A 57,147-nucleotide genomic window follows, 5' to 3' on the forward strand; every position below is an offset into this window, starting at 1 on the left:
CTCTGAGATGCCTGTGGCCACCTGCATGACCTTGGAGGTGAGGCCGATCTTGTGGCCGACGAGGCGCGCGCCCTGGGCGATGCGACGATCTGACCATTCCTTCTGAATGGCGTAGGAGTCTTCGATCTGCATGCCGGGGTAGCGGCTGGTGAGTTTGGGCAGGATCGTGCGATCCTTGTCTGCCTGCACTAGTTCGTCGGCGATCGCTGCGATCTGGGATTGGTTGAGCACGTGTTCTCCACTTCAATGGGGGCGTGATGCGATCGTATGCGATCCGCAAGAGACTTGCCAGCCGGTCTGTTTCTAATTTGTTACACAAAATGGAGTTGTGCTTATTGTCAACGTGCGTAGAATGAAAACCGACGACACGTTGAAGTGACGTACAACCCGCGGGTGAACAACGGACAGTTCACGTTGCATGGTGGCACTGACAACAACGAGGTCTTCACCCAAAACCCATGTCCCGGAATCGAGAGAAGTAGACATGAAGAAAACACTTACGAGCGTCGCGGCCCTCGCCGCAGCAGCGCTCGCTCTGACCGCCTGCTCTGGCGGTGGCGGGGATGCAGCCAGCGGCAGCGATGAGGCCGCCGGCGGAGTCAAGCCCCTCAGCATCGGCAACTTCCTCGACGTCACGTCGTGGGATCCGTCGCTCGCTGACGTCGGGTTCGATGGCCCGTACCTCTCGGCGATCTACGATCCGCTGCTCGCGATCGACGAGAACGGCCAGCCACTGCCCGCCCTCGCCACCGAGTGGGAGGTCTCAGACGACTTCAAGACCATCACCATGGATCTTCGCAGCGACGCGAAGTTCTCTGACGGTGCTGCGTTCGATGCCGACGCCGCGGTGAAGAGCCTCGAGTACCTGCAGGCGGGTGCACGCTCGCAGGAGGCGTACCGCAACGTCGATAGCTTCGAGGCCGTCGACGAAGACACCATCGCGATCAACCTCACGCAGCGCGACGACACGATCCTGTACTACATGGGCCTCGGCCGTAGCTACATGATGTCGCCCGACGCAATCGATGCGGGCACGCTGGCAGAGACGCCGGTCGGCTCGGGCCCCTACACCCTCGGCGACGACTCGATCCCCGGCGCCGAGTACCACTTCGCTAAGGTTGCTGACCACTGGGCAAGCGACGACTTCCCATTCGACCCGCTCACGGTGAGCCCGCTGTCTGACGCGACGGCAATGCTCAACGGCATGGAGAGCAACCAGTTCAACCTCATCTACGCTGACAAGACGGCCATGGACATGGCTCCGGATCAAGGTTGGAATGTTGCAACCGGGCTCTCGATGTGGGTTGGTCTCGAGTTCAGTGACCGCATCGGTGCCACCGAAATGGGCAAGCCGCTCGGCGACCTGAAGGTGCGCCAGGCGCTCAACTACGCGTTTAACGGCCCCGAGATGGTCGAGACGATCGCTCAGGGCGTCGGCGAGGCCACCAACCAGGTGTTCCCCGTGGGCACCGCGGGCTACGTCGAGTCGCTCACCGACCTCTACCCCGCGAACATCGAGAAGGCGAAGGAGCTGCTGGCAGAAGCAGGCTACGCTGATGGCTTCGATGTCACGATGCCGATGGCACCCCCGTTCCAGCCCTACCAGGCGATCGTCGACCAGACGTTCAAGGAGCTCGGCATCGGTCTCACCTGGAAGGAGACCGACTTCATGCAGTACATGTCGGTTGCTCCCGACTACCCGATGTTCATCGGCGTGATTGCGATGGACTCGAACCCGATGGCCACCATTGAGCGTCAGATTTCTCAGCCCCAGTGGTACAACCCGAACCCGAGCCTCGACTCGTTCCCCGAGGTTGCAGCTCAGCTCGACGTCGTGAAGACCGCAGAGCCGGGTGACGCGCAGACCAAGGAGATTGAGAAGCTCAACACCCTCGTCACCGAGAACGCGTTCTTCTCGGTCTGGGCACAGTCGGTGAACACATACGTTTCGTCGAGTGACTTCACCGTCACCCCGATCACCGGCATGATGTTCCCGACGCTGCGTCAGATCGACCTCGCGGGCTAACCGCGAGCGGTCACCACTTCGAAAGGGGCCCCGCGCACGCGGGGTCCCTTTCACACCACCCCCAATGATCTGACACCGGAGTCTTCATGCTCACCTTTACCCTGAAGCGGTTGCTTTCGGGAGTGATCTTGCTGTTCGTCGTAGCGACCGGCACGTTCTTCCTCGCGCACACCGCCATCCCTGACCCAACACTCGGCTTGCTGGGAAGCGCAGCGACCCCCGAATCGCAAGCCATTCTCGCCGAGAAAATCGGCACTGACCGGCCGCTGCTCGTGCAGTTCGGTGACTGGTTTGCAAACCTGCTTCGGGGCGACTTCGGTGTCTCTTGGAAGAACTTCCAGCCGGTGGGCAAGCAGCTTGCGCTGAAGCTCCCCGTCACCCTGTCGGTTGTGACCGTTTCGATTCTGCTCTCGGCGGTTCTCGGAGCGATCTTCGGTATCGCGGCGGGCCTGCGCCCCGGCACCTGGATCGACAAGCTCGTCAAAGCGGGCTCGGTGATCCTTTTCGCGCTGCCCGGCTTCTGGGTTGCCCTTGTGCTCGTCATGACGTTCGCGGTTCAGCTGCGCATGTTCCCCGCAGTGGGCTACGTGCAGCCGAGTCAGTCGGTCGCCGGCTGGCTGCAGTCCATCACCCTCCCCGCCATCGCTCTCGCGTTGGGCGCGGTCGTGATGATCGCCGAACAGCTGCGCAACGCCATCATTCAGGCCGACACCCAGGACTACGTTCGCACCCTGCGCAGCCGTGGACTGCCCGGTCACCGTATCGTGATGCACCTGCTGCGCAACGCGGCTCCCGCGTCACTCACGATCCTCGCGCTGATGTTTGTTGGCCTGCTTTCAGGCGCCATCATTGTTGAGCAGATCTTCGCACTGCCCGGCATCGGCCCGATGACACAGTCCTCCTCGCAAAACGGCGACATTCCGATGCTGCTCGGAATCACCGTGATCACGGTCGTGTTCGTCGTCATCATTAACTTCTTGCTCGACGTTCTGCTCGGCTGGATCAACCCGAAGGCGCGTGTGAAATGACCTCTCCGCTCACCGATAACATCGAACCGCAGACGGTGGATTCGCGCGCGGGTAAGCGCCACTCCCTGTTCGGTCGACTGATCAGAAAGCCTGCCGGCGCGATCTCGCTCTCGGTTCTGGCTCTCGTGGTGCTCGTGGGCGTCTTCGCTCCCTGGCTGTCGCCCTTCGACCCCAACTTCGTTGACCTCGCGATTACGCGCGCGGCCCCCAGCGCTGAGCACTGGCTTGGCGGCGACACCACCGGCCGCGACATCGCCAGCCGCCTCATTTGGGGCACCCAGATCACGCTGTGGGGCGCGCTTGTCGCCATCGTTACGGCGCTCGTGATCGGCGTACCTTCGGGCCTCTCTGCCGGCTACTACGGCGGCAAGCTCGACCGCATCACCACGTGGATCAGCGATGGCCTGCAGTCGATCCCCGGCATGGTGATCCTGCTCATCGTGGGCGCGAACACGGGCAACAACTTCAACATTTTGATGGTCACCGTCGGTGTTTTCATGGCGCCCGGCTACTTCCGTCTCACGCGCTCCACCGTGCTTGCGGTGCGCAGCGAAGCCTATGTTGACGCTGCCCGGGTATCGGGCCTGTCGAATGCCCGCATCATGACCCGCCACGTGATTCGCCAAGTCACCGCCCCCATCGTGATCCAGTCGGCGCTGACCGCCGGCATGGCGATGGGCATGCAGGCAGGCCTGCAGTTCCTCGGCATCGGCGGCGGCACGACCCCCGGCTGGGGCGCCTCGATGAACGAGGGCTTCCGCGTCATGCGCACCGACCCGCTACTGCTGCTGTGGCCGTCGCTCGCGCTCGGCATCACGATCGCCGCCCTCGCGGTGCTCGGCTCGGCGCTCGCTGACACGATCAGCGTCAAGACCGTCGCCCTGTCACCGCGCGCACGCCGCAAGATCAACGCGCAAAACGCGAACAAGCGGCCGATCGGCGCAACGACCACCACGACCGGATCAATCTCGGTCGCCGCCGTGGACTCCGCTGTACGGCTTGAGAACCTGCGCGTCAACTACGAGACGCCCGAGGGAGAGGTCGAAGTGGTGCACGGCATCACGCTCGACGTCGCTCCGGGCGAGGTGCTCGGCATCGTCGGTGAATCCGGATCAGGTAAGTCGCAGACGGTGTTCTCGATGCTCGACCTGTTGCCCAAGTCGGGCTACTACACCGCCGACGCGATCTGGATCGGTGGCGAGGACGTGACCACGCTGTCAAAGCGCGACCGCGCCCAGCTGCTTGGACACGAAATCGGTTACATTCCGCAGGAGCCGATGAGTAACCTCGACCCGTCGTACACGATCGGGTTTCAGCTCATCGAACCGCTGCGCGCCGTGCACGGCATGTCAAAGGCAGACGCGAAAGAGCGCGCGCTCGCGATGCTCGACCGCGTGGGCATCGTCGACCCGCAGCGTGTAATGAAGTCGTACCCGCACGAGCTGTCGGGCGGTATGGCGCAGCGCGTGCTGATCGCCGGAGCGATCGCGGGTAAGCCCTCGGTACTCGTCGCCGACGAGCCGACCACGGCACTCGACGTGACGGTGCAGGCCGAGGTGCTCGAACTGCTGCGTGAGCTGCAAAACGAGTACCAGATGGCACTCGTCATCGTGACCCACAACTTCGGTGTAGTGGCAGATATCTGTGACCGCGTCGTCGTTATGCGATCCGGATCGATCGTCGAGATTGATGACGTCGGCCCGATCTTCGAATCGCCCGAGAATGATTACACCCGCGAGCTGATCGCGGCATCGCTCGACGGTGCGGCGAGCCGCACCGAGCTGGACGCAGAGGCAACCGAGGGTGCTGCCGCGGGCAGCGCAGCGGTGAAGGAGGAAGTGCGATGAGCGAATTTGCACCGCTGTTGCGGGCTGAGAACGTAGTCGTTGAGTACGGTACGAAGCGCAAACCCAACCGGGTGCTGCACGAGGTGTCGCTCGAAGTGGGGGCTGGTGAGTGCGTGGGCCTCGTCGGCGAATCGGGCTCGGGTAAGTCGACGCTCGGCAAGGCCGTGCTCGGTCTGGTGCCGGTCGCAGGCGGCAAGATCACGTTCGACGGGCGCGACATCACTCACCTGAAGGGCAAGGCACGGCGTGATTTGGCGTCTGACATTCAGGTCGTGTTTCAAGACCCCTACGGTTCGCTGAACCCGCAGATGCGCATCGGTGAGATCCTCGCCGAGCCGCTGTCGACCGCGGGCATGGATCGCGCCGCGGCACGCAGCGTCGTGGGTGAGATGCTCGAGCGCGTCAACCTCCCGGCGAATGTGATCGACCGGTATCCGAGCGAGTTCTCGGGCGGTCAACGGCAGCGCATCGCGATCGCGCGTGCGCTCGTGCGCAAGCCGCGCCTCATCATCTGTGATGAGCCGGTGAGTGCGCTCGACCTGACCACACAGGCCACCGTGCTCGACCTGCTGATTGATCTGCAGCGCGAGACGGGAGTGTCGTACCTGTTCGTCTCGCACGACCTGGGGGTGGTGCGCAGCATCTGCCATCGGGTCGCCGTGATGTACCGCGGCAACCTGGTTGAGGTCGGCGACGGCGACGCGGTGACGCGTAACCCGCAGCACCCGTACAGCCAACGACTGCTCGCGGCATCGCCGGTCGCTGACCCGGTACTGCAAGCGTCGCGCCGTGCTGAGTGGCTCGCGCTGCGCGAGCGGCAGGCGGCGACCGCGTAGCTGATCGCTTACGGACTGGGGCGCCTGGGCTTTTGGGCCTGGGCTTGGGCTTGAGTGCTTGCGCGGTTGAGTTTTTGGCGGGCGGTGGCTCCTCTTATTTGAGGGCCACCGCCCGCTTACGTGTGTGCCTTCGACGATTTCTTTCGTCACGGCTGCATGAGCAGAAACTGGGCCAGCCGGCGGTCGAGGCTCGGTAAAGGGCGCCCCAGAAAGGTAATGCCGTAGTCAGTGCACATCTTTGCAAATGTGTCGCGCGTCTCAACTTCTGATGCGCCCCACCGCACACCGCGCGTGCGAGTGATGCCCTCGATGGCGTTCTGGCGCCGCTTCTCGGCGTACACAATATCGTCTGCGCTGCGGCCTTGGCGCAGCACTTCATCGGCATACTTCGCACGACCGTCACACTCGCCGAAGCGCTGTTGCCCGGGGAACCAGAAGTCGATGTACCACCAGCGTCCGCCCGGGCTTTGCACGCGCTTCTGTAACTCGAAATCGATGCCCAACTGCAGCATGCGTAGTTTGCTGACAGACTCAAGCGGCGACGCAGAAGCGGGGTTCGCGAACTCGAGCAGCGCCCGCACCGCGAGGTTGCCGGCGCTGCGCGGGGTCGCGCGCAGCACAGCCGAAAGTTCAGACTGCCAGTGTCGCCACGAGCTCACATCAATGACGTTGTTGATGCTGAATTCGTGATGCAAAAGGTGGTCGACACACGCGAGCGCGACCACGAACGGCTCAGTTCGCGCGAGGGCCACGGCAGTTGAAACCAGACCCGTATGAGTGAACCGGTGGGTCGTCACTGTGTCGCTGGGCAGCGTTGCAGCGCGATGGCGACGCACTCCCGAGGAGGACCCACTGCTGTGCGGTGGAACAGTGAGCACATGAGGCGTAAGAGCAGCGCTCCCGACTGTGTGGCGTCCGTCGCGAGCTAAACGCCAAAGCCACTCAGACCATACCGGAGCATCGAAGAGCGTGGCCGCACTTCGGTGGGAGAACAGTAGTGGGCGGGTGGCTGCGTTTTGAGCGGCGATGAGTGAAACAAGTTGCCTTTGATCTTGGCGTAACGAATGCCAAGTGTCGCCGGCGACGTAGATGCCGGGTCGCACCCTCACCAACCTGCCCCGATGAGTGTGAGCACGCACGCTTGCCTCGGTGTGCCCGGTGCGCAAGAGCTCCTCCAGCTGCAGCAGTAGCGCCTCTGCCTCAGACAGAAATTTAGTGACGTCCACTGTTCTAGTTTTGCGGCATATCGTCTGCCGTGGGCGGCTGTAACGAATCTGTGGATAACTGGTGTGCTGATTCGGTTGTGAGCGTCTGTAGCAGCGGCGTGTGGCGTGGTGACTGCGGGTAGCAGATGCTGCGTGGCCACCTGCGCCTACGTGCGCGACCCGCGCCTATGGGATTGTGACGGTTTACGATGACGAAACCATAGGCGCCGGTCGCAACCATAGGCGTAGGTGGACCTGGTAGCGCGTGACGTGGGACGTCACGGAACAAAACAGCGGCCGCGTGCCCCCAGAGAACGGGGGCACGCGGCCGCTGTGCTACCTACGAAACCTACACGGTGGTGAACACCTTGCTCGCGATACGCCACACGCCATCACGACGCACGAGGCCGAAGTGGTTACGGAAGCTCGCGCCCAAGAAGTTCTGCTCGTCAAGGATCGCGTGCGCAACGTCGCCCGTTACCTCGATGCCGTGAATCTGGTAGTCGTAGTCATCACCTGCGGGCTCTGCCGCGGCGATAACGTTAGCGGCAAAATCGGCGCCCGACTGCGTCACGTATGTGGGGCCGAGGTAGCCCCACATGATCGCGTTCTCGTCGAATGCGTCAGCGACAACAGCTGCATCGGCGGCCTTGCAGCCGTCAACGTACTTCTGAACCGCGGCCTGAACCTGGTCTTGCATGGGTAGTTCCTTTCGGGATCAAATCTGCGACGAGCACGCAGAACGACGGGGAGAGTTAGCCGCTGACGACCTGCGGCTCCGCGACAGCCTTGAGCCCGAGTGCACCAAACTCGCGGCCGTAACCCGACTGCTTGGCGCCGCCGAAGGGAATCATCGGGTGCAGGCCGCCGTGGGAGTTGATCCACACGGTGCCGGCCTCGAGGCGCGCAGCGATCTTGCGTGCCGCGTCACGATCCGACGACCACACCGACGCACCGAGACCCACGGTGAGTGAGTTCGCGAGCTCGATGACCTCGTCGAGGTCTGAGTAGCGCACGATCGGCAGCGCGGGGCCGAACTGCTCCTCGAGCACGAGCTCCTGCTGCGGGTCGATGTCGGCGATGAGCGTGGTGGGGTAGAAGTTGCCCACGGCCTCGCGGTCAGGGTTGCCACCGAGCACGACGCGCGCTCCCGAGGCCTTTGCCGACTCGACGAGACGGTCGACGATGTCAAACTGCGCTCGGTTCTGCAGCGGGCCGAGCACGTTCTGCTCGTCGAGGCCCACACCCATCGGCACGGCTGCCGCCACCTTAGCGAGCTCTGACACGACCGCGTCGTACACCGAATCGTGCACGTACAGGCGCTTCAGCGCGGCACAGGTCTGGCCCGTGTTGATGAACGCGCCCCAGAAGAGGTCTTCTGCAATTGCGGCGGGGTCGACGTCGGGCAACACGATGCCCGCGTCGTTGCCACCGAGTTCGAGGGTGAGTCGCGTCACGTTCGGGGCCGAGGCTTCGATGATGCGCTTGCCGACAGGGGTCGATCCGGTGAACATGATCTTCGAGATCTTGGGGCTGCGCGTGAGCGCGTCGCCGACGACGCGACCCTCGCCCGCCACGATGTTGAGTACGCCCTCGGGCAGCACCTGGTTCATCACGGCCACGAGCGCGAGCACCGACAGCGTGGTCGTCTCAGCTGGCTTGATGACCACCGTGTTACCCATACGCAGTGACGGCGCGATCTGCCAGATCGAGATCATCATGGGCCAGTTCCAGGGCGAGATCGCGCCCACGACGCCTAGCGGGCGGTAGTGCATTTCGGCGTAGCCTGACTCGTCATCGACGAGCACCTCGACGGGCAGCGGAGTGTCTGCCGCAGCGCGGGTCCAAGCGACGCAACCGCCCACCTCGAAGCGGGCGTTGGGGCCGTTGAGCGGCTTGCCCTGCTCTCGTGACAGCAGCTCAGCGAGCGCCTCTGACGAGGCCTCGATCGCGTCTGCCGCCTTGTGCAGGTAAGCGATGCGCTCATCATCAGACAGCGCCGCCCACGACTTCTGGGTTGCCTCGGCCTTGTCGATTGCTGCCTCAAGCGCCGCGACGTTCTCGACCGGGGCGAGACCGATCAGCTCGCCCGTCGCCGGATCAATCACCTCGCGTGTCTCGCCGCCCTGGGCGACAACGGCTGCAAGCAAACTTTCGTAGGTATTCATGGTTCCTCCACTTCGAGACCGGTCGTTACGTTCAGCGTAAGCCCGGCCGAGACAGATTGGGTTGTCTTCAAGAGACTCGAGGTTGCGTTTGCGTGACCACATCGCTCTGCGCGGCGCGATTCTGCCCGGCACGATCCTGCTCTCGCTGCTGGGCAGCGAGCTGCCGCGGCAGCACGATCCGGATCGCCCAGACCGCAATCATCGCGGCGAAAACGGAGCCCGCTGCGATGGCCCCGGCCATGGTGAGCGCCGAAGTACCAAACACGGCAGACACGGTGGGGGCGACGATCGCCCCCGCACTGAACATGGCCATGCCGAGCATGGCCGCGGCGGTGCCGGCGCGCGATCCGTGGGAGCCGAGCGCGATGGTCGAGCCGTTGGGCCCGCCGAGCCCAGCCGAGCCGATGAACAGTGCGAGCAGCACGATGTAGGTGAGGGCGTGGGCGCCCATAAGCGTCGCGACGACGAGCGCGACCGCCGATACGGCGCCCGCGATTTGTCCCGTGAGGTACATGCGCGCGGTGCCGAGGCGCCGCACGAACAGGCGGCTGAGCTGCGCGCCGCCGAGCTGCGCGACCGCGTTGGCAGCGAACACGAGGCTGAACATTTGCGGGGTCAGGTCGAACTGTCCCTGCAGCACGAAACTCGACATCGACAGGTACGAGAAGAACGCGACCCCACCGAGGCAGGCCGCCGCCATGAACGCGACGAACAGCGGGTCGCGCATCACCGCGCCAATATGGCTCGCGGTGGTGCGGGCGACGCCGCCCGTGTGCCGCCCCTCGTAGAGCGTTTCGCGCAGCCCAAAGACCGCGAGAAAGAACAGCGCCACGCCCACGCCGGTGAGCACGAAGAAGATGCCGCGCCAGTCCATAAACAGTGCGAGCTGCCCGCCGATCACCGGGGCGATGATCGGGGTGAGCGACGTCACGAGTGCCAAGAGCGACAGCATGCGCGACAGTTCGACGCCCTCGAACAGGTCACGCGCCACCGCCATGCTGATCACGACGCCGGCCGAGCCCGCGAGCCCCTGCAAGAAGCGCGCCGCAAGGAGCACCTCGATCGAGGGCGCCACCGCGCACACCGCAGACAGCACCGCGAAGAGCGCGACGCCCACCACGAGCGGCCGCTTGCGCCCGTAGCGGTCTGACAGCGGCCCCGCGATCAGCTGCCCAAGCCCGAGCCCGATCATGCAGACCGACATGGTCGCCTGGGCGAGCGCATCGGTGGTGTCGAGCGTGCGCGCGAGCTGCGGCAGCTGCGGCAGATAGAGGTCCATCGATAGCGGCCCAAACGCTTCGAGTAACCCGAGCACCAGGGTGATGCGCAAGATGCTCATGGGCTTCTTTGCGCCGCCGCGCGCGCGAGCGTTCACAGCGCGTCTGTCGCTTGATCAGCCTCTGCGGTGGGCGCACTACCGGGCCCGCCGGGAGCGGTCGTCGCGGGTGCGACCGTTGCCGCGACCGGCACTGTGCCAATGATGCGGGTGAGCCACGAGTCGCGGCTCGCAAAGGCCGCGCGGGTGATCTCGGCGTCTTGCGCGTACATGTCGAAGCCGTGAAAACCGCCGGCCCACACGTGCAGCTCGGCCTGCCCGCCCGCCGCCCAGATGCGGCTCGCGTACTGGGTGTCTTCGTCACGGAACATCTCGGCTGCGCCCACCTCGATGAACGCGGGCGGTAGCCCCGCCAGGTCGCGCGCGTGCGCGGGCGCTGCGTACTCGGATGCTTCGGGCGAGTAGGCGAGCTCTTCGCCCAGCACACACTCCCACGCCAGCAGGTTCGACTCGCGCGGCCAGGTGCCAATACCGTCATACTGCAGGCTGGCAGGGCTCGAGTTGGTGTTGTCGAGCATTGGGCACAACAGCAGTTGGCCCGCAATGTGTGGCCCGCCGCGGTCGCGCGCCATCAGCGAGACCGCCGCCGCGAACCCGCCACCGGCGCTGCCGCCCATGACGATGAGCTGATCCGCGTTGGCGCCTAGCTGTGCCGCGTTCTGAGCGACCCAGCAGGTGGCGGCGTAGTTGTCTTCGACGCCCGCAGGGAAGGGGTTCTCGGGCGCGAGGCGGTACTCGACGTTTACGCCGATCACGCCGTGGCGCGCGACAAGGTCGGCGACGCGGCCATGCTCCCACGAACGGTGACCCACGATCATGCCGCCGCCGTGAAAGTTCACGAGCACGGGCAGCGCGGTCTCGTGGGCTGCGGCCGACTGCGCTGCGTCGGCGACGAAGGCAGGCACACCCCGCGGGCGAAACACGGTGAGCTCGATGTCGGGGGCGCCCTCGGGGCCGGGAATCACGAGCTCCTCAGTGTCGAGGCCGTACTGTGACGCGACCTCTGCGGGGGAGGGGAACGTCGGCCCGCCGCCGCGCATGAGCGGTAGCGTTTCGCGGGTCATAGGCGGCTGCGGCGTCGCCGTCATCGCCTCGATGATCGGCTCGAGCTCTGTCGCAAAGGGGACGGGCGTAAGCTGCGGTGAGCCCGCCGCGAACGGGCGGGCTCCTGGCTGCTCGGTTCCGTGAGCGGAGGCCTGGCCGGAAGCTTGAGCGGGGGCCTGAGCGGCGGCCTGGCCGGCCGCCTGGCCCGCCGCCGCTGAATCAAACGCGTTCATGATTACGGGCCCTCGGGGTCGACGAGGCCCTTGTCGGCCCAGAACGGGGCGACGTTCTCGCGAATCGTCTCGGCGCCCACGCGCTCGAGCACGTCGAGGCTCACGAGGTTCGCCTCGAGCTGCTTCACGCTCGATGCACCAAACAGGGTGTTGGCGGTGGCGGGGTGGGTGAGCGTGAACGCGATGGCGAGCTGTGCGGGCGTGCACTCGAGCTCTTCTGCCAGCTTCACGAAACCGGGCACGTCGTCGATGATGCGCTGGCGAATCGAGCCCGGATCGCGGCCGACCTCACGGTCGGTCGTGATCTTGCCCGCGAGGTAGCCGCCCTCCATCACATCTGAGGCCTGCATGGCGAGGCCCTGCTCCCACAGCTTCGCGAACGGTGCACCGTCAGGAATCGAGCGGCGCGAAACGCTGTACTTCAGCTGCGCCATGCAGGGGCCGTCGACACCCTCGGCAGCTGCGATATCGATGAGGCTCTGCACGTTTGTGGCCGACCAGTTGTTGACGCCCCAGGCGTGAATCAGGCCTGCCTGCTTGAGCTCGGCGAGGTTTGTCACGAGGTCGCGCAGTTCGAGGTCGTCGCGGCGCAGGTCACCGAGTACCACGAGGTCGGCATGCTCTGCGCCTACGCGGAAGAGCGCGCCCTCGAGCTGCGGGCGGAACCCCTTCTCTTGGTCGAAGCCCTCGAGCCACAGCTTTGCCGAAAGCAGGTACTCGTCGCGCTTAATGCCCGCGGCGCGCACGGCAGCCGAGAAGATGATGTCGGTGAATGCGGGAGGAAAACCGGGGGCGCTGTAGACGCCCACGTCGAACAGGTTGATGCCGCGGTCGATCGCGGTGCGCAGCAGGTTGACCGTCTCCTCGAAGTGCATGCGGTCATACACGTGCCAGGAGCCGAGCGAAAAGAGCGAGGTCTCAAGCGAACTCGTGCCGAGCTTTTTGCGGGGAATAGGGGTGGAGGTCATCGTCGTCCTTAGTGTTGGTGCGTTGAATGCGTGTGCGTGTGCGTGTGCGTGTGCGTGTGGGCGAGGCGGGGCTGGGGGTTTGAGCCCGCCGCTATCCGGTCGCGTCGGCTGCGCCGCCGCTCCTGCCAGACCCAGCCACGCGGCGGGCCCAAACCCCCAGCCCCGCCTCGCGGTGGTCTGCAACCATGCGGCCGGGAGATGGGGTGTTTAGGGCGCTTGGTTGGGTCTGGCGGGAGCGGCGGCGCAGCCGACGCGGATGGAGAGCGCCCTAAACGCCCCATCTCCCGGCTGCCCACGACTTGAACTAGCGCGTCGCGTCGATGCGCGGGTCGATCACTGCCTTGACTTCGCCGAGCTCGTGCATGTTCGCGATGCGGTCTGACGCTTCGGCGAGACCGCAGGGGGCCGAGAAGAGGTCGTCCCACGGGAAGCGATCGGCGAACGACGTAAAGAACTCGATGGAGCGGTAGTAATCAGATACGTCACCGTTGAGCGAACCGACGACGGTGAGCTCCTTGCCCATGATCGCCGAGATCGGAAACGGGTCGCCCGTGGGGCCTGTTGAACCGACGATCGCCCATGTGCCGCGCTGGGCGGCCATGGCGACGGCCTCGGGGCCGATCGACGGCGCGCCCGCGAAGTCGAGGATCAGGTCTGCCCCCTTGCCGCCGGTGAGCTCGAGCACCCGGGCGATGGTGGCCTCTGATCCGGCAGCGATGTCGACGGTGTCGGTCGCGCCGAAGCGCTTTGCGAGTTCGAGGCGGGCCGCGGGCGCGCCGACCGTGATGACCTGGGCGGCGCCCGAGATCGCGGCGACCGCGGTCGCGAAGATGCCGAGGGCGCCAGAACCCTGGATCACGACGCGTGAGCCGGGGCGCACGCCGCCCGCGCGGTCGAAGGCGCGCAGCACGGTTTTGGCGGCGCAGCCTGCGGCCGACGCCCAGGTGTCTTTGACCTCGGCGGGCAGCTTGAGCTTCTGTGCGCCGGGGGTGACGTAGGCGTACTCCGACAGGCCGGCGGTCGCGTAGGGCGCGACGTCTGAGCGCTGCAGGAATCCGTAGCCGCGCTTCGAGCATGCGACGGGCTGGCGCAGCACGGTGCAGCCGAAGCACTGGCCACACACCGACTCAGACCAACCGATGCGGTCGCCAATTTCGAGCGGTTCGCCGAGCGCGTCTTGGGCGCCTTCGCCCACCGCGATGACCTCGCCGACCATCTCGTGGCCGAGCACCATGGGCAGCATGCCGGGGAAGGTCATCTTGCCGGCCCAGATCTCAATGTCGGTGCCGCAGAGCGAGGTGCAGGTGATCTGTACGAGGGCTGCGCCGGGCTCGATCGTGTCGGGCAGGGGCAGCTCCTGCATCGTGAGGGGGGCGCCGTGCTCGGTGAGAACCGCTGCGCGTGTGGAAGTAGGGATCGTCATTGAGTGCTCCATTTTCAAGTTTTCGACATGGCGCCTTTGCCCGCATGCCGATCATGTGGTTTTATTCTACATACGTGGAACTTAATTTGTCACTCGACTCGGGTGAAGTTCTTACCGGGCCGACCGGCCCGCATCGCGGCCAAGGACGGCCGCAGAAAGTACGGTGACGCGCATGAACGCTTTAGCCCCGAACACACCGGCCACTCTCGTACTGCGCGGTGGCGTGGTGCTCGTGATGAACGAGGCGGCGAGTCGCGCGAGCGCCATCGCCGTGCGCGGCGGCGAGATCGTCGCGGTCGGCACCGACGCCGAGATCTCTATGCTTGTTGGCCCCGAGACCCGGGTGGTCGAACTGGCAGGCCGCGCTGTGTTGCCCGGCATCAACGACTCGCACCTGCACGGCAGCTGGCTCGGCGCGCGCTGGCCGCACACCCTCTTCGGTGACATGAACCCCGAGACCGCCTCGGGGCTGCCCGCCAAGCTTGTCGACACGCGCGAGGAGCGCCGCGCCGCTATCCTGCGCACGGCAGAACTGCTGGCGGCCGCGGGCATTACGAGTTACACCGAGCCAGGCATTGGTCCGGGCGAAGACGACGGCGAGACCGGCTGCTTCCACAGCGAGGTCATCGAGATCTACCGCGAGCTGGCCGCCGCAGGCGAGCTGCGTCAGCGCGTCACCCTGCTCGCGCTCTACGGCGTGCTCGACGGGCCAAGCGACGTTGACACGGTCGTCGCGGGCATTCGCTCGCACGCCCGGGTCGCAGGGGTGAGCGACCCACGCTGGTTCAGCGTGCCCGGCATTAAGGTTTTTGGTGATCTGATTCCGCTCTCGCGCCACGCATGGACCGCGCACGGCTACGAAGACGGCACCCACGGCGACCTGCTCATCGAGGGCGAATCCATCGAAGCGAAGGCTTCAGGGCTTGCCGCGATCGTGCGCGAGGCGCACCTCGCCGGGCTGCAGGTCGGTGTGCACGCCACGGGTGACCGCACGATCGGGCTCGTGCTCGACACGATCGAGGCAGCCGCGGCAGAGCCCGGAGCCCCCGCGGCCCGCGATGCGCGCCACGTGATCATTCACGGCGATCTCGCGACTCCGGATCAGGTTGAGCAGATCGCTCGCCTGGGCGCGTTCTTGAACACCCAGTCGGGCATCGCCGCGCTCACCGCCGACTGGCTGGTGGGGGCGCTGGGGGAGGACGTCGCGAATCTCGCGTGGCAGCTTGAGGCCGCCCTCGAAGCGGGCGTGCTCGCGCTGTCGTCTGATGCCCCCGTGCTTGGGTTCGACTGGCGGCGGGGCATCGCCGACGCTGATGCGCGCATCGTGCGCATGCGCGAGGCGGCCGGGGTGCTCGTGGGTGTGGGTGCTGGTGCTGCTGCTGGTGTGGGTGCTGCTGCTGGTTTGGATGCTGCTGCTGGTGTTGGCGCTGGTGTGGGTGCTGCTGCTGGTGTTGGCGCTGATGGCGGGGTGGCAGCTCTAGCTGATGACGACGACGCCGCGGCACGCCTGCACGGCCTTTTGCGCGCGTACACGGCGGTGCCGGCAGCGCAAGACCACGCCGAGTCGTGGAAGGGCACGCTTGAGGCCGGCAAGGTCGCAGACCTCGTGGTGCTTGCGCGTGACCCGTTTGAGGTCGGCGCTGCGGGGCTGCCCGAGGTTGAGGTCGACGTTACTGTCGTCGACGGCTGGGTAGTCTTCGAGCGCGCATAGGGCTGTTGCGCCCGCGCCCCGGGTTTGTGGCTCGGCGAGGGGCTGCAACCCGGTGCGCGCTGAGGGCGGGGACCCCTCGCGTGTCGCTTCGCGCCACGCGGCCCCGATGCGCGCGCACCGGATCACAACCCTCGCGCCGGGCGTTGCCGAGCAGCAGTACGCACGAGTCGGCATCGAAATAACGAGTCGGCCTGATAAATACGTACTTATCGGGCCGACTCGTTATTTTGATACCGTCTCGTGGGCGGGCGGCTGCAGGATCTCGCGGCAGTAGGGCCCCGCGGTAGCAGGGCCCCGCCGCGAGCCGCGTGGGTTACGTGAGTAGCTGGCCGCCGTCGACCGCGAGGCTTACGCCTGTGATGTGCGAAGCCCCTGCGAGGAACACGACCGCGGGGGCGATGTCGCCGATCTTGGCGAGGTCACCGAGCGGAATGCGGCTCGACCATGCTGTGCGGGCGGGAGATCCCTCGGGCATGCCCATCTCGAGCATCGGGGTGAGTACCGGGCCAGGGGCGACGGCATTGACGCGGATTCCGTGGGCAGCGAGTTCGATCGCGGCCCAGCGGGTGACCGAGTCGACGGCGGCCTTGCTCGACTCGTAGGCACCCATGCCTGGGGTGGGCTGGCGGCCGCCGATCGAGGAGATGTTGACGATCGCGCCGCCGCCGCCCGCCGCGATGCGGTGGCGCGCGAAGGCTTGGGTGACGGTGAACGTGCCCACGACGTTGACGTCGAGGATCGAGCGGTAGGCCTCGGGGGTGAGCTCGGTGACTGCGCCGTGCACGGACAGGATGCCCGCGTTGTTGACGAGCACGTCGACGCCTGTGTTGCCAGCGTTGCCTGAGCCCGCAAGGTTCTCGAACGCGGCAGCGACGGCGGCCGCGTCGGTGATGTCGAGCGCGAGAGCAGTCGCGCCGAGCTCGGTGGCGGCGGCCGTGACGGCTGTCTCGTCGCGGTCGGCGAGGATCACGCTGTCGCCGTTTGCAATGAACTCGCGGGCGATGCCCTGGCCGATGCCGCCTGCGCCGCCGGTGACGAGAACGGTGCGGGGCGCCTGGGGCGCCTGGGGCGCTTTGGGGGCTGTTTCTGGGGTGGTCATGGGACTCCTTTGTCTTGCCTGATGTGTCACTTTATGGGGCGCGCGATGGCGCTCGTGTTCTTTATATTATACGATCGTAGAAAATAACGCTGCGGGAATTTCGTGGCGCGCTGCAAGGAGGCGGTAATGGAGTTTCACGGTAGGGTTCCCACACGCACGCTCGGCCCCGGGGGTCTCACGGCGCCCGTGTTTGCGCTCGGGTCATGGAACATTTGGGACCGCATGGAGGCACCGGATCGCCGGGCGCTGATGTCGCGGGCGGTTGAAGCGGGGGCAGGTTTTTTCGACGTTGCCTACTACAACATGGGCCCGCACGCCGAAGCCTCGCGCACCGACCTGCTGTTTGGTGAGACTCTGCGTGACCTGGCGCTCGATCGCTCGGAGTACCAGCTGTGCGGCAAGCTGTGGCTCTGGGAGTACCCGGCGACCGGGTTCGCCGGTCAGATGGACGAGTCGCTCTCGCGCATCGGCGAAGCCTGGGGCGGTGCCGCAGGGGCTCCGGGCGCGTTCGATACGGTCGTTGTGGGCGACTTCTTTGGCGATATCGACATCGCACAGGTAGTGCGCGATGTGCAGGCCGAAATTACGCGCGGCAGCTTCGCTTCGTGGGGTGTGAACAACTGGCCGGCGGCGGCGTTGCAGCTCGCCCTCGATACGGCCGAGGCTGAGGGGCTCACGCCGCCGAGCTTCGCGCAGTTGAAGTACGGGCTCGTGCGCCGCAGTATGGCGGAGGGGGAGTTTTACGGCCGCTGGTTTAGCGAGGGCACGCTTGCGCTGCAGGCGTCAGATTCATTCGAGGGCGGCATTCTCGTGGGCAAGCTCAATCCCAAGCGCAAGATCGGCGCCGACGTGGGTGGCATTCGCGAGGCAATTGTCGCGGCGTACCCCGAGGTGGAGCGCATTGCGCGTTCCTTTGACGCGACGCCCGCGCAGCTCGGCCTCGCATTCTGCCTTGCGAACCCCGCGACGGCGAACGTGCTCTTTGGCGCGTCGAGCGTGGCGCAGCTTGACGACAACCTGGGCGCGATCGCGCTGCTCGAGTCGGCGGGCGCCGACGCGATTCGCGAGGCGACCGCCGACCTGTGGCTCGACCGCGACGTGCGCGCCGACGGCCTGTGGGAGCCGCCGGCGGCGTAGGTTACTGGGCGGCGGCTGCCCCTGGCTCGCGTGCGTCAACCGAGGCGTCGCCCGTTGTCGCGCCAACTGAGTCACGGGTAGCCGCCGCGTCGACGCTGTCGAGCGGCGGAATTTCGATCTCGGAACCGTACAGTCCTTCAGCAATGACGGTGCGACGGCGCTCGGTGTTGAGAATTAGTTGGGTGACGTCGGGCCTGCTGTAGTGCCCTGCTGGGTCTGCTGCATTCTTTGCAAGGTCGATCCATGACAGATCGATGTCTGCGGTAACGAAGCCTTCTGTGTGCTCGTCAAGGGGCTCCGACAGGCGCGATGAGTCGGGGCCGAAGATCGTCGCAAATCCGCCGCCCCCGTTATAGACAGGCGGCAGTTCGCCGCTGGCGAGACGGAACGTTTCGATGCCCTCGGCGCTCATGATCTGTGTGCTTGCGAGCACAAAGCAGCCGCCCTCGAGCGCGTACGTGCGGCTCGCGCCAATGTTTGCCTCGGGGCTCAACTGTGGGATCTGACCCATCATGCCGAAGCAAGGCCAGCCGGCGACATGGATCTGTTCGTTTTGGGCATACATGGCGTACTTGCCGAGCGGTTGCAGATGCTCCCAGCAGTTCAACGCGCCGAGGCGCCCATACGGGGTGTCTGCTACGACGAGGTCAGACCCGTCACCCTCACCAAACAGGGTGCGCTCGACATGCGTAGGCTTCACCTTGCGACGGTGCAGCAGAATTTCGCCCGAGGGGCCGATCGCCGTCTGCGCCATGTACAGGCTTCCGTGAGCTTTCTCGCTGTAGCCGAGCACAATGCCGATGCCGTGCTCGCGCGCGGTTTCTCGTAGCCTGCGCATCTCGGGCCCGTCGACGCGCACCGAGTTAGCGTGGTACCTACCGACCCAGGCAATTTGTTCTGGGACGGGCAGGGTCCACAAGAATAGCGGGTACCCAGGCAGCCAGGTCTCGGGAAATGCAATGAGATCGACTCCTTCGGCGGCGGCCCGCGCCACCAGGTCGATTGTCTTGTCCATTGTGGCGGCGAGATCGAACCACACCGGTTCTGCCTGAACTGCTGCGACACGAAGCGTGCGAGTCATCTTTGTACTCCGATTTCTTCTTCGAAACCCTCCTGGTCGGAGGCTGTTGCGGGCAATGCTACGCAGCCCCAGTGCGCAGCGCAGCCACTAAACGTGCACACCGCACCCCCATCTGTGCACAGCGCGCCCACGCGGGTGGCACCACTTTTTGCGAAGCCAGACGTACAGTGGAGTGCAGAGGGCGGCCTGGGCCTGCCGATGCAAGCGAACCGCGCAAAGGAGGATCACCGTGACAATGCTCACTGCGCGCAGCCCCGCAGACTGGCAGCGCGCAGCCTCGAGTAGCTTTCTGCCCCTCGAGTGCCGTACGTTTGCGCACGAGTTCAACGGCACTATCGAGCGGTATCGGCTGTCTCGCGAAGTTATGGTTGCGGCGGTGCAATCAGATGCCACCGTTGTGACGCGCACCCAGAATCTCGCGCGGCAAAGTGAGAACGACGACCTGCACGTGTCCCTGCAGCTTTCATCGACCGGCGCGATTCACCAGCAAGACCGCTGCGTGCGCGTGGCACCGGGCAGCTTAACCGTGTACGAGACACATGTACCGTACATGCTCGACTACTCGCAGCCGCACCAGCAGCAACTAGTATTTCGCGTGCCACGCACGCTGCTTACGCTGCCGCACGGTGCGCTTGGCCAGCTCGTGATGCAGCCGCTTGAGCGCTCGGCTCAAGCCCGCGTGTTTTCGGCGTTCGCGGCCGCACTGCGCACAGAGGCGACTTCGCTGCAGCAGCCGGGGCCGCTTGGTCTGCTTGCGATCGAGATGCTCACCACGACCCTGGCATCGATCGCGGCAGAAGCGCATGTGCTGCCCGCATCAGATGCGACTCGCCTGCAGCTCATCTTGGCCGACCTTCGTGAACACCTGCATGAACCGTGGCTCACGCCAGAAGAACTTGCGCGTCGACATCACATGTCCCGTCGCGCCCTGTACTCACTATTTAGCTCGGCCGACCGTACGCCGGCCGAGACTATCCGTGCTGAGAGGCTTGCGCTCGCCCAGCGACTCTTGCGCAGCCACCCGCAATTCACCCTTGATGCGGTCGCCGCGCGTTCGGGGTTCACAGATGGCAAAGCGCTGGGGCGAGCCTTCCGAGCCGGTACGGGTGTCACTGTGACCGAGTGGCTGGAGCGCCTGTAGGGCACCGCGGATATTGGTATCGTGCGGCGCTCTGCGGGGTTCGACTCTGCGGGATGGGAAGTTCTCGCACTCATGTGCGGACACGGGCGGGCGCATCGAATCGCTGCGCGCGGTATGCGGAAGGAGATTCGCCAAATGCTGCGCGAAACGATCTGCTGAAGGGTGAAGACTCGAAAAAGCACCAACGGTTTGCGAAATGGCTGAGTGGTTCGTGCCGTAGCCGTGGATCGCGTAGATCCCGGGCGCACATTTGGAGTCGTCGATTTTTAATCAATGCAGCAACAGTTAGCGGCTCTGAAGAAAATAATACGTGGAGGTGCCGCACGGAGATGTGTGTCGACTCTGCAACTGAGGCTGGTGAAAGTGTTTAGCCGGCTTGTTCGGTAGCGCCTGTGGGTCGACCCGGTGTGTCGACCCGGTAGCGGTCACGCGCCCGCGCTACCAGCCGGCGCTAGGCCTGCCCGCTGGTATCGGCCCGGTAGCGGCGCATGTTCGGGCCGTCGAGCTGCACAACCTCCGCGTTCGAGATGCACCTGTGGTGATCCCTACCCTCCGGGAAGGACTAGCCGCGATGATTTCGCGTCGAAGCTTCGTGTCTGGGGAGGTGTTTGGCGAAGGTGAGACAATCGGTCTCGAAGAAGCAATTGCAACTTACACCTCGGCTCCAGCGCGGCAAGATGATGCCGAGTCGTGGAAGGGGCGTGTGAACGAGGGGTTCGTTGGTGATGCGGTGATCGTAGATGGCAATCTGCAAGACACTGACCCCGACGCAATCGCTGACCTGGGGGTACGCATGACGATCGTCGGAGGGGAAGTTGTGTACGACTCCGGGCCAGCAGTAGCTAGGACGATCGTGGCGGCAACAGAGTATTCCGAGAGCGCGACCAAGGTTGCGACGGGGGCATACCTGCGTAGCGGATGCTGCAATCACACTATTGCGGCAAAGGTTCGTGCCCGCGGAATACTTGTGCCTTGTTGTGGTTTCACTGGTGAGATACCACAACAAGGCACAAGTATTTTGGGTATTCGCAGGGGTGCTAGGGTGCTACGGCCGGGTGGCCTGTGCTTACGCCAGGAATGCGAGCGCGGCGTCGCGCAGTTCGGTGCTGCGCAGCGCACCAATGTGGTCGCCGGGAACGCGGGTGAGCGTGGCGTCGGGCAGAGCTTCGGCGAGAGCCTCGATGCCCTGGGTCATCTGGTCTTCGGTGCCCGCGATCAGCAGGGTGGGCACGGTGGGCCCGCCCGCCTCAGGGGTGAACGGCTCAGACGCGAGGCCGGGGATCAGCTGGGCGAGCGACGCGGTGTCGCGACCCGGCTGCGAGATCATGCCGGCCATCATGCCCACGAGCGGGTTCTGGGGGGCTTCACCTGAGAGCACTGATGCGAGCTCTGCCGGGTCCACCGCGCCAAACGGCTCGAAGGGGCTGACGCCGCCCAGCACAACACGGCGCACGCGGTCCGATGCGGCAGGCAGCTCCCAGCCCAGGCGGCCTCCGAGCGAGTAACCGATCACGTCGACGGGCCCCTCGGGTACCTCGGCGAACGCCGCCTCAAGAATTGCTGCGACGACGGCCGAAGTGGTCGCCTCTGCAGCGCCCGAGATTGCCGGGCCCCCGCCGTGCCCGGGCAGGTCAACGGCGATACCGGTGCGCCCCGCGGCCGAAAGAGCGGCGTCCCAGCCGGGCGCCACGAAATCGTCAGATGCGCTCGAAGCAAAGCCGTGCAGCAAAACGATCGGGGGGAGTTCAGACGACGCCGCGCCGAGGCGGTGAGTGGTGAGAGCCATGAGAAGTGAACCTTTCGACGGTGAAACGCAAACAGCAAGTTGTTTTTCTATGTTAGTAGAAAATAAATCACAAACCCACTGGACATTATCTGTCTACGCTTGTAGAGTTTCCCGCAGACCAACTCTTGGACACCGTCGTCCCGCCCGTCGGCAGGACCTGAAATGCAAGGACGCTTCATGACCGCAACACCCGCACGTATCGTCGACATCGCCATCGGCTTCATGGGCGCGAAGCAGCTCGACGCTGCTAGCCGCATTGGCCTGTTCAAGGCTCTGGCCGACGGCCCGAAGAACCTCGCCGAGATCTGCGAAGCGACCAAGCACGCAGAGCGCCAGGTTCGCACCCTCGCCGACGCAATGAACGGCCTGGGCCTCCTCGAGCGCGAGGGCGGCAAGTACTCGCTCGCCGGGGACTCAGCGAAGTACCTTTCGGGCAAGGGCGACATTGACCTGACCCCGTTCATCGCCTTCCTCGGCGACATCAGCTACAAGCAGTGGCTCGGCTACGACCACACGGTTGACACCGACGAAGCCGGCACGCTCGACCTTGACGAGGCTGGCTGGGGCGACTTCATGAACGGTGTCATGACGTACAACGACCTGCACGCCGAGCAGTACGGCCAGGCGTTCAAGTTCGACGGCTACAAGAGCCTGCTCGACTTCGGTGGCCTCGCCGCTGGCTTCGCGATCACCGCGATGGCGCAGAACGCAGACCTGAAGACCCGCTTCGTGTACGCACCTGGCTTTGGCGGCGGCATCGCTGACGCAGCGACCAAGGCGGGCGTGGCAGACCGCATTGTGATCGAAGAAGACGCCACCGAGACTGCTAAGCCCGGCGGCGAGCACGACTTCGTGCTGCTCGGCGGCGTGCTGCACCGCTTCACCGAAGAGCAGTGCCAGGCGATTCTGCAGGCTTCACGCGAGGCAGCAGTGCCCGGCGCAACTCTGCACATCGTCGACTTCTTCCTTGACAACGACGACGCTCAGCGCTCAATCGATGCGCTGCACGCGGGCGAGTACTTCAACATCGACGGCACGGTCGTTTACGGCGTTGAGCAGGTCACCGCGTGGCTCGCAGACGCCGGCTGGAAGTTCGATGAGCTCGTCGCGCTCCCCGGCAGCCCGCGCGTGCTCGTCGCGACCGCGATCTAAGCAAGCCGTCTCACAAGACGACTACACCTCCACGCACTATGCGTGGGCGCCGCGCGTTTCTGCCCGAAGCGCGCGGTCGTAAGCCCGTGACCGCCATCCCCCTACATGCGGTCGCGGGCTTACTTTCTTGACACACTTGGCTCACACGAAACGAGCAGCATGCCCTTCGTCACCACGGTGCTCGGCGACATTGACGTCGCCGGTATCGACCTGTTTTTGCCCGCCGAAACGCTTATCGCACGCCCGGCAAAGCCGCTCGGCAACGCCGCGGTGCCAGCCACGGCGGCCGCGTTTGCGCGCGCGAGCGTCGCCCCCGAGATGCTGGGGCGGCTGATGCTCGGCGCCGAGAACGCCTGCGACCGCACCCTCACGGCCCAAGACGCCGCGGGCATGCTCACCGCGCTCACGAGCACCCACGAGGGCACCGCGGTCGTGGCGGCCCTCGCGGGTCACGGCGCCTCGTGGAGCCCGGGTGAGCTCGGTGAGCTCGCCCGCACGAGCGGCGCCCACATCGTCGGCGGCACCAATGGGCTGGCGGGTTTCGATCCGGATCAAAAAGCGCCCAGCCCAGAAGCACTCGAGGCTCAGATCTTGGCAGACCTGTCGCGTGCCGAGTACCCGGCGGGCGCCGTCGGGTTCATCGAGCTGCCGGGCGAGGGGCCTCGGCGTGATGCCGAGGCTGAGCGTGTGACGGCCGCGGCGCGGGCGGCCAGGCGCGCCGGGGTCGCGCTCGTGTTTGCGCCCGCAAGCGACATCGCCGCGGCCAGGCGGGGTCTCGCCGCGACCGACGCGGCGGGGCTCGCGCGTGACCGCGTTGTCGTGACCGGCATGGCCGAGCTCATTGGGGCTCGGCTTGCGACCGGCGCGCCGGGAGCGGGCATCGACCAGGCGAAGCTGGCAGGCGTGGTGGATCTCGGGGTGGTCATGTGCTTCGATGCGCTCGGCAAGCTGCCCAACGTGACGACCGTGGTCTCAGACCACGACACGGCTCTCGCACTCACCGCGCTATGGACCGAGGGCGCAGGCGACCGCGTGCTCGCGGGGTGCGGGGTGCGACGAAAGCACCGGCTCACCGCGTTTGGTGGCAACGGGCTCGAGTTCTTGTCGCAGCAGTTCTTGCCCTACCTCGGCATGGTGGGTGCTGGCGCAGAGCTACTCGCCGCTGTCGCCGCGGGTAACGCCGCGGCCGTATTTGCGCGCTCGTCAGAGGAGATCGCCGCACCAAACGCCCCCGCTACAGGAGAAGACCGCTAATGTCGCACGATTTTGAGATCACCAACCGCGAAGGGCTCGCGCAGACGGTGCTGGGCGTGCTGCGCCCAGAGCTGCTCGGCCGCACGCTCATGCACGAGCACCTGTTCCTCGACATTCGCAGGCCGCTGCACACGCCGGGCCCGCGGGCGGGGGAGTGGGACGACGCCGTGCACGAACCGCTCACGGTGGCGAACCTTGCCGCCGTGCGTCGCGGGCGCGTGAACTCTGACAACGACGTGCTCGGCGACTTCGACGAAATGCTTGACGAGGTGTCGCACTTCGCACGTTACGGCGGCAGCACGATGGTTGAGGTGACCCCGTTTGGGGTGGGCCGCGACCCCGAAGCGCTCGCTCGGCTCAGCCGTGCGTCGGGCCTCAACATCGTGATGGGGGCTGGCTGGTACCAAAAAGATCTGCACCCTGCGGGCTTTGCCGAGCGTTCGCTTGAAGAGCTCACTGACGAGATCGTACGCGACCTCGTAGTAGGCACGCGCGTGGGCCCAGGGCAGTACGTGAAGTCGGGCATCATCGGTGAGGTTGGGGCCGAGGGTAACCCCGTGCACCCCGACGAGATGCGCAGTGTGCGTGCCGCAGGGCGGGCCTCTGCTATTACCGGTGCGCCGATTACACTGCACATGGGTGGCTTCGGCGAAGAGAAGCTGCGCGTGCTCGACGCGCTCGAAGAAGAAGGCGCAGACCCGCGATCGGTCGTGTTTGGGCACGCCGGTACGATCGCCGACGAGATGCCGCTCGCGAAGCGGCTGCTTGCTCGCGGCGTGAGTGTTGAAGCCGACTTTTTGGGCACGACGGGCAGCCCGTGGGGCACGCTGTTTCCGTTCACTGACCGTGTCGTGGCGCGCGGCTTCGCCCAGCTCGTGGCCGATGGCTGGGGCAGCCAGCTTGTGCTGGGCGGTGACGTCTGTCAAAAGGTGCAGCTCGTGCGCTACGGAGGGCACGGGTACGGGTACATCGAAGAACACTTCTTGCCGACGCTCGCAGAGTTTGGTGTCTCGGACGAGGCCCTCACGGCGATGATGGTCGACAACCCCGCGCGCATTCTCGCGTTTCGGGCGCCCAAAGATCGCTAGTCGGTTCAGCTCTTTACTACTGGGTCAGCCACGACTGGCCCAGTACAGGGGCATACGGCTTTCGTGCGCAAAAGCCAGCACTGCGAACCTCTGGCCGATAATGGAGTAGATGAGACGATAGCGAGATCTTGGTATTCTTGCGTGCCGGAAGACCCGCTCAGTTTCGGGCACCGGAACAATCTCGCCTGAGCGGGGCCAGGCGAGGCAGCGATCGATTAGTCTGTCGACGGCAGCTTCAAACGCAACACCTCGGTGTTGACCGCCTTGCTCGTACCAAGCGATTGCTTAGTTCAGCTCTTCTGCGGCTTCGGGGTGGACGACGAGCGTGAAGCTCACACGGATCTCGATGCACGACGATTGGCTAAAAGCGCCTTCAAGTCTTCGCGAGTGAGGCCTGCGACCGTGCCGCGGTCAAGTTCATCGGCGCGCCGGGTAGCCACTCTAGCCCAAGCAGTCTCGACCGCAACTGCATCAGGGCCGTCTACGTCAGACAGCACATCGGCTACTCGCGAGCGTTCCTCGGGGGTAAGGGCTATCGCGGCCGCGATCACTTCTGCCATGGTCATACCGTCAGTGTAGGTGCTGCCGCTGACGAGAGCCAGAGGGCGAGGATGCATCAGAGCTGGCTGTCTGAAACTACGGATCGGGGGCGCACGCTGGCTCGCTACGCGCGGCGCAGCCTGGCGATGAAATCGGTGACCTGCGCGTGCAGCACGCTCTCGTGCAGGTGGCTGGGGCTCACCACGCCAATCACGGTGGCGCCGATGTTCATCATGATGATCTCGTCTGCCAGCTGGTCGTCCGGAGTCGAAATGACGATGTCGCCGTCTTCCCTGCCCTGCTCTAAGAAGGTCAGGTAGCCTGCCTTCCACACGTCGAGGTGAGCGTCGTAGCCGCCCTTGATTTCGGGGCTAAACGCGCAGCGCTCCCAGTATGAGAGCAGCACGCGGGCGGCTGTCGCATCTTCCTGCTCAATGGGCAGGGTGAAACGCATAAACATCTCGAGTGCTTCGATGCCGCGCTTGCCCTCGATGTGTTCGAGCACTCGGGTGCCGAGGCTGCCGAGTGAACGCTCGTAGGCGCTCGCGACGATGGCGTCTTTGCCCGAGAAGTAGTGCTTGAGGGCCCCGTTGGCGAAGCCCGCCCGTGCAGCGATCTCGCGCATGGTGGCGGCCTCGATGCCGCCCTCCACGATGAGCTGCCAGGTGACTTCGACGATGTCGGCGCGGCGCTTGTCGTGGTCAATGATCTTGGGCATGTGCATCCTTGCTAGCTGAATGTCAGCGCCAGGGGCGCTTTATAGTTCTCCATCGTAGACGAAAAACGGTAACTCTCGTGGGTACGTCGGCCGAAGCGCTCGCCGTTGCGCGCGCCGTTACGCGGGCCGCAGGCTCGCGAGCAGCGAGTCGAGCGCGGCGGTCATGCGTGCGTCTGTGGCGAACTCGGGCATGATGAGGCGCAGCGTCTGCCACCCCATGTTGGCGGCCGCGATCTCGTCGGACGCCACGGTGAGATCGACGCCCGGCGCAAGCTCGCCGTCGGCCTCCGCCTCGCCCAGGTGTGTGAGGAGGCGCTCGCGCCAGGAGTGGGCGTGTTCGCGCTGCGACTGCCCAAACGTGTCGTTTTGTGCGGCGTGGTTCCAAAACGCCAGGGCGACGCGCGCGTGGGCCGCCCCGTCTTCGCCGAGCGGCATGATGGTGAGACACATGCTGCGCAGGGCCGCAAGCCCACGCTCACCGCTCGTGGCGGTGACAATGCCCTCGTCGGCGAGGCTGCGAGTGTGCAAGAACGCCGCGTGCAACAGGGCCTCTTTGTCGGGAAAGTAGCGGGCAAAGGCGCTGTGGGAGTAGCCAGCTTCGGCGGCAATGTTGCGCATGGTGAGGCGGTCGAATCCGTCGCGGGCGATGACGTGCCATGCGGCGGCGGCGAGTTCGCTGCGACGCTCGTCGTGGTCAACAACTTTGGGCATGACGGTCTCCTTTCGTTCGCGCAAACGAGCCACAACTGTGGCCCGATGACACCCACGTTAGCGCGAATATCGCAAGCGTTACCGGTTTGTGACCAAATGGTCACAAAAAAGGTTTAGTGTTTAGTGACCAGATGGTCTCTAACGATGGAGGGTGATGTGACGAAAGCGGCGAAGGCCCCAGGCGGCGCACGCGGATACGAAGAGTTTCAGGGCCTGGCTCACGAGTTCACCTCGCAGTCCACCCCCTGGTACCCCGCCGCACACCGCGCGGCCAGCACGGCCCCCAACATCGTCGTCGTGCTCGTCGACGACCTCGGGTTCAGCGACCTGGGGCCGTACGGTAGCGAAATTGACACCCCCAACATCGACCAGATCGCGGGCCGCGGCTGCGTGTTCACGAACTATCACACGGCCCCCGTCTGCTCGCCCGCACGAGCCGCGCTGCTCACGGGCTTGAACCCGCACCGCGTCGGTTTCGGTGCGGTAGCGCACGTCGACCCCGGCTACCCCGGCTTCAACTGCCAGCTGCCCGATGCCGCCCCCACGCTCGCCGAATCGCTGCGCGCGGGTGGCTACGCGACCTTCATGGTCGGCAAGTGGCACCTCACGATCGAGTCGCAAATGCACGACGCCGGTGACCGTGCCACCTGGCCACTGCAGCGCGGCTTCGACCGCTACTACGGCTCAATGGACGGCTTCACCTCGCTGCACCACCCGCACCGGCTCGTGCGTGACAACGCGGTCGTGGCGCGCACCGAGTTCGAAGACGGCTACTTTCTGACCGATGATCTCACGAACGAGGCGATCGGCATGGTCGACGACCTGCGCGCCAACGACCGTTCGAAACCGTTCTTTCTCTACTTCGCGCACACCGCTGTGCACGGGCCGGTACAGGCCAAGGCCGAGACGATCGCCCGCTTTCGCGGCCGATACGAAGCGGGCTGGAACGCGCTGCGCGACGCCCGGTTTGCGCGCCAAAAGGCGACCGGCATAGTTCCGGATCATGCCGTGCTGCCCACAGGTGATGCTGCCGACGACGCGCTGGTACCCGAGTGGAGTGCACTGTCAGACGCCGAGCGTGAGCTCTTCGCCCGGCACATGGAGGTCTACGCGGCCTCGGTGCACGAGGTCGATGAGAGCGTGGGGCGGCTCACACGAAGGCTCGCCCAGCTCGGTGAGCTCGACAACACGATCATCGTCATCGCGAGCGATAACGGCGGCACCGCCGAGGGTGGGCCCACTGGCACGCGCAGCTACTTTTCACAGTTCGTGGCCGGGGCGCAGCTGCCCGATAACTGGGTGCGCGACGTGCCGCGCGACCCCGAGCTGATTGGTGGCCCGCGCGTGCACGGGCACTACCCGACCGGCTGGGCACGCGTCTCGAACACCCCGTTTCGGTCGTTTAAGGGATCGGTGTACGAGGGCGGGGTACACGCGCCGCTGATCGTGTCGTGGCCGGCCGCACCGGAGCCGCTGAAGGGGGAGGGGCTGCGCGACCAGTTCGTGTTCGTGTCAGACGTGGCTCCGACCCTGCTCGACTTGGCGGGTGTTTCGCCGCTCGCCTCGCGCCACGGGCAGCCCGCACTCGAGGTCGACGGCAAGAGTTTTACCCCAGCGCTTGCGACGCCGCAGCAACCAGGCCGCTATAAACAGTACTTTGAGGCGTTCGGGGCCCGCGCGCTCGTGGCGGGGGACTGGAAGGCTGTGTCGACCAAACCGCCCACCTCCGCAGACGGGGCGGCGGGCGGCGCATGGGAGCTCTACGACCTTGCCGTGGACCCCACCGAGACGCTCGACCTCGCTGCCGCCCACGAAGACCGGGTGCACGAGATGGCGGAGGCATGGCGCAGCGAGGCCTGGCGCAACACCGTGTTTCCGTTGAACGACGACGGCACCCTGTTTCTTAACCGCCCCGAATCCGAAAACGCGCTGTCTTTGCCCGTGACGCTCACCCCGTTTCGGCCACCGCTCGAGCGTTTTCGGGCCGCGAAGCTCACGGTGCTGCGCTCGTTCGAAGTGCAGGCACGTGTGACCGTGACCGCCGAAACCTCGGGCGTGATTGTCGCGCACGGTGACCAGGGCGGAGGGTACCTGCTGGCGCTCGAAGCGGGCGCGCCGCTGTTGAGTTACAACGCCTACGGCGAGATGCATCGCGCTCGCGCCGCCCGGCTCGCACCCGGAAGCCACGAACTGTCGTTCAGATTTACCGAGCTCGACGGACTGCGGTGGCGGGTGTCGCTCAGCGCCCGTGGCGAGGAGGTGGCAGCGCTGCCCGAGGTGCCCATGCTGCTCGGCATGTCACCCTTCACCGGCATCAGCGTCGGGTACGACTACGGGGGCCCCGTCGATTGGGAGCTGCACGAATTGCACCGCAGTTTTCCCTTCACCGGAGGGCAGATCGAACAGCTCACATACGTGCCCGGTGCGAAATCGCGTCACGACCACACCGTGATCCGGCGCATTGGCGAGGCCGTGGCCGAGCTCGCAGACTAGGCCGCCAGTTCCCTGGACCCTGCGACTCGCAGGCTCGCGCAGGGTGACAAGGAGGGGCGCCCGCCCCTCGTAGGCTCGCGCAGGGTGACGGGGCGGGGTGCCCGCCCCTCGTCATCCTGCGGGAGCGAAGCGACTCGCAGGATCCACACTCATTGCAGTACCCGTTTTCGAAAGGAACATCATGAAACGAACACTCACCGCAGCATCGGCGCTCGCGGCTGCAGCGCTCGCCCTGACCGCGTGCGCGGGCGGCGGCGGGGCCGCAGGCGGCGATGCCGCCGCCACAGCCCCGACCGAGTTGAAGATCGGCAACTTCCTCGACCTCGTGTCGTGGGATCCGAGCATCGCAGACATCGGCTTTAACGGCCCGTACCTCTCGGCCGTGTACGACCCGCTCGTAGCTCTTAACGGCGACGGCGAGCCGGTGCCCGCGCTCGCGACCGACTGGGAGATCTCAGACGACGCGCTCACGATCACGCTCAACCTGCGTGACGACGCGACGTTCTCGAACGGCGAAGCGTTTAACGCCGACGTCGCCGTAGCGAACCTCGAGTTCTTGAAGGAGGGTGTGACCTCTCGCGAGGCTTACTTGAACGTCGACAGCTTCGAAGCGATCGACGACGACACCGTCGAGATCCACATGAACGAGCGCGACGACCGGCTGCTCTACTTCATGGGGCTCGGTCGCAGCTACATGGCCGCCCCCGAGGCGATCGAAGCGGGCACGCTCGTTGAAGCACCCGTGGGTTCGGGCCCCTACACGCTCTCTGACACGACGATTCCCGGCGCCGAATACCACTTCGACCGCGTCGACGGGCACTGGGCAGAAGACGAGTTTCCGTTTGACACGGTGAGCGTGCTGCCGCTGCAGGATCCGAGCGCCCGCAACAACGCGATGGAGGCCGGGCAGATCAACGTCGCGTTCGCCGACGCGACGGCGCTCGAGCTCGCCGAACAGAACAACTGGAACGTGGCAGAGAAAGTCGCCGCCTGGGCGGGCATTCGTATCAACGATCACACCGGTAAGCAGTTGAAGCCGCTCGGTGACGTGCGCGTGCGCCAGGCACTGAATCTCGCCTTCGATGGCCAGGCCATGCTCGACGCCGTCGGTAACGGCCTGGGCGTGTACACCAACCAGGTGTTTGCCGCGGGCTATCCCGGCTACGACGAAGAGCTTAACCGTGCAGCCGGCGCCAACATTGAAGAGGCGAAGAAGCTGCTCGCCGAGGCGGGCTACGCCGACGGCTTTGACGTCACGCTGCCGATGGCGCCCGGGTTTCAGCCCTGGCAGGCCACCGTCGAACAGGCCTTCAAAGACCTGGGGCTGCGCCTGAAGTGGGACGAGTACCAGATGGCCGACTACCAGGCCAACGCGGGCAACTACCCGATGTTCCTCGTATCACTCGCCGTCGACGCCGAGCCCGTAGCGTCGATCGCGCGCCAGCTCACCGTGCCGCAGTGGTACATGCCCGAGCCCGACATTAGTGAGTTCCCCGAGCTGCAGGGCAAGATCGACGAAGCGCTCGCCGCACCCCGCGGTGACGAGCAGAACGAGAAGATTCGCGAGCTCAACGCGATGCTCGTTGAAGAGGCGTGGTTTGTGCCCTGGTACCAGTCGAAGAACGTGTTTGTCACCGACGCGGGCATCGAGCTCGAACCCGTCACCGGCATGATGTTCCCCACGCTGCGCCAGATTCAGCCGGCGAAGTAGCGTCTGCCGCTGCGCCGCGGCACTTCGCTGCAGCTGGTCACGGCAACAGCGACCCTGCGTCGCCCACTTGAGAGCGCGAGCGAGACCCTTGTATCAGCGGGAATAACCCGTGGGTTTCGCTCGCGCTCTCGCGCGTGCGGTGGCAGGCTCAACACTAGGTGGGCGCTGCAACGACGCGGCGCAAGAGAGGATCGTCTTGACTGAAGCAACTACTACCCCCGCGGCAATGCCCAGCACACCCAGCACACCCAGCACACCCAGCGCGCCAGGTGTCGCACCTCGCAGCGTGATCGTTGTGGGAGCGGGCTCTGCGGGCTCTGTCGTGGCCAGGCGTCTCGCCGACGCGGGCGTGCAGGTGACCGTGCTCGAGGGTGGCGGCGAAGACGTCAACCCCGCGATTCATGACCCGAGCCGCATGGGGGAGCTGTGGCACAGCGCCGACGACTGGGACTACTACACCGAGCCGCAGCCCGGCGCGAACGGTCGCAGGCTGCACCTGCCCCGCGGCAAGGTGCTCGGCGGTTCGCACTCGCTCAACGCGATGATTTGGGTGCGCTGCGTGCCCGAGGATTTCGACCACTGGGCCGAACTCAGCAACGACGGCTGGGCCTGGCACGATGTGCTGCCCGTGTACCGCGACATCGAGAACTTTCACGGTTCGGGCGACCCCGCGCTGCACGGCAGCGATGGCCTGCTCGATGTGACGAGCGAGTATGAGCTCGCCCCGATTCAGCGCTCCATAATCGACGCCGCGGTCGAAGAGGGGCTCACGCACAACCCCGACTACAACGGCGCATCGGTCGAGGGCGTCTCGCAGCAGCAGGTCAACATGCGCGACGGCGAGCGGTTCAACACCTACATGGCGTACCTGAAGCCGGTGCGCGACCGCGTGCGCGTAGAGGTCGGCTGCCAGGTGCACGAGCTGATCTTCGCTGCTGACGCTGCGGGTTCCTCTGGCGCTGGCTCCGGATCGGCGGCCGCGGCAGACGCTCCACACAAGACCCCGCGGGTCACGGGTGTGCGCTACGAACAGGGCGGCGAACTGCACGAGCTGTACGCCGACGAGGTGATCCTCGCGGCAGGCGCCCTTGACTCGCCACGGGTGCTGCTGCGATCCGGAATCGGACCTGCCAGCGAGCTCGCCGCACACGGCATCGTGTCGCGCGTTGACCTGCCGGGGGTGGGCAAAAACCTGCACGATCACGTGCTCGCGCCCGTGATCTTTGAGACCGAGCAGCCCGTCGGGCCGCCCGTGGCGGGGCGCTCGGTGACGCAGACGCACCTGTTTTGGAAGAGTCGCGCAGAGCTCGATCGCCCAGACACGCAGCCGATCAACTTCTCGGTGCCGATGTATGGTGACACGCTCGCGCCGCGCACGGGTGACGGGTTCACCCTGATGGGCGGGCTCGTGACACCGCAGGCCCGCGGCGAACTCACGCTGTCGGGGCCGGGCGCGAAGGATCCGGTGCGCATTGACATTGACGCGCTGGGACACGAAGAAGACGTGGCCTCGCTCGTCGCGTCGGTGCGCCAGTGCCGCCGCATCGGTCGGCAGCCCGCGCTCGCGGGCGCGTGGGGCGCGACCGAGGTGTACCCGGGGCCCGAGGTGGGCGACGGCGACGACCTGGTCGACTATGTGCGTAACACGGTCGCGACGTACCACCACCAGGTGGGCACCTGCAAGATGGGCGTCGATGAGCTGGCCGTGGTCTCGCCGAGGCTCGCGGTGCACGGCATTGATGGGTTGCGCGTGATCGACGCGTCGGTGATGCCGCGGGTCACGACCGGCAACACGAACGCCCCTGCCGTCGTGATCGGCGAGCTGGGCGCGAAGTTTGTGTTGGCGGGGGAGCGATAGTTGCTGAGCGGTAGTTGTTTCGCGGTAGCGGTTTCGCGCGGTAGCTACTGAGCAGTGTCGGCGGGCGCTCGAAGACCCTGAATGAGGGTGTCGAGCGCCCGCTGCACGTTTTCGTCGCCCGCGTTCTCGGGCAGCAGCACCGCTGTCATCTGCCAGCCGGCGTTGTGGGCGGCGACCTGGTTGACGGCTGCCTCGATGTCGACGTGCGCTGCGAGCTCGCCGTCTTCACGCGCCTGTGTGAGGAACATCCGAAACAGCTCGCGCCACCGGCTGTTGTTCTCGCGGTGAATCTCGACGAGCCCCTCGTTTTGTGAGGCGTGATCCCAGAACGAGATCACCACGCGGGCGTAGAGCGGCCCGACCTCGCCAAAGGGCAAGATCTCGAGACAGATGCGCTCGAGCCCCGCGAGCCCGCGCAGCCCGGGGAGCTCGGTGGCGATGCGCGCGTTCGCCTGGTCGTAGAGGCTTAAAAACGATGCGGTGAGCAGGCTGTTCTTGTTGGGAAAGTAGCGCACGATCGCGCCGTGGGCGTAGCCGGCCTCGGCCGCGATCTCGCGCATGGTGACGCGATCGAAGCCGTCGCGAATGATAATGCGGGTGACCGCCTCAACGATGTGACGGCGTCGCTCTTCGTGGTCAACGATCTTTGGCATTTGGTTCTCCCTTGGCGCCCACGTGAGGCAGTGTGCACTACAAGAGTCGATCATGCACCCCTTTTTCGTCACCAGTTGGTGATGAAACGTTATCTGCTCGTTATTTTTCAACACCGATTGGAGATTATCCTTGTTAATCACCAGATGGTGACGTACTGTGTCAGCACAGGGTCGCCTGGCTTACACCAGCACAACGTCGACGAAGGAGTCGCACATGAAGAAGAACAATCGCCTGATCGCAGCCCTCGCGCTGCTTCCGGCTGCCGCCCTCGTGCTCGCCGGCTGCTCGGGTGGCGCGAGCGACGGCGGCGACGCCGGCGGTGACGGGCTCACCAAGCTCAAGGTCGCAACGATCGGTCTCACGTCTGACGGCAGCCTGATCAACGGCATCGAAAAGGGGTTCTTCGAAGAGGAGGGGCTTGAAATCGAAACGTCGATCGTCGCGAACCCGCCCGCCGGTCTCGCTGCCGCGCAGGGCGGTCAGATTGACGTCGCCTACTCGCCGAGCATTCCGCTCATGAACGCTCTCAGTCAGGGCGTCGCGCTCTACGTTGTCGGCGCCGCAGACGGGGCGCAGCCCGGTGTGCTTGACGAGGAAGACCTGACGCAGTTCGACGACACCGGCCTGTTCGCAGGCAAAGACAGCGGCATCACCTCGATCAAGGACCTCGCGGGCAAGAAGATCGCGATCCCCGCGCGCAAGGCGCAGCTCGAGGTGGTCATCGCTGACCTGCTCGAGCAAGAGGGCATCAACCCCGACACCGGCGTTGAGTGGGTCGTGCTCGACTTCACCTCGGCGGTAGCTGCGCTCAAGAGTGGCAACGTTGACGCGGCCGCGCTCGTGAGCCCCTTCACATCAGAGGCAGAGGAGCAGGGCTCGCAACAGATCGCAGCGCCCTCGGTGGCGTTCTTTGGCGAGGGTGCCGTCGGCCTGTGGGTGAGCGGTAAGCCGGTCATCGAGCAGAAACCCGACGCGATCGCCGCGTTCCAGCGCGCAGTCAAGAAGTCGAACGAGTACGCCAACGAGCACCCCGAAGAATCGATCGAGGCGGGCCTCAAGTACACCGACTCGAAGCTCAGCGTCGACGAGGTCGTCGTGCCGTACTGGCCGCTCGAAGTCGCCCCGCGTGACCTTGAGAACGTCAACGACAAGATGGTGAAGCTCGGCTTCCTCGAAAAGCCGGTCGACCTGAACGGCATCATCTGGACCAAGGGCTAACCCGTGGCATCCAATCGAGTCGCGCAGTGGGGCGTGGGCGCCGTAGGCGCCCTCGCCGCACTCGGCGTGTGGCAGGTGTCTGCCGCGGTCGGCCCGCTCAAGGATTCGCCGCTCCCCACCGCCGGTGAGGCTATCGCTGAGGCCGTGCAACTGCTCGGCACCGCCGAAATGTGGCAGGCCACCTACGACACCCTCGTCATGTCGGTGGTGGGCCTCGTGCTCGCCGCGCTCTTCGGCGTGATCCTGGGCGTGGGCATTGGTGTCTCGCCGCTCGCGATGCACGCGACCCGCGTGCCCCTCGAGTTTTTGAAGCCGATCCCCCCGATCGTCGTGCTTCCGATCGTTGTCCTCGTGCTCGGCCCCACCATGGGCATGGGCATCTTTCTTACATTCTTCGGCTGTTTCGTGGCAATCGCGGTACAGTCCTCTGCGGGCGTGTTCGATACTGATCCGGTCGCGAAGGCGACGGGCCAGTCGTACGGTCTCAGCCGCAGCGAGATCCTGTTTGGCATCGTGCTGCCGAGCGCGCTGCCCTACATCGGCACCGCGCTGCGTGTCGCAGCTCCCACCGCGCTCATCGTCGCGGTTGTGGCGGGGCTTATTGGTGGCGGCCCCGGTCTTGGACAGAGCCTCGTGCTTTCGCAGCTCTCGGGCAACCAGCCACAGCTGTTCGCGTACGTGCTCATTCTCGGCATCCTGGGTCTCATGGTGCAGGGGCTGAGCCAATGGGGCGAACGACGGCTGCTGCACTGGCACCCGCAGTACCGCAAGGAGGCGCACTAATGGTATTTACCTCGTCAATCAGGGTGCGCACGCGTGTCGCGCGCAAGCAGCGGCGTTCGGGGCTGCCCAAGGGAGCCCTCATCGCCGTCGAAATTGCCGTACCGGTCGTGCTGCTGGCGATTTGGTGGGTCACCTCCGCCTCGTCAACGAACGCGTTCTTCCCGCCGCTGCAGCAGATTCTCAGTCGCTTCGGCGACGTGCTGGGCACCGAGCTGTTCTGGATCAACGTGGGCTCGTCGGTGGGCAACCTCGTGCTGTCGTTCTTGCTCGCGTGCGTGATCGGTGTGGCACTCGGCATCGCGTTTGGCATGGTGCCGGTGCTGTCGTGGCTGATCGAACCGGTCGTGCACTTCTTCCGCGCGATTCCGCCTGTCGCGCTCGTACCGATCTTCGTGTCACTCATCGGATTCGGTAACGAAACACGTATCCTCTCGATCACGCTCGCCTCGGTGTTTCCGGTGCTCATCTCGACCATCGACGGCATTCGTGGCGCCGAACCTACGCTCGCGATGGTGAGCCGCGTGTACCGCTTCGGCTGGGTCGACCGGATCTTCTCGGTCACACTGCCCGCTGCTAGTCCACGAATTCTTTCGGGGGTGCAGGTGAGCCTCATCACCGCGTTCGTCGTGATGATCGCGAGCGAGATGCTCGGGTCATCGACGGGCCTCGGCGCGTGGACGCTCCTCGCGCAGCAGTCGTTCATGATCGCCGACATGTGGGTCGGCATTCTCGTGCTGGGCGTGATCGGCTACGCGTCCACTGCACTGTTCAACATCTTCCGGCGCCGCGTGCTGCGCTGGTACATCGCCGCTCAAGAGACGGAGAAGAACCTATGAGCCCCAATGCTTTTCTCGCAGACGCACCGGTGCGCCTCAGCGTGCAGGGCCTCGCCAAGACGTACGAGACGAAGAAGGGGTCTGTGCCGGTCATCGCCGACCTCACCTTCGATGTGCGCGCGGCCGAGATTGCGTGCATCGTCGGCCCCTCGGGCATTGGTAAGACGACGCTGCTCAAGTGCCTCACGGGGCTGCAGTCGATCTCGTCGGGCCGCGCCGAGATCGACGGCAACCTGATCGATGGGCCGCCCGAGCAGATGGCCCTCGTGTTTCAGGAGTACACACGCTCGCTCATGCCGTGGCTGACGGTCGAGAAGAACGTGCGCATGCCGCTCAAGCACCTGCGGCTGCCAGCCGCCGAACGTGAAGAGCGCATCTCATCGGCGCTGAAAGCCGTGGGGCTTGCGGGCGCCGAGCAGAAGTATCCGTGGCAGCTGTCGGGCGGCATGCAGCAGCGCGTCGCGATCGCCCGCGCGATCGCGTATCGCCCCGAGGTGCTCATCATGGATGAGCCGTTCGCCTCGGTCGACGCGCAGACGCGTTTTGAACTCGAAGACCTGTGCCTCAAGATTCGCGAACAGTTTGGCATGACAATTGTCGTCGTCACCCACGACATCGACGAGGCCGTCTACCTGTCTGACCGCGTGGTCGTGCTGGGTGAACGCCCCGCGCGCGTCACGACAATTCTCGACATCGACCTGCCCGAGCCGCGTGACCAGATCAGCTCGCGCTCGCTGCCTGAGTTCGCAAGGCTGCGCACCGAGATCCTCGAACTCATCAGAAAGGCGGGGTAACCGTGGCGGCGCCGGGCCCAGCACGCCGAGGCTACGAAGGGTTCGAGGGACGCGCGAGCGAGTTCGTCTCTGACTCGACGCCCTGGTGGCCCGCCGCGCAACGCGCCCGCGAAGGCGCCCCCAACATCGTCGTGATGCTCATCGACGACCTCGGGTTTAGCGACCTCGGCCCCTTCGGCAGCGAGATTCCTACCCCGCACATTGATGACACCGCCGCGGGCGGCTGGGTATTCACGAATTACCGCACGGCCCCCATGTGCTCGCCCGCCCGAGCGGCGCTGCTCACGGGGCTAAACCCCCACCGCGCAGGCTTCGGATTCGTCGCCCACACCGACCCCGGCTACCCCGGGTTCACGTGCGAACTACCGCGCGATGCGGCGACGCTCGCCGAGTCTCTGCGAGCGGGCGGCTACGCCACGTTCATGGTCGGCAAGTGGCACCTGACGGGTGAATCGCGGTTGCACGACGCGGCCGACAAGTCGTCGTGGCCGCTGCAGCGCGGCTTCGACCGCTACTTCGGGTCAATGGACGGCTTCACATCGCTGCACCACCCGCACCGGCTCGTACGCGACAACTCGGTCGTCGACGTAGCCGAGTTCGCCGACGACTACTTCCTCACCGACGAACTCACGGGCGAGGCGATCGCGATGATCGACGAGCTGCGGGTCAACGACGCCGCGAAGCCCTTTCTGCTCTACTACGCCCACACCTCGGTGCACGGCCCGATCCAGGCCAAAGAGGCCGACATCGCGCGGCACGCGGGCCGCTACGAGGCCGGCTGGAACGCCCTGCGCGAGTCCCGTTTCGCGCGGCAGCAAGAGCTCGGCATCGTGCCGGATCACGCCACTCTGCCGAGCGAAGCCCTCGCCGACGGCGACAAGATCCCGGCCTGGGATTCCCTGAGCGAGGCAGACCGCGCCCTGTTTGCGCGGCACATGGAGGTCTACGCCGCCGCTGTCGACTCGATCGACCAGAGCGTCGGGCAGCTGCGTGAACGGCTGGCGCAGTTGGGTGAGCTCGACAACACGATCATCGTGCTGGCGAGCGATAACGGCGGCACCGCTGAGGGCGGCCCCACCGGTACCCGCAGCTACTTCGCGCAGTTTGGAACGAACGGTGAACTACCGAGCGACTGGGTGCGCGATGTACCCCGAAACGTTGCAGACATCGGCGGCCCCAAACTCTTTAGCCAGTACCCGACCGGGTGGGCGCGGGTCTCAAATACTCCGTTTCGTTCGTTCAAGTCGACGACCTACGAGGGGGGAGTGCACGCGCCGCTGATCGTGTCGTGGCCGGCAGCACCCATCAGCGCACGAGGGCTGCGCGAGCAGTTTGTGTTCGTGTCTGACCTCACCCCCACGCTGCTCGAGCTCGCGGGCGTTGCGCCGCTTGCAACGCTCGCCGGCCTCCCCGCACAAACCCCCGACGGGCGCAGCGTCGTCGATGTGTTGTCAGACCCGCAGGCCGCGGGCCGTGCAGCACAGTACTTCGAAGTGGTGGGACGCAGGGCCATGGTCGAGGGGGAGTGGAAGGCGCTGTCTGATCACACCCCCACCCGCGCCGAGGGGGCCGTGGGAGGAACATGGGAGCTCTACCACCTGGCCAGCGACCCGACAGAAACGGTCAACCTCGCCGCGGCGGAGCCCGAGCGCACCGCCGACCTCGCCGAGAAGTGGCGCGAAGAAGCGTGGCACAACGCGGTATTTCCGCTCGACGACGACGGCAGCCTGCACCAGAACCGGCCCGAAACCGAGCGCATGCTCCAAGACCCTGTGACGCTCGTGCCGTTTCGCCCGCCGCTCGAGCGCTACCGCTCGGCTCAACTCACGGTGCTGCGATCGTTCGTCGTCGACTCCGAGATCTTCGTGGGTGAGAACGCGGCGGGTGTCATCGTTGCGCACGGCGACCAGGGCGGCGGCTACCTCCTCGCGATCGACGAGAGTGCCCCACTCATTTCGTACAACGCGTACGGCAATATGCACCGGGCACGTGGCGCCAGGCTTGCGCCGGGCCTGCACAAGCTCGTGCTGCGCGTAGACGAGCTGCCCGAGCTGCGCTGGCGGCTACGCCTCGAAGTCGACGGTGCGCTCGCCGCAGAGATCGCGCAGGTGCCCATGCTGCTCGGCATGGCGCCGTTTACCGGTATTAGCGTCGGATACGACTACGGCGGCCCGGTCGACTGGCAGCTGTACGAAGCACACCGCAGCTACCGGTTTACCAGCGGTGAGATTAAGCGCCTGTGCTATGTGCCCGGCGCCAGATCGAGTCACGATCACACGGTGCTGCGCCGGATCGGGGAGGCCGTAGCGGCCATCGCCGACTGATGGTAGGCGGGGCGTGGGATGGGGCCTTCCGGGCCGCTGCTCTCCGGTCGCGTCGGCTGCGCCGCCGCTCCTGCCAGACCCAACCAAGCAGCGGCCCGGAAGGCCCCACCCCACGCGTCGTGGCCGTTTGCTGGGCATGGTCCGCCCTGCCGTTTTCGGGCACGTCCTACATGCCCTGTCATTCTGCGGGCACGTCCTAGTACCTGTCATTCTGCGGGCACGGAGTGCATCGCAGAATCCAGCCGCTGTGGTGTGGATCCCGCGACTCGCAAGCTCGCGCGGGATGACGTGAAGAGTTGGTGTGCACTGCACGCCAGCACCAAAGTGGCACGAGTCCTGTGTCTGCGCCTGTGTAACTGTGTGCAGAGTCATGGCCGCCCACTCGCGCCTATGAGTCCGACCTGCGCCTACGATTTCGCAGTCAAACAACCGCAGTTTTCGTAGGCGCAGGTCAAAACGGTAGGCAGAGGTGGGCATAATAACGACGTGTGAACGCTATGGATCAACCTACAGCGCCGGCGGGCGGTATTTCCGACACTAGGGCGACCCCAATGTATGGGGGCCGCGAAATTCGCTTCAGCCGGTCAACTCAGGCACTAGGCGCGCGGGTTACCGCACGCGCAACCCGCGCTGCCGCAGCGGCAGGCGCCGCCCGCGCAGCAGCCGCAGCCACCGCTGGCACAGCACGCGCCTGTCATTCCTCCCCGATTCGCGCCGTCGGGTAGGTTCATGGCCGGGTTCTCGTCAAGAAAGCCGTGCGGTTTGAACAAGAAGCCCGAGTAGTCGACGGGCATAATGGGCCAGTCCTCGGGGCGTGGCACGTGAGTCGGTCCAAACACGTGCCAGAGTACGATGTCTTCTTCATTGAGCGATCGGTTCTGCGCGGTCCATGCAGGCAGGCCCGCACCACCCGGGTGCGCGTTTGGAAAGTCGCCCGCCGGAAACCGCTCGCCCGGGGCATACTGTGTCGCCCACAGATGCTCGGTCGCAAACGTGGCCCGACTGTAGACCGTCGATTCTGGCTGCGCCATGAGCGTGGGTTGGCCCTGCGGCAGCAGCCTGAACGCGGTGGGGTGGCCGAGCCTGTTGGTGCGCTCGGCGCTGCGCACCTCCCATACCCGCCCGGCGGCGGGGTTCGCACGCCGCCTGGCCTCATGCTCGGTGGTGAGCTGGCGGCTGTTCCAGGTAAACGCGTTGCCGTGCGGGTTTTCGGGTCCGATCGGAATCCCCGCCACTTCGACCTCGTGCAGCGTGTTCGCTTCGCCGTCGAGGGCGGTGTCGAGCCGCGCGCAAAAGAGGTGCTGGTGCACCGGCGCGAAGATGCCGGGAGCGATCTCGGGCGCGTGGGGGTTGGGCGATCCGGGGTCACCTGCGCTCGCAAACACGATGCCGGTGGCCTTCGCCTCGAGCTGAATGGTGCCGTCGAGATACAGGTACCAGAAGAAGCCGTAGTCGTAGTTGCCGATGGTCGAGAAGTACGAGATGACGAGGCGCCTAGACCTGCGTACCTCGGTGTTGCCGTCGAGATCGGTGTGCTTCCAGAGGATCCCGTAGTCCTCCTCGTGCATGCAGATGACCTGGGGGATCTTGACAGGGTGGCCGTGATCGTCGGGCACAAAGCCGTCGAAATAGTGAATCACGCCGAGGCAGTCGCAGCCGAGGCTGAGCGTGTTTGCGTTCTTGCCGAGCAGATACTCGCCGGCATCGAAGTAGCTGATCCAGAAGCGGCCGGGCGCCGTGTCACCATAAGGCACGACCATCTCGGGTACGCTCGCGCGATGCAGCACCTCGCGCTCCTCGTCGCCATCACGAAACTTGAGCTGGTTGAGCACGAGGCCCTCGCGCTGATTGAAGCCCACGCGAAACGACCAGTTTTCCCAGGTGACGCGCGAGCCGTTGACCTCGAAGCTGGGGCCCTCGGGCTGGGTGATCTCGATCGGTTTGAGGCTCGTGCGCGCGGGGCCCTGCGCGTCGGCCGTGTAGTTGCCGTGGGCTGTGGGCACCGGCACATCGCCCTCGTCTTCGACGCGGATCACGCTGCCGCTCGACAGGTCTATGTGCACGATGAGCCCCTCGACAGGGTGCGCCCAGGGGCTGTCCTGCGGATCATCGCGCAAGAACGTGAGCGAGCGGATGACGCGCTTATGAGCCTCGTCTGCGCGACCGAAGAAACCGGGCGCGAGTGGTGCGCAGAACGCGAGCTCCATGCGGTCCTCGAGGCCGCGGCGGCGCATGGCGGCCTGCCAGCCATCTGAGGCCTTGGCGATGCTTGCCGCGCGATCGTACTCCTCGAAGATGTACTGCGGCTGCCCCTCGGTGGCCGTGTCGATGGCGCGAATGCTCTTGATAGCGCCTGCTGCGCCTGCTGTGTTGGTGCCGTGCAGCGCCACGACGGCGAGCTGCGAAGTGCCGTCTGAGACATTGAGCAGCACGACCTCGACGCGACGCTCAATCTCGTCGCCGGGAGTCCACGCTGCAAGCCACGCCTTGTCTGGGTCGAGGGGCAACAACTGCGCGACGCGCTGGTGCTTGCCGAGGTGCCCTGCCGCGGCGAGCAGGGACCGCGCCTGCGCGATTTCTGCTGCAGTGAGCGGATCGAGCGGGTGCACGACAGAAGTGGGCTCGGTGACTCGTTGACCGTGGGTGTGGGTGGAACGATCGGACGCATCAACAGACATGGGTGGCTCCTTTGCCAGTCGGGGTGACACTTACCAGTATGCGCTGCCACCCCTGGTTAGCGAACTAGCCGAGGTGGTGCGGGGGCCGGGAACGAGCCCGAGCCCCCGGTCACGGACTACAGCGCCAGCTGCTCGACCGGAAACGTGAACACGGTCGCGCCGCCGGTGGCGTAGTTAGGCACGTCGGCTTCGACCGCCCGGCCCTCGGAGGAGCTCATCGCCCGACCGAGGGCCGCTTCGTCGGCGAAAGTCGCCTCGAAGATCGCGAAGTAGGGAGCTGGTGCCCCCAGGCCAATCGCGAACGAGATATCTTGGACGCCCGGCAGCTTCGCGCACAGGGGCAGGTGAGTGTCGCGGTAGTACGACTCGAAGGCGGCCGGATCGGTGGGCTCAGGGTAGAGCACGATGAGTTTATACACGAGGGTCTCCTAATAATTAGCTGTCGGAGCGCGCGAAGACCAGTCGGCCAGCGAACCAGGTCTCGTCGACTTGGGTCTTGACGAGCTCGGTCGCGGGGTGCTCAAACGGGTTGCGGTCCAGCAGCACGAAGTCGGCCGACTTGCCGGCTTCGAGTGACCCGACCTCGCCTCCAAGCCCCATCGATGTGGCGCCACCGATGGTGAACGCCGCGATGGCCTCCTCGAGTGAGATGGCCTGTTCGGCCCAGAGCGTGCCGGGGTACTGACCACTCGGATCCTGACGGGTGACGAGGCCGTGGATGCCTTCCCACGCGTTCGGTGAGGGGGAGACCGGCCAGTCCGAGCCGCCCGCGACGACTGCGCCAGTGTCGAGCAGGTCGCGGTTCGGCTGCATACGCTCGGCGCGCTCGGCGGGCAGCACTTCGCTGATGGCCTGCGCGATCGGGCCGGGCACCCAGATAAACGGCGAGATCTCGGCGTCGACACCCAGCTTGCCAAATCGGGCTACGTCGTCGGGGTGCACAAACTGTCCGTGCGCGATGCTGTAGCGCGTATCTGTGATGCCCTCGGCGCGCAGCGTCTCGACGGCGTTCAATACCTCGTGCACCGATGCGTCACCGGTGCAGTGAATCTTGGCGCCGAGACCCACCTGCGCGACGCGGCGCAGCCAGTCGGTGAGCTCGCTCGGGGTGAATAGGGTCTCGCCGTGGTGGTCGTGGCCGTGTGCCTCGCTGGGCAGATAAGGCTCAATAAAGGCAGCGGTGCCGGTGGGGGGCACCCCATCGAGAAAGATCTTGACGAAGTCGGGGCGGTGATGGGTGGTGCGGTACTGTTCGCCCGTAAACACCAGTTCGTCACCGATCTCGGGGTAACCGAAGATGTCGTCGTTCACGAGCATCGACGAGACGACCCAAGCGTCGAGTTCGCCTGCGGTGTCGAGAGCGTGCAACGCCCTGAGGTTGTGAGCGCCGATGGCGGCGTCTTGAAACGCGGTGATGCCAAACGAATTGAGAATCGAGACGCCATGACGCGATGCGTCACGGTTCTGTTCCTCGGTGAGCCCACCCGCAGCGCGCTGCGCTTGCGCGACAGGAATGCCCGCGGCTTCGAGGAGCACACCCGTTACGCGCCCCGCGCTGTCGACCACGACGCCCTCTGATCCGGCACTCACACCAGCGAGCTCGAGCGCGCGTGAAGAGACCCAGCGGTTGTGATGCGAGTCGTCAGAGAGCACCACGGGGCGCCCGCCCGCAGCTTCGTCGAGAAGCGCGAGGGCCGCTGCCGTGTTGACCTCGCCCAGGCGATCGCTCGCCCAGGGGCCGCCTACGACCCAGGCATCAGCGGGAAGCGTCGCTGCGTGTGTGCGCACCGCGGCGATGATCTCGTCGAGGTGCGCGCCGATGGGCAGGCGCAGCTGAAACAGCTCCTCCTCGCCCGCAACGGCGTGGTGGTTGTGAGCATCGACGAGGCCGGGCATGACAAAGGCGCCGCCAAGCTCACGTACCTCGGTGCCCGGGCCCTGCAGCGCCCCAATCTCTGCGGCGCTGCCCACCGCCTGAATGCGGCCATTTTTGACTGCGAGGGCTTCTGCCCAGGGCTGTGCCGCGTCGACTGTGTACACGCGAGCGTCGGTGATGATGAGGTCTGGGTAGGTGGTCAACATTGACTCCGTTTCTGCTGCGGGGAGGGTGTGAGATGCACACACATCGATTATTCTACAATCGTAGACAGTTGTGTCGGTGGGCTTGAGGTACTGCTGCAATTCTTGCTGGTGCCGGGCCCGTGCGCTTGTCTCACTGTGACCACCAATGGGCCGAGAGCGCGCAGCTTGGTGCTGACTCGCACCTAGCGCGTAGTTTTCGGCACACTATTTACGCGGCAACGCAGCCGCAACACACTCGAGAGGTACACCATGACCCAGCAGACCGAAACCCCCAATGAGAGTAACGACGTCTCCGCAATTGGTGATGTCTCCACAAGGGGTGATGTCAACACAGGCAGCGATGTCAGCGGCCGAGTGGTCGTGATCACCGGCGGCGGCACGGGCATTGGCGCGGCCATCGCTGAGCGATATGTGTCAGAGGGCGCTCGCGTCGTCATTGTGGGGCGCAGACTGGGCCCGCTCGAAGAGACTGAGGCGCGCACGGGGGCGACCCCGATCGTGGCCGATGCGGCAGACGGTGCATCCGCCCGTGCCGCCGTTGCGCAGGTGATCGAGAAGTTTGGCCGCATTGACGTGCTCGTCGCGAACGCGGGTGGGCATGGCTTCTCGGCGGTCGGTGACACGAGCGATGATGACTGGGAAAGCTCGATCAAGGCGAACCTGTCGACCGCGTTCGTGATGACTCGTGAAGCGCTGCCCGAACTGCGACGCAGTGCGGCAGAAAATGGTTCGGCAGGCAGTCAAATCGTGATTGTGTCGTCGCTCGCTGGGCTATTCGCGGGCCCCTCGGTCGCGGGGTACACGGTCGGCAAACACGCCCTCGTGGGCCTCACGCGCAGCCTCGCCCGTGATTACTCCAGGCTCGGCGTGCGCACGAACGCGATCTGCCCGGGGTGGGTGCGCACGCCCATGGCCGACGCAGAGATGGACGAGTTTGCGGCACACGCCGCAGAGATTACTGGCCGCGAGGCCGGCTACGCAGCAGTGACAGCAGATGTGCCGCTCGGGCGCCCCGCCGAGCCCGCAGAGATTGCGTCAATCGTGCGGTTCTTGGGCTCGAACCAGTCGTCGTACATCACCGGCGCGGTGATCGTCGCAGACGGCGGCGCGCACATCGTCGACCTGCCGACGCTTGCCTTCGAGCACGCGGGCATGTGATTCCTGCGCATTAGGGGCAACCCGATCACGGGCACTCTTACACAGCATGAGGCCGATACATGAACAGGCCTACACATCAATCGAGCGTCAGCCATCAGTATTTTCAGAATACTGATGGCTGACGCTCGATTGATGCTTGAAGCCGTGCCGAGAAACCGTCACCCGCCGAGGTAGGCCGCCCGCAAGAGATCCGGGTCCTCGGACAGGCGGGCCGCGGGGCCCTGCGCCTCGCTCACGCGGCCGCTCGCCACGACCATCGCCTCATCGGCGATGCCGAGCGCGAGGTGCGTGAACTGCTCAACAAGCAGCACCCCCACCCCAGACGCAGCGATCTCTTGAATCAGCGGCAGTAGGCGCATGAAGACGACGGGCGCGAGGCCCAGGCTCATCTCGTCGATCAGCAAGAACCTCGGCTTCGACGCAAATGCACGCGCGAGCACCACCATCTGCTGCTCGCCGCCCGAAAGCAGCACCGACTGTGAATCGATGCGCTTTTCGAGCTCAGGGAACGAGGCGAGCACCTCGTCGAGCGCGCGCTGCGTCTTCGCGGTGAGCATGATGTTCTCGCGCACCGTGAGCGACGGGAAGATCGCGCGCCCCTGCTCGATGTGCGCGATACCGAGCTTCGCGCGCTGCACGCGACCCAGCCCACCAAACGAAGCGCCATCGACGACCATGTCACCCGCGGCGTGACCGATCACGCCCGACACCGATTCGAGCAGGCTCGTTTTGCCGGCGCCGTTGGGGCCGACGAGCGCGAGCACTTCGCCCGACCGAAGGGTCAGATCGACGTTCGAGATCACGGGGCCAGCGCCCCGCCTCACCGTCACCCCGGTCAGCTGCAGTTCGCTCATGAAATGACCTCCGCATCTCCCATGTAGGCCGCGATCACGGCCGGATCCTCAAGCACCGCCGCTGCCTCACCCTGCGCGAGCACACGCCCAAAATCGAGCACCGTGAGCTCGGTGCACACGCTGCGCACGAGGTCGAGATCGTGTTCAATGATCACAATCGCGGTGTCGAAACGCGATGGAATACGCGTCAACCGGTGGCCAAACTGAATGTGCTCTTCGTGTGAAAGACCGGCGGCTGGCTCATCAAGAATCAGCACCTTGGGCCCAGACAGCACGGCCGCCGCGACCTCGATGAGCCTTCGCGTACCGACGTCGACGTTCGCGAGCTTCTCCTCTGGCGGCGGGCATCCCATGAACGCAAGCGCGTCACGCAGCTCCTCAACATCGAGGCGTTTACGTGCGACAAATCGCACATACGCTTCGACGGTGAGCTGCGGCGGCACGCGATCTTGCTGGAACGTGCGGCGCAGGCCCTTACGAGCGCGCGCGACCGGATCGAGCCGCGTAATATCGGCGCCGTCCAGCGAGACTTCGCCGGTGTGCTGCGGCAGAAACCCGCTCACGGCGTCGACAAACGTCGACTTGCCGGCGCCGTTTGGCCCGATGAGACCCATGATCGAACGCGGCTTCACCTCGAGCGACACGTCGTCGAGTGCCTTCAGCGCACCAAACTGCACGCCCAGCCCGCGTACCGCGAGCACGGGGGGCGCCCCGGCCGCGACGGGCTCGCGTGCCTCGGGCACAGCGAACACGTCGAGTACGCTCGTCGACACGTCACCCGCTGTGGCGGGCGAGATCCTGCGCCCAAATTTCTTTCTCGTCAGGCTCCGGATCCCCTCACCCAGGTTGGAGCCCGCGGTGAGGGCCTGAATGCCGAGCAGGCCAAACACGACGAAACCCCAGTCTTGGGGTACGCCCCAGCGGCGCAGCAGTTCGGGAACGAGCACCCACAGGATGCCGCCGAAGATCGCCATATCAATGAGGTACGCGCCGCTCATAACGGCAAGGATGTAGAGCGCGAGCGACTGGATCGGTGTGAAGCTCGAGGCATAGGGAATGCCCACCTGGCCCGCGAGCAGTCCGCCGGCGACACCGCCGAGCGCCGCGCTCACAGCGAAAGCCGAGAGCTTGGCGAGGCGCACACTCTGGCCGACTGCTGCAGTGCCGCGCTCGGAGAACGCGACGGCCTTCCAGCTGCTGCCGACGCGGCTGCGCTGCAGCAAGAACACGCCGTAGGCGCAGATCACGAGCACGATCATTGAGAAGAAGAAGTACTCGCGGTCGCTCGAGAACATGGCGGGGCGTGCGACAGACAGGCCGTCCTTCTGGCCAGGGAACTGGGTCTGCACGATGAGCACGTCGAGGGCAGCGGCAAATCCGAGGGTCACGACGGCCAGGTTGACCCCGCGTAGACGCAGCGCAGGGAGCCCAATAATGATGCCCGCAACGCTCGCGGCAAGCCCACCGGCAATGAGCCACACGATGAAGCCGCCGGGGGCCTCGTTCGCGTTCATCCAGGTAACCACCCAGGCACCGATCGCACCAAACGAGAGCTGGCACAGGGCGATGATGCCGGCCGATCCGGTAACGATGCCGAGGCCCAAGATCGCGATTGATGCCGTGATCATGCTGATCGCGAGGTACACGATGTAGCCCGACAGGCCAACGCTCAGCGCGTAGCCGATAGCGACGGCTACGACCGCCACAATGACGGGCGCGATCACCCGTAGGCGAGGGTTAGCGAGCAGCATCCCACACCTCCTTTCGCTGCGACCACAGCAGCATCACAACGATGAACACGAGCGGCACGAAGCTGCGCACGAGGGTCAGCTCAGAGATTTGCGCGACCATGCCGCCGATGAGGCCGAGCAGGAGCCCGCCCACGACAGCGAGGTCGAGGCGCTTAAACCCGCCCAGCAGCGCGGCCGCGGCCGCGGGAATGATGAGCATCGACAGGCTTACCGCGTCGTTGGACTGGGTGGGGGCGATGATCAAAATAGTGACGGCGCTGATGGCGCCGGTGACCGCCCACACACCGATGGACAGTGGGCGTGACGCGATGCCGATGAGTTCGGCCGTGGTGGGCCGATCTGACAGCGCACGCAGCTTCGTGCCGATCGTTGTCTTGCGCAGCACGAGGCCAGCCGCGGCAGCCACAATCACCGCGAGTGACACCGTCACGATGGTGACCCAACTCACGACGACGCCTGCGACTTCGAAGGCGGGCCCGTTAATGATCGGGGCGAAGGGCTGGGGCTTGTTGCCGAAGAAGATGTAGGAGAGCGACATGAGCAGTAGAAGCGGGGCGACGGTCATGGCGGAGCGGGTCGACAGGTCGGCTTCAGACAGCCACACGGCGGCGATCCAACCGATGAGGGCGCTGAGGGCCGCACCGACAATGATGCCCGCGATAGTAGCGAGCCACACGGGCATACCGAGCTTGTGCGCGAGCCACACCGCGGTGAACGCGGCGAACATGCCGGTCGCGGCCTGCGCGAAGTTGACAACGCGCACGAGCCTCGACATGAGTGTGAGGGTGACCGCGAGCACCGCGTACACGCCGCCCGCGGCGAGCCCAGAGAGCGCGCCCTGCAGCAGGGCCGCGCCGTTCACGCTCGCCCTCGCGGGGTGAAAGGAGAAACAGAATGCATGTGAAACCTTCGTTGAAGAAAACAATTCGAGCCCGGCGCGGCCTGTGCTGTTTGACGCACGGCGGCCGCGCCGGGCTCAAAGGGGGTTTAGCTTGCGGGGGCGAGCAGCCAGTCGTCGGCCGACTTCTCCCACGCGTTCGTCTTCGACTTCAGTACGACGGGCCAGCCGCCGGGCTCGTAGTCTTGCGCGGCAATCTTGTCGAACTGGTAAGAGTAGGCAAGCATGTCGTTGTCGATGGGCGCCATGCTCGAGAGCGCTTCGTTGACGCTGTCGCGGGTGATATCGCCGTCAATGCTCTTGAGTACCTCAACCATGAACGTGGCTGCGAGGTAGCCTCCCTGGCTAAACGAGGTGAGGGTGATGTCGTTGTCGGTCATGAGCGACTTCCACTCGGCGTTGATGTCGCTGTCTTCGGTGAACGGGTAGAACTCGGCGGGCACGAAGACACCTGCGCCCGCGTCATCGATGGCGGCAGCGAAACTCTCGCTGTACACGGAGGTGAGAAACAGGAACGAGACGTCGTCCCAGCCCTGCTGGTTGGCGGCCTTGATCTGGCCAATGCCGTCGGGCTCAACCGCGTTCGAGACGATCGCGTCACAGCCCGCCTTCTTCGCCTTCACAATGTATGGCGTGTAGTCGGCACCGCCGTAGGGCACGGTGTCGTCAACGAGCAGCGGCTCCTTGCCCGTGATCTCGCTCCAACGGTCAACGGCCGCCTGATATGCGGGGCCGGTCGAGCCGATCACGCTGGTGAACACGCACAGGTTCTCGAGGCCCAGCTCTTCAGAGCCGTACAGCATTGTGAGCGTGGTGTCGTTGAACGGACCAATGTTGACCGGGGCGATGTTGGGGGAGCTGAAGCAGCCGGGGTCGACGCCGATGCCCTGGATTGAACGCACGCCCTCTTGCTCGTAGTACTTGGCGTTGATCTCGCAGTCGAGCAGCGATGCACCGCCCACGAGCGCAACCACTTCGTCGCTCCCCACAAGATCGCGCGCCGAAGCGGTAGCCGTTGCGGGGTCGGCCTTGTCATCACTCGCCTTGTACTCGATCATGCGGCCGTTAATGCCGCCGGCCTCGTTGACCTTGTCGAAGACGGCCGCAGCGGCTTCAGACGCCTCTGGGAAGGTGGCGGGGCCACTGATCGTGTTGACCGACCCGAGCTTGATGGGCGCGCCGTCGCCCCCACCGTCGGCACCGGCGCAGCCGGTGAGTGCGAGCGCGCAGGCCGCGGTGAGCGCGGCGGCGCTGAGAAAGCGTGACTTCATTGTGTGCCTTTCAAAGCGGGGAGGGGATAGAAAAAACGAGTGAGTAACAACAGCTGGTGAAGTGCTAGACCGGCCAAACGTCGGGGTATTCGAGGCCGCCGCCGGGGTAAATGTGGCCGCCCGCCTTCGAGTGTTCGGCCTCGCCCGACGCCGTGATGCCCAAAAAGACGCCCGTGGTGCGCAACTGGTAGCCGAGGTCGTGCAACCAGACGCTGGCGACAGCGATGCGAAACTCGCGAAAGCAGAACAGATAGAGGCCGTCAGCGAACTTCCACACCGTCGACATGTCGACGTCACCGTGGCCGCGCTGCACACCCTGCACGCACTGCCACGCATAGCGCTCGCTCGACAGGTAGACGTGCTCATAGAGGTGGTGCGGGCTGTACCGGTAGAGGTTGCGCTTGCCCACGAGGTAGCGCGAGGGGCTAGGCGCCTCCCCGGTTGCTTCGCCGCGGTCGGTCGTGCCAGCCCAGAAGGTTTGGCCGACGCGGGGCTCGCCGTCTACGTCTGCCTCGCCGATCACCGAACGGGTGACGAGGGCACGGTGGGTCGACTCTGAGTACACGACCGTGATCTGCTCGCGCTCGCGCGACTCAATGGGCAGGTTCACGAACATGATGTCTGAGCGCACCCGCACCGCATCGTAGGGGTCGCTCAGCTCACCGTCGGTGGCGAAGGCGCCCGTCGCGCTCCAGCGCACACGGTCTGCCCCGAACGCGAGGGCGATTGTGCCGCCGTCATCAAGCGTCACGGTGAGCTCGGTGCCGTTGAGTGAGCCGCTGGGCAGGCGGTACGTGTCGATGCCCGCCGCGAACTCATCGTAGCTGCGCCACTCGTTCGCGTCTGCCGCACGCGAATCATCGGCCACAGCGATGTCTTGATAGGGCTGTGCGCTGGTCATTGTCAATACGCTCCTTTGCGTTATGAGGTGACACGGCAACCCAGCGTTCATGACAAGTGTCTGGGTATCCGTAGACCTTTAATGTACGCAGCGTATAGAAATTTCGTGCACGCTCAGGCTGTGCTGTGCGCGCCCAGTCAAGTGCCGGGCGCGCTCGCGCAAGGAGTGTCACGGCGCGGTCACGGCGCACGCCAAGACCGGGCCGCGGCGCGGTGCGAAGCGGGGCGCTCTACCGCCAGGCTGTTCTGTACAGGGCCGCTGCTAGCGCAGCCGCAGCTCACTGGGGCTCACGCCGTAAGCCGCTTTGAAGACGCGACTAAAATGCGCCGCATCAGTAAAGCCCCAACGCATCGCCACCGCGGCCACGGGCCGGTCAGAAAGCACCGGATCAAGGAGGTCCTCACGGCAGCGCTCGAGTCGGCGCTGCCTGATCCACGTTGACACGGTCGTGTCGGCCTGGCGAAATAACGAGTGCAGGTGCCTCGTAGACACGTAGTGGGCGTGAGCAATGCTGCCGGGTGACAGCTCGGGGCTCGCAAGGTTGTCATCGATATAGGCATAGATGCGCTGGAGCAGCAGCTGGTGTGGGTCGCGCGTTGCGGCTCCCGTGTCAAGAATGCTCGAGAAAAGCGTCGCGATGAGGTCAAGGCTGGTGTGCGCAAGTTTGGTGCGTACTCGATCGGTCAGCGGCTCAAGCTGTGCCGGAAACTGCGACAGAAACGACGAGATGACCGGGGCGAGCCCGCTGTGTTCTTTGCTCAGAGCTACAGCGGTGAGCTGCTCGGTGACGGGCACGGGCAGATCGAGTCGGTTTTTGGGAAACATCATGATGAGGTTGCGCATGTCTTCGCCAAACAGCAGTGAGTACGGGCGTGAGGTGTCGTAGACCGAGAGGTCACCCGGCTGCATAACCACCTCACGCCCGTCTTGCACGAGAATGCTTGACCCCGACAGGAGCAGGCTGACCTTGTAGTATCCGCTGCCGCCGTGCGCGATTTCTTCGGGAGTGCGCTCCACGAGGTGCGGCTTTGCCACGACCTCGGTGAACACGACATCGTCTGCGTCTGCAGAATTGAGTTTGCCACTGAACGTGCCGCTGCCCTCGGCCGAGATGCGCAGCGGCACGAACGAGTGTGACGCGAGCGAGCTGAAACTGCCGATGTTGTCTGCCCGCTCAGGCGGCGTGCTGGCAGCGCCCGGGCGTAGCCCAGTTACTTTCTCCACGAAGCGCACCTCATTGTCAATCGAACTCCACGGCTGTAGAAATTATCGCAGCCGTTGCCGAGAGACTACACCGAAACCTCGTCGAGCGCTTCTTGGAGCGCTCCGAGCAGCAGGGGTAGCTCGGCGTCGCTGAAGGCGAGCGGCGGCCGCACCTTGAGCACGCTCTCATCGCGGCCGATGCGCGAAATGAGCACGTGGCGAGTCTTCATCGCCTCCACGACCTGTTTTGCGAGCTGGGGTGCGGCGACCCCATCGACGGCGAAGTCGAGCCCCAAGAAGAGGCCAGTGCCCTTCGCCGCACGCACGAAGTCGTAGCGTGCAGCGAACTCCTGAAACTTCGCAAGCGCCGCAGTGCCGAGCGAGGCGGCGCGCGGCATCAGCTCTTCTTGCTCCATCTCTTCGAGCACGGCTTCGCCGACGGCGGCCGAGACCGGGTTGCCCGCAAACGTGTTGAAGAATTCGTTGCGCGCACCAAAAGCGTCGAGCACACGCTCGCTCGTGACGACCGCCGACATGGGGTGACCGTTGCCCATGGGCTTGCCCATCGTGACGAGATCGGGGGTCATGCCGGCGTAGTCGTGGCCCCACATGTGGCTACCGGTGCGGCCAAAGCCGCTCTGCACCTCGTCTGCGATGACCATGCCGCCCGCGCGCTGCACACGCTCTACGATGCCGTCGACAAGCCCCTCGGGCACGCGCGGCATGCCCTCGGTCGAAAACAGCGGGTCAAAGAGGCAGGCGGCAACGCCAAAGCCCGCCTCCTGCAGCGAGGCGATCGCAGAGTCTAGGCCCGCGAGTGTCTCGGCGAGTACCTCCGCCGCGGGGCGCGGGTCGATATCGAGATCCGGGATCCGGATCGTGCGCACATGCTCGCCGAGCGGCTCGCGGGTCTTGAGGCCTGTGGTGAGCTGGGCGAGCGTGATTGTGGTGCCGTGGTAGCTGTAGTCAGAGACGATCATGCCGGTATTGCCGGTGAGTTGGCGAGCGATGCGAATGGCGAGCTCGTTGGCTTCTGAACCCGAGTTGCCATAGAGCACACGGTCGAGTTCGGGGCGAAACGTGCCGAGCAGGCGCTCTGAGTAGTCGACGACGCGCTCATTGAGGTACCGCGTGTGAATGTTGAGCGTCGCCGCCTGGTCAGCGAGCGCCCGCACCACTCGGTCGTTGCAGTGGCCTACGTGTGGCACATTGTTGTAGCCGTCGAGGTATTTTTCGCCCGAGGCTTCGGTGAACCATACGCCCTTCGCTGAGACGAACTGCAGCGGTTCGTTGTAGAACAGGGGGGAGTAGGGACCGATCGTGCGGTTGCGGCGGGCAATGAGGTCTGGTGTGGTGGTCATGGGTTCAAACTTTCTGGTTATGCTGTGCGGGCGCAGAATCTAGGCGATGAGCTGGCGTGAGAGCGCGACGATGTGCGGCAGCACAGTCGTCGCGTGCCACTCAGCCGTGGGCTCGCCGCGCCGATCGGCCGCCCAGCCGAGGTACGTCAGGCCCCGGGCGAGCAGCATCGCGGGGAACGCGGCGTGGTCGTCGGCATCAAGCGGGCGCACGGACTCGTAACCCGCGAAGAGCGCCGCGCGGTACTCGTCGTGCCGCGGGTGCGGGGTGTAGAAGTAGATCGCGGTGGCGAGGTCGAAGAGGTGCCAGCCGGCGGCGAAGTCGTCGAAGTCGATGAGCACGAGGCCTTCGTCGGTGCGCAATACATTCTCGGGTGTGAGGTCGGCGTGAATCGCCCCGAATCGGCCCGCGGGGGTGCCGTAGTCGCCGAGCTCCTCGCGAATGCGGGCAATCGCGGCGACGACCGCAGCCCTATCGTCGCCCGCGAGCTCCCAGATGCGCAGCGGGTCGCCCCACGCAGGGCTTTCACCGACGAGGCCGTCGAGATCCCAGTCGTCGCGGGGCACCGCCATCTCGTAACCGGAGCGGGCCGTGGCGTCGTGTACCTGCGCGATGAGCCTGCCGAGCGCCTCAAAATCGCCGGGCTCAAGCTGGGCGGTACCGTCGACACCGGTGCGCTCGTCACCAAAGTTGCCGTGGTTGGGAATGAGCCGCTGCAGGTCGACCTGGTGGGGACCTGCGGGGTGCGCGGCTCGGCCTGCGCCAGAATCGCCCGCGCCGCCTTCGCCCGCGCCGACCACACAGAAGCCGCGGCCGCCCGGCGCTTCGATGAAGCTCGGCACCGCGACTCCTTCGGCGTGCAGGGCGCGCACGAAGTCGAGCTCGCACGCAAGCTCTGCGTCGCTGTGGTAGCCCTGACGGTGAACGCGCAGCACATAATCTTCGCCCTCGTGCTGCAGGGCAAACACGAAGTTCTCGCGCTGTTTGAGTAGCGTCAGCTCGGCGGCAGGGTCGAAGTCGTAGCGCGCGAGCGCCTCGCGTGCCAGTTCAATCGCTGCCTCGAGGTCGACGACGAATGGCTCAGGCGTGTGGGGGAGTGCGGGTTCGATGGCCACCGTGGGCATCCTTTCGACAAGGGGGCGCGCAGTCACGCGCCTTTCTGTACTCAGAGTATAGAAACTATATCCTTGGTGCACAAGACGGTGGTGTCGCACATAGACTGGACGCATGAGCACGCGATCGTCGCAAGAGACGCCAGCAGTACCCACGCCACCCCTCAGCCTGCGACAGCGCCGGCAGCAGCAAACGCGCCAGGATCTCGTTGCAGCCACGCTCGTTGTGATCGGCGAAGAGGGCGTCGCGGGTACGACTATTGATCGCGTCGCGGCGCAATCGGGCATCTCCCGCGGCACCGTCTACGCCCACTTTTCGGGCGGCCGCGACCAGCTACTGCGCGCAGCATACGCGCAGCTGGGCGAAGACCTCGTGGCCCGCACCCGCGCCGCCGTCTCAGCCGAAACGGGTTGGCGCGGGCAGCTCGCCGCTCTCGCCCGGGCCATGTTCGCCCTCGCGAGCGACGAGCGCGTCGGTCACTTCTACAACGTCTCGGGCCCTGCCCTCATCACCACGGGCTCCGAGCGGGGCATCGGCTCAAGCGCGAGCGCCTCGATGATCCGCGACGCGCTCGCCGCCGCTGCCGCCGCAGGCGAGGTCGCGCAAGACCTCGAAGTTGACGCGACAGCACTGCTCTTGGTTGGGGCGCTACGCGAGGCCGCGACCGGGGTCGCGGCGGGGGCAATTGATCCGGATCATGCCGTGCGTGCCTTCAGTAGGCTCGCGAGCGGCATCGCGCAGTAGCCCGCTGGGCCTCGGTGTCATTGCGCACCGAGGCCGCTAGACATCGAAACGCTATACGTCGAGGCCGTTGACGCGCTGAATCTCGCGCTGGTACTCGGCGACGACGCCGCGCGAGACGCGGCAGTCGAGCAGGATCGTGCCGCGTGCGCCCGCGTTCGTCCACTCGGCGAGCGCGTCGAGGTCAGACAGCTGCGTCACGCGCACGCCCTGCGCGCCGAGGGCGGTCGCGACGCCCGCGAAGTCGACGTCGGGTATGAGCATGGGGCCCTGATCGAGGCCCATCTCGCCGTACAGGTGAACTTCGGCGCCGTACGCGGCGTCGTTCCACACGACGATCACGCAGCTGGGGGCGACCCGAATCGCGGTTTCAAGGTCGGCGATCGCCATGAGGCCGCCGCCGTCACCCGTGCTGAGTACGGTGGTCGTGCCGGGGGCCGCGGCGGCGACACCCGCGACGGTCGCGAAGCCGAGCCCGATCGTCTGGTAGGCGGTGCCGACCATGACCATGCGCTCGGGGGATGCGACAGGCCAGTACATGTTGGCCCAGCCCAAAAAGTGGCCGCCGTCGGTGGTGACGTGGCGGTCTGCGGGCAGCAGCTCGGCGACGCGGGCGGCCACGGTGCGCGGGTCGAGGCGACCGTCGGGGCAGACTTCGGTGCCCGTGTTACGCACGCGCAGGGCGCCGCCGGGCTCGAGCCCGGCCACCTGTTCGCGCCACGGCGGGGTGCCGCGCGGCACTGCCCAGTCGCCGTGCCGCTCGTGCTCGAGCAGCGTGCGTGCACGCTCAGACTCGACCGCGTGGGTGAGGGCGGTGACGGTGGCGCGCGCGTCGCCCTGCAGTAGCTGGTGCGTGATCGGGTGCTTCGTAGCTGGGGGTGCCACCTGCTCGGCGTCGACGCGAATCACGGTCGTGCCGGGGGCGAATAGCTCCC

At 65.5% G+C, this 57,147-nt stretch carries 47 protein-coding genes and 2 pseudogenes (2 of these 49 only partly in view); 21 read left to right on the forward strand and 28 right to left on the reverse strand.

Going from position 1 to position 57,147, the window contains the following annotated elements; genetic code table 11:
* Positions 1-231, reverse strand: partial view of a fumarylacetoacetate hydrolase family protein gene (locus ACXR2W_RS04250; RefSeq protein WP_458815145.1) — the start only. 555 nt of this gene lie to the left of the window's left edge; the window shows 231 of its 786 coding nt (coding positions 1-231); the start codon lies at positions 229-231; its stop codon lies off the left edge, out of view.
* 253 nt (positions 232-484) lie between these two features.
* Here ACXR2W_RS04250 and ACXR2W_RS04255 point away from each other — a divergent pair, with 253 nt between their 5' ends.
* The 4 genes from ACXR2W_RS04255 (at position 485) to ACXR2W_RS04270 (ending at position 5,737) form a co-directional block, all read left to right on the forward strand.
* Positions 485-2,026, forward strand: coding sequence for an ABC transporter substrate-binding protein (locus tag ACXR2W_RS04255; protein WP_458815147.1), 1,542 nt, complete (start codon positions 485-487; stop codon positions 2,024-2,026).
* A gap of 86 nt (positions 2,027-2,112) precedes the next feature.
* Positions 2,113-3,054, forward strand: a complete 942-nt coding sequence (locus ACXR2W_RS04260) for an ABC transporter permease (RefSeq protein WP_458815149.1) — start codon at positions 2,113-2,115, stop codon at positions 3,052-3,054.
* Positions 3,051-4,901 carry a dipeptide/oligopeptide/nickel ABC transporter permease/ATP-binding protein gene (locus ACXR2W_RS04265; RefSeq protein ID WP_458815151.1) on the forward strand — a complete coding sequence of 617 codons (1,851 nt, stop codon included), beginning with the start codon at positions 3,051-3,053 and terminating at the stop codon, positions 4,899-4,901. The genes ACXR2W_RS04260 and ACXR2W_RS04265 overlap by 4 nt, the downstream gene beginning before the upstream one ends.
* Entirely contained in the window at positions 4,898-5,737 is an 840-nt protein-coding gene (locus tag ACXR2W_RS04270; protein ID WP_458815153.1) for an ABC transporter ATP-binding protein, read from the forward strand. Before ACXR2W_RS04265 ends, ACXR2W_RS04270 begins: the two co-directional genes overlap by 4 nt.
* Before the next feature lie 146 nt (positions 5,738-5,883).
* Here ACXR2W_RS04270 and ACXR2W_RS04275 read toward each other — a convergent pair whose 3' ends face one another.
* From ACXR2W_RS04275 to ACXR2W_RS04305, 7 genes are all read right to left on the reverse strand, one after another.
* Positions 5,884-6,489, reverse strand: a complete 606-nt coding sequence (locus ACXR2W_RS04275; protein WP_458815155.1) for a hypothetical protein — start codon at positions 6,487-6,489, stop codon at positions 5,884-5,886.
* 802 nt (positions 6,490-7,291) lie between these two features.
* Entirely contained in the window at positions 7,292-7,642 is a 351-nt protein-coding gene (locus tag ACXR2W_RS04280) for a nuclear transport factor 2 family protein (RefSeq protein WP_458815160.1), read from the reverse strand.
* 55 nt (positions 7,643-7,697) lie between these two features.
* On the reverse strand, positions 7,698-9,110 hold the full coding sequence (locus ACXR2W_RS04285; RefSeq protein WP_458815162.1) for an aldehyde dehydrogenase family protein: 1,413 nt from the start codon (positions 9,108-9,110) through the stop codon (positions 7,698-7,700).
* 67 nt (positions 9,111-9,177) lie between these two features.
* The gene (locus tag ACXR2W_RS04290) at positions 9,178-10,485 is read right to left on the reverse strand and encodes a multidrug effflux MFS transporter (protein WP_458815164.1); all 1,308 of its coding nucleotides are present in this window, start codon (positions 10,483-10,485) and stop codon (positions 9,178-9,180) included.
* Complete coding sequence (locus ACXR2W_RS04295) at positions 10,482-11,723, reverse strand: alpha/beta hydrolase (protein WP_458815166.1); 1,242 nt, start codon at positions 11,721-11,723, stop codon at positions 10,482-10,484. The genes ACXR2W_RS04290 and ACXR2W_RS04295 overlap by 4 nt, the downstream gene beginning before the upstream one ends.
* A gap of 2 nt (positions 11,724-11,725) precedes the next feature.
* The gene (locus ACXR2W_RS04300; protein ID WP_458815168.1) at positions 11,726-12,691 is read right to left on the reverse strand and encodes an aldo/keto reductase; all 966 of its coding nucleotides are present in this window, start codon (positions 12,689-12,691) and stop codon (positions 11,726-11,728) included.
* A 304-nt stretch (positions 12,692-12,995) separates the two neighbouring features.
* Positions 12,996-14,114 (reverse strand): zinc-binding dehydrogenase, encoded by a 1,119-nt coding sequence (locus ACXR2W_RS04305; RefSeq protein WP_458812219.1) that lies wholly within the window; start codon positions 14,112-14,114, stop codon positions 12,996-12,998.
* Positions 14,115-14,286: 172 nt separating this feature from the next.
* On the opposite strand from ACXR2W_RS04305, the gene ACXR2W_RS04310 reads away from it, so the two are divergent.
* Entirely contained in the window at positions 14,287-15,825 is a 1,539-nt protein-coding gene (locus ACXR2W_RS04310; protein ID WP_458812222.1) for an amidohydrolase family protein, read from the forward strand.
* A gap of 313 nt (positions 15,826-16,138) precedes the next feature.
* Here the strand turns inward: ACXR2W_RS04310 and ACXR2W_RS04315 are convergent, their stop codons facing one another.
* Positions 16,139-16,924 carry an SDR family NAD(P)-dependent oxidoreductase gene (locus tag ACXR2W_RS04315; RefSeq protein WP_458812225.1) on the reverse strand — a complete coding sequence of 262 codons (786 nt, stop codon included), beginning with the start codon at positions 16,922-16,924 and terminating at the stop codon, positions 16,139-16,141.
* Between the two features lie 126 nt (positions 16,925-17,050).
* Here ACXR2W_RS04315 and ACXR2W_RS04320 point away from each other — a divergent pair, with 126 nt between their 5' ends.
* The gene (locus tag ACXR2W_RS04320; protein WP_458812228.1) at positions 17,051-18,061 is read left to right on the forward strand and encodes an aldo/keto reductase; all 1,011 of its coding nucleotides are present in this window, start codon (positions 17,051-17,053) and stop codon (positions 18,059-18,061) included.
* Position 18,062: 1 nt separating this feature from the next.
* On the opposite strand, the gene ACXR2W_RS04325 is transcribed toward ACXR2W_RS04320, so the two are convergent.
* The gene (locus tag ACXR2W_RS04325; protein WP_458812231.1) at positions 18,063-19,142 is read right to left on the reverse strand and encodes a carbon-nitrogen hydrolase family protein; all 1,080 of its coding nucleotides are present in this window, start codon (positions 19,140-19,142) and stop codon (positions 18,063-18,065) included.
* A 235-nt stretch (positions 19,143-19,377) separates the two neighbouring features.
* On the opposite strand from ACXR2W_RS04325, the gene ACXR2W_RS04330 reads away from it, so the two are divergent.
* Positions 19,378-20,283 carry a helix-turn-helix domain-containing protein gene (locus ACXR2W_RS04330; protein ID WP_458812616.1) on the forward strand — a complete coding sequence of 302 codons (906 nt, stop codon included), beginning with the start codon at positions 19,378-19,380 and terminating at the stop codon, positions 20,281-20,283.
* 70 nt (positions 20,284-20,353) lie between these two features.
* Here the strand turns inward: ACXR2W_RS04330 and ACXR2W_RS04335 are convergent.
* Positions 20,354-20,617, reverse strand: a pseudogene (locus tag ACXR2W_RS04335) (helix-turn-helix domain-containing protein); the annotation flags it as partial.
* Between the two features lie 204 nt (positions 20,618-20,821).
* On the opposite strand from ACXR2W_RS04335, the pseudogene ACXR2W_RS04340 reads away from it, so the two are divergent.
* A pseudogene (locus tag ACXR2W_RS04340) lies at positions 20,822-21,094 on the forward strand (amidohydrolase family protein); the annotation flags it as partial.
* 255 nt (positions 21,095-21,349) lie between these two features.
* On the opposite strand, the gene ACXR2W_RS04345 reads toward ACXR2W_RS04340, so the two are convergent.
* Positions 21,350-22,069, reverse strand: a complete 720-nt coding sequence (locus tag ACXR2W_RS04345) for an alpha/beta fold hydrolase (protein ID WP_458812234.1) — start codon at positions 22,067-22,069, stop codon at positions 21,350-21,352.
* 177 nt (positions 22,070-22,246) lie between these two features.
* Between ACXR2W_RS04345 and ACXR2W_RS04350 the strand changes: the two genes are divergently transcribed.
* From ACXR2W_RS04350 to ACXR2W_RS04360, 3 genes are all read left to right on the forward strand, one after another.
* On the forward strand, positions 22,247-23,221 hold the full coding sequence (locus ACXR2W_RS04350; protein ID WP_458812237.1) for a methyltransferase family protein: 975 nt from the start codon (positions 22,247-22,249) through the stop codon (positions 23,219-23,221).
* Between the two features lie 159 nt (positions 23,222-23,380).
* A complete protein-coding gene (locus tag ACXR2W_RS04355) occupies positions 23,381-24,475 on the forward strand; it encodes a phosphotriesterase family protein (RefSeq protein WP_458812240.1) in 1,095 nt (364 codons plus the stop codon).
* Positions 24,475-25,563 (forward strand): phosphotriesterase family protein, encoded by a 1,089-nt coding sequence (locus ACXR2W_RS04360; protein ID WP_458812243.1) that lies wholly within the window; start codon positions 24,475-24,477, stop codon positions 25,561-25,563. The genes ACXR2W_RS04355 and ACXR2W_RS04360 overlap by 1 nt, the downstream gene beginning before the upstream one ends.
* Before the next feature lie 332 nt (positions 25,564-25,895).
* Here ACXR2W_RS04360 and ACXR2W_RS04365 read toward each other — a convergent pair whose 3' ends face one another.
* From ACXR2W_RS04365 to ACXR2W_RS04375, 3 genes are all read right to left on the reverse strand, one after another.
* Positions 25,896-26,129 (reverse strand): addiction module protein, encoded by a 234-nt coding sequence (locus ACXR2W_RS04365; protein WP_458812246.1) that lies wholly within the window; start codon positions 26,127-26,129, stop codon positions 25,896-25,898.
* Positions 26,130-26,227: 98 nt separating this feature from the next.
* Positions 26,228-26,821, reverse strand: a complete 594-nt coding sequence (locus ACXR2W_RS04370) for a TetR/AcrR family transcriptional regulator (protein WP_458812249.1) — start codon at positions 26,819-26,821, stop codon at positions 26,228-26,230.
* Positions 26,822-26,938: 117 nt separating this feature from the next.
* Positions 26,939-27,532: a TetR/AcrR family transcriptional regulator gene (locus ACXR2W_RS04375; RefSeq protein WP_458812252.1), complete on the reverse strand. Its 594-nt coding sequence runs from the start codon at positions 27,530-27,532 to the stop codon at positions 26,939-26,941.
* 156 nt (positions 27,533-27,688) lie between these two features.
* Here ACXR2W_RS04375 and ACXR2W_RS04380 point away from each other — a divergent pair, with 156 nt between their 5' ends.
* The 3 genes from ACXR2W_RS04380 (at position 27,689) to ACXR2W_RS04390 (ending at position 33,594) form a co-directional block, all read left to right on the forward strand.
* The gene (locus ACXR2W_RS04380) at positions 27,689-30,025 is read left to right on the forward strand and encodes an arylsulfatase (RefSeq protein ID WP_458812255.1); all 2,337 of its coding nucleotides are present in this window, start codon (positions 27,689-27,691) and stop codon (positions 30,023-30,025) included.
* A gap of 181 nt (positions 30,026-30,206) precedes the next feature.
* The gene (locus tag ACXR2W_RS04385) at positions 30,207-31,736 is read left to right on the forward strand and encodes an ABC transporter substrate-binding protein (RefSeq protein WP_458812257.1); all 1,530 of its coding nucleotides are present in this window, start codon (positions 30,207-30,209) and stop codon (positions 31,734-31,736) included.
* 226 nt (positions 31,737-31,962) lie between these two features.
* Positions 31,963-33,594, forward strand: a complete 1,632-nt coding sequence (locus ACXR2W_RS04390) for a GMC family oxidoreductase (RefSeq protein ID WP_458812619.1) — start codon at positions 31,963-31,965, stop codon at positions 33,592-33,594.
* A gap of 44 nt (positions 33,595-33,638) precedes the next feature.
* Here ACXR2W_RS04390 and ACXR2W_RS04395 read toward each other — a convergent pair whose 3' ends face one another.
* Complete coding sequence (locus ACXR2W_RS04395; protein ID WP_458812260.1) at positions 33,639-34,247, reverse strand: TetR/AcrR family transcriptional regulator; 609 nt, start codon at positions 34,245-34,247, stop codon at positions 33,639-33,641.
* 214 nt (positions 34,248-34,461) lie between these two features.
* On the opposite strand from ACXR2W_RS04395, the gene ACXR2W_RS04400 reads away from it, so the two are divergent.
* From ACXR2W_RS04400 to ACXR2W_RS04420, 5 genes are read left to right on the forward strand one after another with little or no spacing between them, the layout of a single operon-like run.
* Positions 34,462-35,466: an ABC transporter substrate-binding protein gene (locus tag ACXR2W_RS04400; protein WP_458812263.1), complete on the forward strand. Its 1,005-nt coding sequence runs from the start codon at positions 34,462-34,464 to the stop codon at positions 35,464-35,466.
* Between the two features lie 3 nt (positions 35,467-35,469).
* Positions 35,470-36,249: an ABC transporter permease gene (locus tag ACXR2W_RS04405; protein ID WP_458813995.1), complete on the forward strand. Its 780-nt coding sequence runs from the start codon at positions 35,470-35,472 to the stop codon at positions 36,247-36,249.
* Positions 36,249-37,085 (forward strand): ABC transporter permease, encoded by an 837-nt coding sequence (locus ACXR2W_RS04410; protein WP_458813997.1) that lies wholly within the window; start codon positions 36,249-36,251, stop codon positions 37,083-37,085. Before ACXR2W_RS04405 ends, ACXR2W_RS04410 begins: the two co-directional genes overlap by 1 nt.
* A complete protein-coding gene (locus ACXR2W_RS04415) occupies positions 37,082-37,879 on the forward strand; it encodes an ABC transporter ATP-binding protein (protein WP_458813999.1) in 798 nt (265 codons plus the stop codon). Before ACXR2W_RS04410 ends, ACXR2W_RS04415 begins: the two co-directional genes overlap by 4 nt.
* Positions 37,880-37,881: 2 nt before the next feature.
* The gene (locus ACXR2W_RS04420) at positions 37,882-40,203 is read left to right on the forward strand and encodes an arylsulfatase (protein ID WP_458814001.1); all 2,322 of its coding nucleotides are present in this window, start codon (positions 37,882-37,884) and stop codon (positions 40,201-40,203) included.
* 596 nt (positions 40,204-40,799) lie between these two features.
* Here the strand turns inward: ACXR2W_RS04420 and ACXR2W_RS04425 are convergent.
* The 3 genes from ACXR2W_RS04425 to ACXR2W_RS04435 all read right to left on the reverse strand — a co-directional run bounded on the left by ACXR2W_RS04425 (position 40,800) and on the right by ACXR2W_RS04435 (position 44,963).
* On the reverse strand, positions 40,800-42,881 hold the full coding sequence (locus ACXR2W_RS04425; protein ID WP_458814003.1) for a primary-amine oxidase: 2,082 nt from the start codon (positions 42,879-42,881) through the stop codon (positions 40,800-40,802).
* A 116-nt stretch (positions 42,882-42,997) separates the two neighbouring features.
* Entirely contained in the window at positions 42,998-43,300 is a 303-nt protein-coding gene (locus ACXR2W_RS04430; protein ID WP_458814005.1) for an EthD family reductase, read from the reverse strand.
* 16 nt (positions 43,301-43,316) lie between these two features.
* Complete coding sequence (locus tag ACXR2W_RS04435; protein WP_458814007.1) at positions 43,317-44,963, reverse strand: amidohydrolase; 1,647 nt, start codon at positions 44,961-44,963, stop codon at positions 43,317-43,319.
* Between the two features lie 249 nt (positions 44,964-45,212).
* Between ACXR2W_RS04435 and ACXR2W_RS04440 the strand changes: the two genes are divergently transcribed.
* Positions 45,213-46,121, forward strand: coding sequence for an SDR family NAD(P)-dependent oxidoreductase (locus ACXR2W_RS04440; RefSeq protein WP_458814009.1), 909 nt, complete (start codon positions 45,213-45,215; stop codon positions 46,119-46,121).
* Between the two features lie 158 nt (positions 46,122-46,279).
* Here ACXR2W_RS04440 and ACXR2W_RS04445 read toward each other — a convergent pair whose 3' ends face one another.
* From ACXR2W_RS04445 to ACXR2W_RS04480, 8 genes are all read right to left on the reverse strand, one after another.
* Positions 46,280-46,975 (reverse strand): ABC transporter ATP-binding protein, encoded by a 696-nt coding sequence (locus ACXR2W_RS04445; RefSeq protein WP_458814011.1) that lies wholly within the window; start codon positions 46,973-46,975, stop codon positions 46,280-46,282.
* Positions 46,972-48,726, reverse strand: a complete 1,755-nt coding sequence (locus ACXR2W_RS04450) for a branched-chain amino acid ABC transporter ATP-binding protein/permease (RefSeq protein ID WP_458814013.1) — start codon at positions 48,724-48,726, stop codon at positions 46,972-46,974. Before ACXR2W_RS04450 ends, ACXR2W_RS04445 begins: the two co-directional genes overlap by 4 nt.
* A complete protein-coding gene (locus tag ACXR2W_RS04455) occupies positions 48,713-49,588 on the reverse strand; it encodes a branched-chain amino acid ABC transporter permease (RefSeq protein WP_458814015.1) in 876 nt (291 codons plus the stop codon). The genes ACXR2W_RS04450 and ACXR2W_RS04455 overlap by 14 nt, the downstream gene beginning before the upstream one ends.
* A gap of 125 nt (positions 49,589-49,713) precedes the next feature.
* On the reverse strand, positions 49,714-50,895 hold the full coding sequence (locus ACXR2W_RS04460) for an ABC transporter substrate-binding protein (protein WP_458814017.1): 1,182 nt from the start codon (positions 50,893-50,895) through the stop codon (positions 49,714-49,716).
* A gap of 64 nt (positions 50,896-50,959) precedes the next feature.
* Positions 50,960-51,796 (reverse strand): MoaF C-terminal domain-containing protein, encoded by an 837-nt coding sequence (locus ACXR2W_RS04465; RefSeq protein WP_458814019.1) that lies wholly within the window; start codon positions 51,794-51,796, stop codon positions 50,960-50,962.
* A gap of 261 nt (positions 51,797-52,057) precedes the next feature.
* Positions 52,058-52,957 (reverse strand): AraC-like ligand-binding domain-containing protein, encoded by a 900-nt coding sequence (locus ACXR2W_RS04470; RefSeq protein ID WP_458814035.1) that lies wholly within the window; start codon positions 52,955-52,957, stop codon positions 52,058-52,060.
* A 128-nt stretch (positions 52,958-53,085) separates the two neighbouring features.
* On the reverse strand, positions 53,086-54,360 hold the full coding sequence (locus ACXR2W_RS04475) for an aspartate aminotransferase family protein (RefSeq protein ID WP_458814021.1): 1,275 nt from the start codon (positions 54,358-54,360) through the stop codon (positions 53,086-53,088).
* Between the two features lie 39 nt (positions 54,361-54,399).
* A complete protein-coding gene (locus ACXR2W_RS04480; protein ID WP_458814023.1) occupies positions 54,400-55,473 on the reverse strand; it encodes a phosphotransferase enzyme family protein in 1,074 nt (357 codons plus the stop codon).
* A gap of 112 nt (positions 55,474-55,585) precedes the next feature.
* On the opposite strand from ACXR2W_RS04480, the gene ACXR2W_RS04485 reads away from it, so the two are divergent.
* Positions 55,586-56,215 (forward strand): TetR/AcrR family transcriptional regulator, encoded by a 630-nt coding sequence (locus tag ACXR2W_RS04485; protein ID WP_458814025.1) that lies wholly within the window; start codon positions 55,586-55,588, stop codon positions 56,213-56,215.
* A 51-nt stretch (positions 56,216-56,266) separates the two neighbouring features.
* Here the strand turns inward: ACXR2W_RS04485 and ACXR2W_RS04490 are convergent, their stop codons facing one another.
* A protein-coding gene (locus ACXR2W_RS04490) for a thiamine pyrophosphate-binding protein (protein WP_458814027.1) crosses the window boundary here: on the reverse strand, positions 56,267-57,147 show its 3' end. 967 nt of this gene lie beyond the right edge of the window; only the last 881 of its 1,848 coding nucleotides appear in the window; its start codon lies off the right edge, out of view — the gene reads right to left on this strand; its stop codon occupies positions 56,267-56,269.

The sequence above is a fragment of the Leucobacter faecis genome (genome assembly GCF_054456695.2).

Excerpts from the sequence above, each read along its gene's own strand:
- ACXR2W_RS04255 (WP_458815147.1), top strand. The coding sequence starts at position 485 with ATGAAGAAAACACTTACGAGCGTCGCGGCCCTCGCCGCAGCAGCGCTC.
- ACXR2W_RS04260 (WP_458815149.1), top strand. The coding sequence starts at position 2,113 with ATGCTCACCTTTACCCTGAAGCGGTTGCTTTCGGGAGTGATCTTGCTG.
- ACXR2W_RS04265 (WP_458815151.1), top strand. The coding sequence starts at position 3,051 with ATGACCTCTCCGCTCACCGATAACATCGAACCGCAGACGGTGGATTCG.
- ACXR2W_RS04270 (WP_458815153.1), top strand. The coding sequence starts at position 4,898 with ATGAGCGAATTTGCACCGCTGTTGCGGGCTGAGAACGTAGTCGTTGAG.
- ACXR2W_RS04280 (WP_458815160.1), bottom strand. The coding sequence starts at position 7,642 with ATGCAAGACCAGGTTCAGGCCGCGGTTCAGAAGTACGTTGACGGCTGC.
- ACXR2W_RS04285 (WP_458815162.1), bottom strand. The coding sequence starts at position 9,110 with ATGAATACCTACGAAAGTTTGCTTGCAGCCGTTGTCGCCCAGGGCGGC.
- ACXR2W_RS04295 (WP_458815166.1), bottom strand. The coding sequence starts at position 11,723 with ATGAACGCGTTTGATTCAGCGGCGGCGGGCCAGGCGGCCGGCCAGGCC.
- ACXR2W_RS04300 (WP_458815168.1), bottom strand. The coding sequence starts at position 12,691 with ATGACCTCCACCCCTATTCCCCGCAAAAAGCTCGGCACGAGTTCGCTT.
- ACXR2W_RS04305 (WP_458812219.1), bottom strand. The coding sequence starts at position 14,114 with ATGACGATCCCTACTTCCACACGCGCAGCGGTTCTCACCGAGCACGGC.
- ACXR2W_RS04310 (WP_458812222.1), top strand. The coding sequence starts at position 14,287 with ATGAACGCTTTAGCCCCGAACACACCGGCCACTCTCGTACTGCGCGGT.
- ACXR2W_RS04315 (WP_458812225.1), bottom strand. The coding sequence starts at position 16,924 with ATGACCACCCCAGAAACAGCCCCCAAAGCGCCCCAGGCGCCCCAGGCG.
- ACXR2W_RS04320 (WP_458812228.1), top strand. The coding sequence starts at position 17,051 with ATGGAGTTTCACGGTAGGGTTCCCACACGCACGCTCGGCCCCGGGGGT.
- ACXR2W_RS04325 (WP_458812231.1), bottom strand. The coding sequence starts at position 19,142 with ATGACTCGCACGCTTCGTGTCGCAGCAGTTCAGGCAGAACCGGTGTGG.
- ACXR2W_RS04330 (WP_458812616.1), top strand. The coding sequence starts at position 19,378 with ATGCTCACTGCGCGCAGCCCCGCAGACTGGCAGCGCGCAGCCTCGAGT.
- ACXR2W_RS04345 (WP_458812234.1), bottom strand. The coding sequence starts at position 22,069 with ATGGCTCTCACCACTCACCGCCTCGGCGCGGCGTCGTCTGAACTCCCC.
- ACXR2W_RS04350 (WP_458812237.1), top strand. The coding sequence starts at position 22,247 with ATGACCGCAACACCCGCACGTATCGTCGACATCGCCATCGGCTTCATG.
- ACXR2W_RS04355 (WP_458812240.1), top strand. The coding sequence starts at position 23,381 with ATGCCCTTCGTCACCACGGTGCTCGGCGACATTGACGTCGCCGGTATC.
- ACXR2W_RS04360 (WP_458812243.1), top strand. The coding sequence starts at position 24,475 with ATGTCGCACGATTTTGAGATCACCAACCGCGAAGGGCTCGCGCAGACG.
- ACXR2W_RS04365 (WP_458812246.1), bottom strand. The coding sequence starts at position 26,129 with ATGACCATGGCAGAAGTGATCGCGGCCGCGATAGCCCTTACCCCCGAG.
- ACXR2W_RS04370 (WP_458812249.1), bottom strand. The coding sequence starts at position 26,821 with ATGCCCAAGATCATTGACCACGACAAGCGCCGCGCCGACATCGTCGAA.
- ACXR2W_RS04375 (WP_458812252.1), bottom strand. The coding sequence starts at position 27,532 with ATGCCCAAAGTTGTTGACCACGACGAGCGTCGCAGCGAACTCGCCGCC.
- ACXR2W_RS04385 (WP_458812257.1), top strand. The coding sequence starts at position 30,207 with ATGAAACGAACACTCACCGCAGCATCGGCGCTCGCGGCTGCAGCGCTC.
- ACXR2W_RS04390 (WP_458812619.1), top strand. The coding sequence starts at position 31,963 with ATGCCCAGCACACCCAGCACACCCAGCACACCCAGCGCGCCAGGTGTC.
- ACXR2W_RS04395 (WP_458812260.1), bottom strand. The coding sequence starts at position 34,247 with ATGCCAAAGATCGTTGACCACGAAGAGCGACGCCGTCACATCGTTGAG.
- ACXR2W_RS04400 (WP_458812263.1), top strand. The coding sequence starts at position 34,462 with ATGAAGAAGAACAATCGCCTGATCGCAGCCCTCGCGCTGCTTCCGGCT.
- ACXR2W_RS04410 (WP_458813997.1), top strand. The coding sequence starts at position 36,249 with ATGGTATTTACCTCGTCAATCAGGGTGCGCACGCGTGTCGCGCGCAAG.
- ACXR2W_RS04415 (WP_458813999.1), top strand. The coding sequence starts at position 37,082 with ATGAGCCCCAATGCTTTTCTCGCAGACGCACCGGTGCGCCTCAGCGTG.
- ACXR2W_RS04425 (WP_458814003.1), bottom strand. The coding sequence starts at position 42,881 with ATGTCTGTTGATGCGTCCGATCGTTCCACCCACACCCACGGTCAACGA.
- ACXR2W_RS04435 (WP_458814007.1), bottom strand. The coding sequence starts at position 44,963 with ATGTTGACCACCTACCCAGACCTCATCATCACCGACGCTCGCGTGTAC.
- ACXR2W_RS04440 (WP_458814009.1), top strand. The coding sequence starts at position 45,213 with ATGACCCAGCAGACCGAAACCCCCAATGAGAGTAACGACGTCTCCGCA.
- ACXR2W_RS04445 (WP_458814011.1), bottom strand. The coding sequence starts at position 46,975 with ATGAGCGAACTGCAGCTGACCGGGGTGACGGTGAGGCGGGGCGCTGGC.
- ACXR2W_RS04450 (WP_458814013.1), bottom strand. The coding sequence starts at position 48,726 with ATGCTGCTCGCTAACCCTCGCCTACGGGTGATCGCGCCCGTCATTGTG.
- ACXR2W_RS04460 (WP_458814017.1), bottom strand. The coding sequence starts at position 50,895 with ATGAAGTCACGCTTTCTCAGCGCCGCCGCGCTCACCGCGGCCTGCGCG.
- ACXR2W_RS04465 (WP_458814019.1), bottom strand. The coding sequence starts at position 51,796 with ATGACCAGCGCACAGCCCTATCAAGACATCGCTGTGGCCGATGATTCG.
- ACXR2W_RS04475 (WP_458814021.1), bottom strand. The coding sequence starts at position 54,360 with ATGACCACCACACCAGACCTCATTGCCCGCCGCAACCGCACGATCGGT.
- ACXR2W_RS04485 (WP_458814025.1), top strand. The coding sequence starts at position 55,586 with ATGAGCACGCGATCGTCGCAAGAGACGCCAGCAGTACCCACGCCACCC.